At 70.8% G+C, this 56,852-nt stretch carries 51 protein-coding genes and 1 pseudogene (1 of these 52 running past the window's edge); 16 read left to right on the top strand and 36 right to left on the bottom strand.

The annotated features are described in order from the left end of the window. On the top strand, positions 1–894 hold the 3' portion of the coding sequence (locus ACZ7LS_RS19780; protein WP_382670296.1) for an amino acid deaminase/aldolase. The gene continues 309 nt to the left of window position 1, outside the view; only the last 894 of its 1,203 coding nucleotides appear in the window; the start codon falls outside the window, past its left edge; it ends in the stop codon at positions 892–894. Between the two features lie 57 nt (positions 895–951). Here the strand turns inward: ACZ7LS_RS19780 and ACZ7LS_RS19775 are convergent, their stop codons facing one another. The 4 genes from ACZ7LS_RS19775 to ACZ7LS_RS19760 are packed head-to-tail and all read right to left on the bottom strand — an operon-like array spanning position 952 to position 5,510. Then, positions 952–1,905, bottom strand: coding sequence for a DUF2510 domain-containing protein (locus ACZ7LS_RS19775; protein WP_385133038.1), 954 nt, complete (start codon positions 1,903–1,905; stop codon positions 952–954). Positions 1,906–1,962: 57 nt separating this feature from the next. Beyond that, the gene (locus tag ACZ7LS_RS19770) at positions 1,963–2,754 is read right to left on the bottom strand and encodes a 3-oxoacyl-ACP reductase (protein ID WP_382670299.1); all 792 of its coding nucleotides are present in this window, start codon (positions 2,752–2,754) and stop codon (positions 1,963–1,965) included. A 6-nt stretch (positions 2,755–2,760) separates the two neighbouring features. Then, positions 2,761–4,137, bottom strand: coding sequence for an aldehyde dehydrogenase family protein (locus tag ACZ7LS_RS19765; RefSeq protein WP_385133035.1), 1,377 nt, complete (start codon positions 4,135–4,137; stop codon positions 2,761–2,763). A gap of 8 nt (positions 4,138–4,145) precedes the next feature. Continuing rightward, complete coding sequence (locus tag ACZ7LS_RS19760) at positions 4,146–5,510, bottom strand: glutamine synthetase family protein (RefSeq protein WP_385133032.1); 1,365 nt, start codon at positions 5,508–5,510, stop codon at positions 4,146–4,148. Positions 5,511–5,609: 99 nt separating this feature from the next. On the opposite strand from ACZ7LS_RS19760, the gene ACZ7LS_RS19755 reads away from it, so the two are divergent. From ACZ7LS_RS19755 to ACZ7LS_RS19745, 3 genes are all read left to right on the top strand, one after another. Further along, positions 5,610–6,344 carry a FadR/GntR family transcriptional regulator gene (locus ACZ7LS_RS19755; protein ID WP_382520278.1) on the top strand — a complete coding sequence of 245 codons (735 nt, stop codon included), beginning with the start codon at positions 5,610–5,612 and terminating at the stop codon, positions 6,342–6,344. 182 nt (positions 6,345–6,526) lie between these two features. Continuing rightward, positions 6,527–8,011, top strand: coding sequence for an ethanolamine permease (gene eat, locus ACZ7LS_RS19750; RefSeq protein WP_382670308.1), 1,485 nt, complete (start codon positions 6,527–6,529; stop codon positions 8,009–8,011). A gap of 44 nt (positions 8,012–8,055) precedes the next feature. Next, complete coding sequence (locus ACZ7LS_RS19745) at positions 8,056–8,799, top strand: gamma-glutamyl-gamma-aminobutyrate hydrolase family protein (protein ID WP_385133029.1); 744 nt, start codon at positions 8,056–8,058, stop codon at positions 8,797–8,799. A gap of 42 nt (positions 8,800–8,841) precedes the next feature. Here ACZ7LS_RS19745 and ACZ7LS_RS19740 read toward each other — a convergent pair whose 3' ends face one another. Beyond that, complete coding sequence (locus ACZ7LS_RS19740; protein WP_382670314.1) at positions 8,842–9,843, bottom strand: LysR family transcriptional regulator; 1,002 nt, start codon at positions 9,841–9,843, stop codon at positions 8,842–8,844. 71 nt (positions 9,844–9,914) lie between these two features. Here ACZ7LS_RS19740 and ACZ7LS_RS19735 point away from each other — a divergent pair, with 71 nt between their 5' ends. Then, positions 9,915–11,075, top strand: coding sequence for a TDT family transporter (locus ACZ7LS_RS19735; protein WP_385133027.1), 1,161 nt, complete (start codon positions 9,915–9,917; stop codon positions 11,073–11,075). Here the strand turns inward: ACZ7LS_RS19735 and ACZ7LS_RS19730 are convergent. From ACZ7LS_RS19730 to ACZ7LS_RS19715, 4 genes are all read right to left on the bottom strand, one after another. Continuing rightward, the gene (locus ACZ7LS_RS19730) at positions 11,014–11,748 is read right to left on the bottom strand and encodes a helical backbone metal receptor (protein WP_382670318.1); all 735 of its coding nucleotides are present in this window, start codon (positions 11,746–11,748) and stop codon (positions 11,014–11,016) included. The two genes, ACZ7LS_RS19735 and ACZ7LS_RS19730, sit on opposite strands and share 62 nt — an antisense overlap. Positions 11,749–11,759: 11 nt before the next feature. Beyond that, a complete protein-coding gene (locus ACZ7LS_RS19725; protein ID WP_382670321.1) occupies positions 11,760–12,305 on the bottom strand; it encodes a helix-turn-helix domain-containing protein in 546 nt (181 codons plus the stop codon). A gap of 269 nt (positions 12,306–12,574) precedes the next feature. Beyond that, positions 12,575–15,211, bottom strand: coding sequence for an ABC transporter permease/substrate binding protein (locus ACZ7LS_RS19720; protein WP_382520015.1), 2,637 nt, complete (start codon positions 15,209–15,211; stop codon positions 12,575–12,577). Further along, a complete protein-coding gene (locus ACZ7LS_RS19715) occupies positions 15,204–16,349 on the bottom strand; it encodes a quaternary amine ABC transporter ATP-binding protein (protein WP_382520017.1) in 1,146 nt (381 codons plus the stop codon). Before ACZ7LS_RS19715 ends, ACZ7LS_RS19720 begins: the two co-directional genes overlap by 8 nt. A gap of 358 nt (positions 16,350–16,707) precedes the next feature. Here ACZ7LS_RS19715 and ACZ7LS_RS19710 point away from each other — a divergent pair, with 358 nt between their 5' ends. Further along, positions 16,708–17,613 carry a 5'-3' exonuclease gene (locus tag ACZ7LS_RS19710; RefSeq protein WP_385133158.1) on the top strand — a complete coding sequence of 302 codons (906 nt, stop codon included), beginning with the start codon at positions 16,708–16,710 and terminating at the stop codon, positions 17,611–17,613. A 48-nt stretch (positions 17,614–17,661) separates the two neighbouring features. After that, entirely contained in the window at positions 17,662–18,507 is an 846-nt protein-coding gene (locus ACZ7LS_RS19705) for a siderophore-interacting protein (RefSeq protein ID WP_385133023.1), read from the top strand. Between the two features lie 135 nt (positions 18,508–18,642). On the opposite strand, the gene ACZ7LS_RS19700 is transcribed toward ACZ7LS_RS19705, so the two are convergent. From ACZ7LS_RS19700 to ACZ7LS_RS19690, 3 genes and pseudogenes are all read right to left on the bottom strand, one after another. Further along, entirely contained in the window at positions 18,643–19,422 is a 780-nt protein-coding gene (locus ACZ7LS_RS19700; protein ID WP_382520021.1) for an ABC transporter permease, read from the bottom strand. Further along, a pseudogene (locus ACZ7LS_RS19695) lies at positions 19,419–20,422 on the bottom strand (ATP-binding cassette domain-containing protein). The gene ACZ7LS_RS19700 and the pseudogene ACZ7LS_RS19695 overlap by 4 nt, the downstream one beginning before the upstream one ends. 368 nt (positions 20,423–20,790) lie before the next feature. Further along, complete coding sequence (locus ACZ7LS_RS19690; protein ID WP_385133020.1) at positions 20,791–21,471, bottom strand: PadR family transcriptional regulator; 681 nt, start codon at positions 21,469–21,471, stop codon at positions 20,791–20,793. Positions 21,472–21,716: 245 nt separating this feature from the next. Here ACZ7LS_RS19690 and ACZ7LS_RS19685 point away from each other — a divergent pair, with 245 nt between their 5' ends. From ACZ7LS_RS19685 to ACZ7LS_RS19675, 3 genes are all read left to right on the top strand, one after another. Beyond that, the gene (locus tag ACZ7LS_RS19685) at positions 21,717–22,301 is read left to right on the top strand and encodes a sigma-70 family RNA polymerase sigma factor (protein WP_385133017.1); all 585 of its coding nucleotides are present in this window, start codon (positions 21,717–21,719) and stop codon (positions 22,299–22,301) included. After that, positions 22,298–23,053 (top strand): anti-sigma factor, encoded by a 756-nt coding sequence (locus tag ACZ7LS_RS19680; RefSeq protein WP_382670340.1) that lies wholly within the window; start codon positions 22,298–22,300, stop codon positions 23,051–23,053. Before ACZ7LS_RS19685 ends, ACZ7LS_RS19680 begins: the two co-directional genes overlap by 4 nt. Before the next feature lie 139 nt (positions 23,054–23,192). Beyond that, complete coding sequence (locus tag ACZ7LS_RS19675; RefSeq protein ID WP_385133014.1) at positions 23,193–24,554, top strand: cryptochrome/photolyase family protein; 1,362 nt, start codon at positions 23,193–23,195, stop codon at positions 24,552–24,554. A 142-nt stretch (positions 24,555–24,696) separates the two neighbouring features. Here ACZ7LS_RS19675 and ACZ7LS_RS19670 read toward each other — a convergent pair whose 3' ends face one another. Genes ACZ7LS_RS19670 through ACZ7LS_RS19650 form a run of 5 tightly spaced genes read right to left on the bottom strand, consistent with a single transcriptional unit; the run spans position 24,697 to position 30,200 of the window. After that, positions 24,697–25,515 carry a DUF1295 domain-containing protein gene (locus ACZ7LS_RS19670; RefSeq protein WP_382520030.1) on the bottom strand — a complete coding sequence of 273 codons (819 nt, stop codon included), beginning with the start codon at positions 25,513–25,515 and terminating at the stop codon, positions 24,697–24,699. Next, the gene (locus ACZ7LS_RS19665; protein WP_385133011.1) at positions 25,512–26,861 is read right to left on the bottom strand and encodes a class I SAM-dependent methyltransferase; all 1,350 of its coding nucleotides are present in this window, start codon (positions 26,859–26,861) and stop codon (positions 25,512–25,514) included. Before ACZ7LS_RS19665 ends, ACZ7LS_RS19670 begins: the two co-directional genes overlap by 4 nt. Next, positions 26,858–28,138 (bottom strand): class I SAM-dependent methyltransferase, encoded by a 1,281-nt coding sequence (locus ACZ7LS_RS19660; RefSeq protein ID WP_382670394.1) that lies wholly within the window; start codon positions 28,136–28,138, stop codon positions 26,858–26,860. The genes ACZ7LS_RS19665 and ACZ7LS_RS19660 overlap by 4 nt, the downstream gene beginning before the upstream one ends. Before the next feature lie 17 nt (positions 28,139–28,155). Then, entirely contained in the window at positions 28,156–28,908 is a 753-nt protein-coding gene (locus ACZ7LS_RS19655) for a DUF1365 domain-containing protein (RefSeq protein ID WP_382520033.1), read from the bottom strand. Then, positions 28,905–30,200, bottom strand: a complete 1,296-nt coding sequence (locus tag ACZ7LS_RS19650; protein ID WP_385133008.1) for an NAD(P)/FAD-dependent oxidoreductase — start codon at positions 30,198–30,200, stop codon at positions 28,905–28,907. The genes ACZ7LS_RS19655 and ACZ7LS_RS19650 overlap by 4 nt, the downstream gene beginning before the upstream one ends. Positions 30,201–30,463: 263 nt before the next feature. On the opposite strand from ACZ7LS_RS19650, the gene ACZ7LS_RS19645 reads away from it, so the two are divergent. After that, entirely contained in the window at positions 30,464–32,053 is a 1,590-nt protein-coding gene (locus tag ACZ7LS_RS19645; protein ID WP_385133155.1) for a molybdopterin-dependent oxidoreductase, read from the top strand. Positions 32,054–32,157: 104 nt separating this feature from the next. Further along, positions 32,158–32,817 carry a fasciclin domain-containing protein gene (locus tag ACZ7LS_RS19640; RefSeq protein ID WP_385133005.1) on the top strand — a complete coding sequence of 220 codons (660 nt, stop codon included), beginning with the start codon at positions 32,158–32,160 and terminating at the stop codon, positions 32,815–32,817. A gap of 130 nt (positions 32,818–32,947) precedes the next feature. Here ACZ7LS_RS19640 and ACZ7LS_RS19635 read toward each other — a convergent pair whose 3' ends face one another. The 11 genes from ACZ7LS_RS19635 to ACZ7LS_RS19585 all read right to left on the bottom strand — a co-directional run bounded on the left by ACZ7LS_RS19635 (position 32,948) and on the right by ACZ7LS_RS19585 (position 44,155). Then, entirely contained in the window at positions 32,948–35,776 is a 2,829-nt protein-coding gene (locus ACZ7LS_RS19635) for a DEAD/DEAH box helicase (protein WP_382520038.1), read from the bottom strand. A gap of 104 nt (positions 35,777–35,880) precedes the next feature. After that, entirely contained in the window at positions 35,881–36,834 is a 954-nt protein-coding gene (tatC, locus tag ACZ7LS_RS19630; RefSeq protein WP_382520039.1) for a twin-arginine translocase subunit TatC, read from the bottom strand. A 62-nt stretch (positions 36,835–36,896) separates the two neighbouring features. Beyond that, entirely contained in the window at positions 36,897–37,190 is a 294-nt protein-coding gene (tatA, locus tag ACZ7LS_RS19625) for a Sec-independent protein translocase subunit TatA (protein ID WP_129772623.1), read from the bottom strand. Between the two features lie 209 nt (positions 37,191–37,399). After that, a complete protein-coding gene (locus ACZ7LS_RS19620) occupies positions 37,400–37,597 on the bottom strand; it encodes a hypothetical protein (protein ID WP_382520040.1) in 198 nt (65 codons plus the stop codon). A gap of 87 nt (positions 37,598–37,684) precedes the next feature. Then, the gene (locus ACZ7LS_RS19615) at positions 37,685–37,954 is read right to left on the bottom strand and encodes a hypothetical protein (protein WP_382670357.1); all 270 of its coding nucleotides are present in this window, start codon (positions 37,952–37,954) and stop codon (positions 37,685–37,687) included. Between the two features lie 26 nt (positions 37,955–37,980). Next, positions 37,981–38,937, bottom strand: a complete 957-nt coding sequence (locus ACZ7LS_RS19610) for a helix-turn-helix transcriptional regulator (RefSeq protein ID WP_382520043.1) — start codon at positions 38,935–38,937, stop codon at positions 37,981–37,983. A 17-nt stretch (positions 38,938–38,954) separates the two neighbouring features. Further along, on the bottom strand, positions 38,955–39,911 hold the full coding sequence (locus ACZ7LS_RS19605; RefSeq protein ID WP_382520045.1) for a helix-turn-helix transcriptional regulator: 957 nt from the start codon (positions 39,909–39,911) through the stop codon (positions 38,955–38,957). Positions 39,912–40,049: 138 nt separating this feature from the next. Continuing rightward, positions 40,050–40,424 (bottom strand): FKBP-type peptidyl-prolyl cis-trans isomerase, encoded by a 375-nt coding sequence (locus ACZ7LS_RS19600; RefSeq protein ID WP_129772618.1) that lies wholly within the window; start codon positions 40,422–40,424, stop codon positions 40,050–40,052. A 42-nt stretch (positions 40,425–40,466) separates the two neighbouring features. Then, positions 40,467–41,402: an FKBP-type peptidyl-prolyl cis-trans isomerase gene (locus ACZ7LS_RS19595; RefSeq protein ID WP_382520047.1), complete on the bottom strand. Its 936-nt coding sequence runs from the start codon at positions 41,400–41,402 to the stop codon at positions 40,467–40,469. A 122-nt stretch (positions 41,403–41,524) separates the two neighbouring features. After that, positions 41,525–42,886 carry a Pup--protein ligase gene (gene pafA / locus ACZ7LS_RS19590; protein ID WP_030354603.1) on the bottom strand — a complete coding sequence of 454 codons (1,362 nt, stop codon included), beginning with the start codon at positions 42,884–42,886 and terminating at the stop codon, positions 41,525–41,527. 9 nt (positions 42,887–42,895) lie between these two features. Beyond that, positions 42,896–44,155 carry an MFS transporter gene (locus ACZ7LS_RS19585; RefSeq protein WP_385132997.1) on the bottom strand — a complete coding sequence of 420 codons (1,260 nt, stop codon included), beginning with the start codon at positions 44,153–44,155 and terminating at the stop codon, positions 42,896–42,898. Positions 44,156–44,302: 147 nt separating this feature from the next. Between ACZ7LS_RS19585 and ACZ7LS_RS19580 the strand changes: the two genes are divergently transcribed. Further along, positions 44,303–45,340, top strand: coding sequence for a LacI family DNA-binding transcriptional regulator (locus tag ACZ7LS_RS19580; RefSeq protein WP_382670368.1), 1,038 nt, complete (start codon positions 44,303–44,305; stop codon positions 45,338–45,340). 121 nt (positions 45,341–45,461) lie between these two features. Here the strand turns inward: ACZ7LS_RS19580 and prcA are convergent, their stop codons facing one another. From prcA to arc, 5 genes are all read right to left on the bottom strand, one after another. Next, positions 45,462–46,364 carry a proteasome subunit alpha gene (gene prcA, locus ACZ7LS_RS19575; RefSeq protein WP_382520053.1) on the bottom strand — a complete coding sequence of 301 codons (903 nt, stop codon included), beginning with the start codon at positions 46,362–46,364 and terminating at the stop codon, positions 45,462–45,464. 53 nt (positions 46,365–46,417) lie between these two features. Further along, positions 46,418–47,263, bottom strand: a complete 846-nt coding sequence (gene prcB / locus ACZ7LS_RS19570) for a proteasome subunit beta (protein ID WP_382520055.1) — start codon at positions 47,261–47,263, stop codon at positions 46,418–46,420. Positions 47,264–47,406: 143 nt separating this feature from the next. Continuing rightward, positions 47,407–47,625: a ubiquitin-like protein Pup gene (locus ACZ7LS_RS19565; RefSeq protein ID WP_030754525.1), complete on the bottom strand. Its 219-nt coding sequence runs from the start codon at positions 47,623–47,625 to the stop codon at positions 47,407–47,409. A 134-nt stretch (positions 47,626–47,759) separates the two neighbouring features. Beyond that, a complete protein-coding gene (gene dop, locus ACZ7LS_RS19560) occupies positions 47,760–49,271 on the bottom strand; it encodes a depupylase/deamidase Dop (protein ID WP_382520057.1) in 1,512 nt (503 codons plus the stop codon). A gap of 242 nt (positions 49,272–49,513) precedes the next feature. Continuing rightward, on the bottom strand, positions 49,514–51,280 hold the full coding sequence (gene arc, locus ACZ7LS_RS19555; protein ID WP_382520059.1) for a proteasome ATPase: 1,767 nt from the start codon (positions 51,278–51,280) through the stop codon (positions 49,514–49,516). A gap of 253 nt (positions 51,281–51,533) precedes the next feature. Between arc and ACZ7LS_RS19550 the strand changes: the two genes are divergently transcribed. Further along, positions 51,534–51,854 (top strand): ferredoxin, encoded by a 321-nt coding sequence (locus tag ACZ7LS_RS19550; RefSeq protein WP_382520061.1) that lies wholly within the window; start codon positions 51,534–51,536, stop codon positions 51,852–51,854. A 44-nt stretch (positions 51,855–51,898) separates the two neighbouring features. Here the strand turns inward: ACZ7LS_RS19550 and ACZ7LS_RS19545 are convergent, their stop codons facing one another. From ACZ7LS_RS19545 to ACZ7LS_RS19535, 3 genes are all read right to left on the bottom strand, one after another. Next, positions 51,899–52,492, bottom strand: a complete 594-nt coding sequence (locus ACZ7LS_RS19545) for a hypothetical protein (protein ID WP_385132992.1) — start codon at positions 52,490–52,492, stop codon at positions 51,899–51,901. A 214-nt stretch (positions 52,493–52,706) separates the two neighbouring features. Continuing rightward, a complete protein-coding gene (locus ACZ7LS_RS19540; RefSeq protein WP_382877432.1) occupies positions 52,707–53,609 on the bottom strand; it encodes a tRNA (adenine-N1)-methyltransferase in 903 nt (300 codons plus the stop codon). A gap of 62 nt (positions 53,610–53,671) precedes the next feature. Then, positions 53,672–54,919 (bottom strand): site-2 protease family protein, encoded by a 1,248-nt coding sequence (locus tag ACZ7LS_RS19535; RefSeq protein WP_129772610.1) that lies wholly within the window; start codon positions 54,917–54,919, stop codon positions 53,672–53,674. A gap of 106 nt (positions 54,920–55,025) precedes the next feature. Here ACZ7LS_RS19535 and ACZ7LS_RS19530 point away from each other — a divergent pair, with 106 nt between their 5' ends. Together ACZ7LS_RS19530 and ACZ7LS_RS19525 are read left to right on the top strand one after the other, a co-directional pair. Continuing rightward, the gene (locus ACZ7LS_RS19530) at positions 55,026–55,949 is read left to right on the top strand and encodes a RecB family exonuclease (RefSeq protein WP_385137452.1); all 924 of its coding nucleotides are present in this window, start codon (positions 55,026–55,028) and stop codon (positions 55,947–55,949) included. 98 nt (positions 55,950–56,047) lie between these two features. Then, on the top strand, positions 56,048–56,719 hold the full coding sequence (locus ACZ7LS_RS19525; protein ID WP_129772608.1) for a response regulator: 672 nt from the start codon (positions 56,048–56,050) through the stop codon (positions 56,717–56,719). Positions 56,720–56,852: the final 133 nt, after the last annotated feature.

The following is a 56,852-nucleotide window of genomic DNA, read 5'->3' as shown; positions in this document are numbered from 1 at the left end:
GAGCTGGCCGCCGATCCCAAGCTCGCCGCCTCCGTCACCGTGATGATCGACGACCCGGCGCAGCTGGACCTCATCGACGCGGCGCGGGACGGCGGACGTGAGGAATTCCGGATCTGTCTTGAACTGGACACGGCCTTGCGGCTGTTCGGCGGGCGGGTCAGGATTGGTGCACTGCGCTCCCCGCTGCGCGAGCCGGCCCAACTGGCCGAGCTCGCCAGATCGATAGCCCGACGCCCCGGATTCCGGCTGGTCGGGCTCATGGCATACGAAGGACATGTGGCCGGGGTAGGGGACGCCCTGGCAGGACGGCCGCTGCGGTCGCGTGCGATCCGGCTGATGCAGTCCGCGGCCCGCAAAGAGCTGGCAGAGCGACGCGCGGCGGTGGTGCGCGCGGTGCGGGCCGTCGCGCCGGAGCTGGAGTTCGTCAATGGCGGCGGCACGGGCAGCGTCCAGCACACGGCGGCCGAGGAGGCGGTGACGGAGATCGCCGCGGGCTCGGGGCTCTACGTACCACGGCTCTTTGACAACTACACATCGTTCACGGGCCGTCCGGCGGCGCTCTTCGCCCAGCCCGTGGTGCGCAGGCCGGGGGTGGGAGTGGTGACCGTGCTCGGCGGCGGCTATCCGGCGTCGGGGGCGCCGGGCGCCGACCGGCTGCCCGTGCCGTATCTGCCCGAGGGGCTGCGCTACGACGGGCAGGAGGGGGCCGGCGAGGTGCAGACCCCGCTGCTCGGACCGGCCGCCGACGATCTGCTGCTGGGCGACAAGGTGTGGTTCCGGCATGCCAAGGCGGGTGAACTGTGCGAGCGCTTCGACACATTGCAACTGGTGGAGGGCGACCGGGTGGTGGCGGCCGTGCCGACCTACCGGGGTGAGGGCCGCACGTTCCTCTGAGGATCGCTCCTCACGAAGGTGCCCCCGGCGCGTGCTCGCTCCCCTCGGGAGCACCCGTCAAGGGCCGATGGAGCTGCCGACGCCGCCCGAGACATCTGCGGTCGGGCGGATCCCCTCGGTGATCGTGTCCATCAGGGCGAGCGGCGGCCCCTCCGCGCCCCTGTCGAAGGCGAAACGCACGACGATCAGGGACTCGGTCCCGATGGTCGACGGGAAGACCAGCGACTGGACATAGCCGCCGGAGCCCGCACCGGTGGTGACCTGCCACCGCACCAGATACCCGGTGCGTCCCGCGACCACGGCGGACTCGGACGCGAGCACCTTGTGGGACGTGATACCGCCGTAGCGGCGGTCGCCGAGAGCTGTCTCCTCATAGGTGGCGTCGGCAGCCCTGGAGATGTCCTTCTTGGCCAGAGCCTCGGCGGAGAGTCCGTCGCCCTCGGTGGTGGTGCGGGACGTGACCGTACCCCAGTGGCAGAACGACCCCGAGTCGTGCGGGCAGTCGTAGGTGTCCACGGTCGTCATGGTGACGGCGTTGTCGACCGTGGACTCGGGCCGCTCCCAGCCTCCCGGGATCGGCAGGGTGATGCCGTTCAGCTGGTCGGCAAGGACCCCGGGGTCCGCGCTGGGTGCCGGGCCGGGGCTGCCGCTGCTCTTCGTCCGCGTCGTGGAGGGCGCGGGCGTACTCACTCCCGTGGCCTGTGGCCGGGCCGCCGGCTCGTCGTCGCCGAGCAGGACGACTCCGACGGTGACGGCCACCACGACGACGATCCCCGCGACGATGACGGCCGCCGTCCCGCCGCGCCCGCCCCCGCCACGCGGGGCGCGGCTCCCGACCCCGGCGCCTGCCGCCCCGCCGAAGCCGGCTCCGGCACTTCCGACGCCTCCGTCGGCCGGGCCGCGCGCGTCGAGCGGCCGGGTGTACCCGGTCCAGGAAGTCCCGTCCCACCAGCGTTCGGTGGTGGGGACACCTGGATCGGGATACCAGCCCGGCGGGGTTGTCATGCTCATCCGTCCACCATAGAGGCGGCCGGATGACCCGGACACGGCCTGCTGCCGCGACCGGCGCTAGACGGGCGTGACGTACGCCCCCGAGATACCTCCGTCGACGAGGAAGTCCGTGGCGTTCACGAACGAGGAGTCGTCACTGGCCAGGAAGGCGACCGCCGCCGCGATCTCGTCGGCCTCGGCGAACCGGCCGACCGGGATGTGCACGAGCCGGCGTGCCGCGCGCTCCGGGTCCTTGGCGAACAGTTCCCGCAACAGCGGGGTGTTGACGGGCCCTGGGCACAGCGCGTTCACCCGGATCCCCTCGCGGGCGAACTGCACGCCCAGCTCGCGTGACATCGCGAGCACCCCGCCCTTGGACGCGGTGTAGGAGATCTGGGAGGTCGCCGCGCCCATGCGCGCCACGAACGAGGCGGTATTGATGATCGAGCCCCGGCCCTGCCGCCGCATATAGGGGATGGCCGCCTTGCAGCACAGATATACGGAGGTGAGGTTGACCTCCTGGACCTTGCGCCAGGCGTCCAGGCCGGTGGTGAGGATCGAGTCGTCCTCGGGGGGCGAGATGCCCGCGTTGTTGAAGGCGATGTCGACGCTGCCGTAGGTCTCGTGGGCGATCCTGAACAGGGCGTCGACCTCGTCGGCGTTGGTCACGTCGACGCGTACGAAGGTGCCGTCGACCTGTTCGGCCACGGCCTTGCCCGCGGTCTCGTCGATGTCGCCGCAGACGATGTGCGCGCCCTCGGCGGCGAGTCGGCGGGCGGTGGCCAGGCCGATGCCGCTGCCGGCGCCGGTGATCACGGCGGTGCGGCCGACAAGCCGGCGGCAGATGACGTCGTTGGTAGGGGCGGTCATGATGGCTCAGGCCTCCGTGCTGATGAAGACGTTCTTGGTTTCGGTAAAGGCGGCCAGGGCGTCGGGGCCCAGTTCGCGGCCGAGTCCGGACTGTTTGTAGCCGCCGAACGGTGTCCCGTACCGGACGGCGCTGTGCGAATTGACGGAGAGGTTGCCGGCGGCGACGGCGCGCGAGACCCGCAGGGCGCGGCCCACGTCGCGGGTCCAGATCGACCCCGCGAGCCCGTAGTCGGTGTCGTTCGCGAGCCGGACGGCGTCCTCCTCGTCGTCGAAGGGCAGGACGACCGCGACCGGCCCGAAGACCTCCTCCGTGGCGACCGGGGAGTCGGCGGCGGCATCGGTGAGGACGGTCGGCGGGAACCAGAACCCGGGCCCCTCGGGCGCGGTGCCGCGGATGCCCTTCGCGCCGTCGGGGACGTACGACCGGACGCGCTCCAGCTGGACCGCCGAGATCAGCGGGCCCATCTGGGTCTTCTCGTCGGACGGGTCGCCGACGACGACCGACTCGATGGCCGGGGCGAGCAGTTGCAGGAACCGGTCGTGGACCTCGCGCTGGACGAGGATGCGGGTGCGGGCGCAGCAGTCCTGTCCTGAGTTGTCCAGGAAGGCCATCGGGGCGGTCGCGGCGGCCAGGTCGAGATCGGAGTCGGCGAAGACGATATTGGGGCTCTTGCCGCCGAGTTCGAGGGTCACACGCTTCAGCAGCGCGCTGCCCTTCGCCATGATCCGCTTGCCGACGCGGGTGGATCCGGTGAAGACGATCTTCGCGACACCCGGATGTTCGACCAGCGCGTTGCCCGCGATGTCGCCCGCTCCGGGCAGGACCTGGAAGAGGTGCTCGGGAAGACCTGCTTCCAGGGCGAGTTCGGCCAGCCGCAGCGCGGTGAGCGGGGTGGTCTCGGCGGGCTTGAGGAGCACCGCGTTGCCCGCCGCGAGCGCGGGAGCGGTGCCCCAGGCGGCGATCGGCATGGGGAAGTTCCACGGGGCGATCACGCCGACGACGCCGAGTGGTTCCAGGAGGGTGATGTCGAGTCCGCCGGCGACCGGGATCTGCCGGCCGGTCAGCCGCTCCACTCCCCCGGCGCTGTAGTCCAGGAGATCGCGGACGTTCCCCGCCTCCCAGCGGGCGTTGCCGAGGGTGTGGCCCGCCTCGCGGACCTCCAGCCGGGCCAGTTCCTCGTTGTGTTCGTCGACGACGACGGCGAAGCGGCGCAGCAGCCGCGCGCGGTCGGCGGGGGCGGTCGCCGCCCAGCCGCGTTGGGCCGCCGCGGCCCGGCGTACCGCCGTGTCGACCTCCGCGGCGGTCGTCGCGGCGACCGTGGCGATGGTCTCGCCGGTGGCGGGGTTGAGGATCTGATGTCCGTCGGCGTGGTGTTCGTGCACGTCGTTCCTCACAGACGTTCGAAGGAGCGGCGAAGCTCCCAGTCGGTCACCGCGGCGTCGAAGGCCTCGATCTCGACGCGCGCCATATTGCGGTAGTGCGCCACGACCTCGTCGCCGAAGGCCGCGCGGGCGATGGGGCTGTTCTCCCAGAGCTCGGCGGCTTCGCGCAGGGTGGTCGGGACCTGTTCGTAGCCGGACGCGTAGGCGTTGCCCGCGCAGGGTTCGGGGAGTTCCAGCTCGTTCTCGATGCCGTACAGACCGGCGGCGACCAGGCCCGCGACGGCGAGATGGGGATTGACATCGCCGCCGGGGAGGCGGTTCTCGAAGCGCAGGGACCGGCCGTGGCCGACCACCCGCAGCGAACAGGTGCGGTTGTCATAGCCCCAGGCGACGGCGGTGGGGGCGAAGGATCCCGGCTGGAAGCGCTTGTACGCGTTGATGGTGGGGGCGTACAGCAGGGAGAAGTCCCGGAGCGCGGCGAGCTGGCCCGCCAGGAAGTGGCGCATCACGGGCGACATCCCGCCGGGTCCGTCCCCGGCCATGACATTGGTGCCGTGCTCGTCCTGGAGCGAGAGATGGATATGGCAGGAGTTGCCCTCGCGCTCGTTGTACTTGGCCATGAAGGTGAGCGAGACGCCCTCCTGGGAGGCGATCTCCTTGGCGCCGTTCTTGTAGATGGCGTGCTGGTCGCAGGTGACGAGGGCCTCGTCGTACTTGAAGGTGATCTCGTGCTGGCCGGGGTTGCACTCGCCCTTGGCGGACTCGACGGTCAGTCCGGCCGTGGCCATCTCCTTGCGGATCCGGCGCAGCAGCGGTTCGACACGTCCGGTGCCGAGGACGGAGTAGTCGACGTTGTACTGGTTGACGGGGGTCAGCCCGCGGTAGTGGCTGTCCCAGGCATGCTCGTAGGTGTCCTTGAAGACGAGGAACTCCAGCTCCGTGCCGGCGTACGCGGTGAAGCCGTGTCCGGCGAGGCGCTCCAGCTGGCGGCGGAGGATCTGGCGGGGCGCTGCGACGACGGGTGTGCCGTCGTTCCAGACGAGGTCGGCGATGACCATGGCCGTGCCCTCGTTCCAGGGGACGCGGCGCAGGGTGGCGAGGTCGGGGCGCATCGCGAAGTCGCCGTAGCCGCGGTCCCAGGAGGACATCGCGTATCCGTCGACGGTGTTCATCTCGGTATCGACGGCGAGGAGATAGTTGCAGCCCTCGGTGCCGTGCTCCAGGACGTCGTCAAGGAAGAACTGTGCGGCGAACCGCTTTCCCTGGAGTCGGCCCTGCATATCGGGGAAGGCCAGGACGACCGTGTCGATCTCGCCGCTCTCCACGAGGACGCGCAGCTCCTCGACGCGGAGCGGGGGTGTGCGGTCTGCCACGGGATTACTCCTCCTTCGGTCAGCCGGAAGCCATAAGGTATTCCTGAAGACCTTTGGTTGGGAAGGGGAAACGGCCACGTGGCGAAGACGAACGAGCCGATGGACCCGCCGCCGGACGCGGACCCGCTGACGCCGGTACTGCGGCCCGTGCGGGCGGGAAACGGTTTCGAGGAGGCGCTGGAGCAGATTCTCCAGGTGGTACGGCTCGGGCTGGTGGCGGGCGGTGAACGGCTGCCCGCCGAGCGGGAGCTGGCGGAGCGGCTGCGGATCAGCCGGGTCACGCTGCGCGATGTGCTCAAGGTCCTCCAGGACCAGGGGCTGCTGGAGAGCCGGCGCGGCAGATACGGCGGCACATTCGTGCGACAGCGGCCCGACGCGCGGGCCGGGGGGGCCGAGGAGGAGTTGCGGCGCCGGGTGGCGGGCGTGGACATCGAGGACGTACTGCGCTTCCGTGAGGTCCTTGAGGTCGGCGCGGCGGGGCTGTGCGCGGCCCACGGGCTCAGCGGCGAGCAGCCGCGGCGGCTGCGCTCCGCGCTGGCCGCGACGCGGGACGCGCCGCTGGCGGAGTACCGCAGGCTGGACACGATGCTGCATCTCACGCTCGCCGAGCTGTCCGGCTCCGCGACCCTGACCGCGCAGTACGCGGCCGTACGGGCGACGGTGAACGATCTGCTGGACTGCATCCCGCTGCTGGTGCGGAATCTGGAGCACTCGCAGCGGCAGCACACGGCGCTGGTCGAGGCGGTGCTCGACGGCGACGCGGACGGCGCGCGCGAGATCGCCCGCGAGCACTGCGGCGGCACGGCGGCGCTGCTGCGCGGCTTCCTGGCCTGAAGCGGCGCCCCGCGGCCCGGCGGCAGGCGCCCGGAGCCCGGCGGCAGGCAGCCGGGCCCAGCGGTCGGCGCGCCGACGGCTTTCCCGATCCGTAACAGCCGTTTTACGCATGGGGCTTGCGCCGGGCCGCTCATGGAGCAATGGTATGGCCCCACACCATTACTCCGAGGCAGGAGCGGATCATGTCCGAAGGCACGGACTCGCGCGTCCCACCGGCCGCCACGGCCGACGGCGCCGCCGAGCGGGACACGCCCCAGGGGGACGCCGAGTATCTGCGACGGCGCACGCTGCGCCGGGGCAGCGCGGGCTGGCTGCTGCTCACCGGCCTCGGGGTCGCCTATGTCGTCTCCGGGGACTTCTCGGGGTGGAACATCGGACTCTCCGAGGGCGGCTTCGGCGGTCTCGCGATCGCCACGCTGCTGATGGGGGTGATGTACGCCTGTCTGGTCTTCTCGCTCGCCGAACTGTCCGCCATCCTGCCCACCGCGGGCGGCGGTTATGGCTTCGCCCGGCGCGCGCTCGGCACCTGGGGCGGCTTCCTGACCGGTACGGCCATCCTCATCGAGTACATCCTCGCGCCGGCCGCCATCTCCATCTTCATCGGCGAATATGTCGAGTCCCTCAATCTCTTCGGCCTGACGGCCGGCTGGCCGGTCTATCTCGCCTGCTTCGTGATCTTCATCGGAATCCATCTCTGGGGCGTGGGCGAAGCGCTGCGCTTCAGCCTGGTGGTGACGGCGATCGCGGTGGCCGCACTGCTGATCTTCGCGGTCGGGGCCTTCACCGAGTTCGACGCCAGTGGTCTCAACGACATCCCCGTCGACCAGGACGCGTTCGGCTCCGGCTCCTGGCTGCCGTACGGAGTCCTGGGTATCTGGGCGGCCTTCCCCTTCGGCATGTGGTTCTTCCTGGGAGTGGAGGGCGTGCCGCTGGCCGCCGAGGAGGCCAAGGACCCGGTCCGGTCGATGCCCAAGGCGCTCTCGATCGCCATGGGCGTGCTCGTACTGCTCGCTCTGATCACCTTCTTCGCGGCGACGGGTGCCCGCGGTTCGGCCGCCGTGCAGGACGCGGGCAATCCGCTGGTGGTGGCGCTCCAGGGGGACGGGGATCCGACCGCGCTGAGCCGGTTCGTCAACTACGCGGGTCTCGCCGGTCTCGTCGCCTCCTTCTTCTCCCTCATCTACGCCGGGTCCCGGCAGCTGTTCGCGCTCTCGCGCGCGGGTTATCTGCCCCGGTTCCTGTCCCTCACGAGCGGCCGCAAAGCCCCCTATCTGGGTCTCCTGATCCCGGGCGCGATCGGTTTCGCCCTCGCGGCGGGCACCGGCGACGGCGGCCGGATGCTCAATGTCGCGGTCTTCGGGGCGACGATCTCGTACGCGCTGATGGCGCTGTCCCATCTCGTGCTGCGCCGCCGCGAGCCGGAGCTGCCCCGCCCGTATCGCACGCCGGGCGGCATGGTCACCTCCGGTGTCGCCTTCGTCCTCGCGCTGTCGGCGCTGGTCGCGACGTTCCTGGTGGACAAGGACGCGGCGTTCATCGCGCTGGGCGTCTATGTCGTCGCCCTCGCCTACTTCACCTTCTACAGTCGGCACCGGCTGGTCGCGGCGGCCCCGGAAGAGGAGTTCGCGGCGCTGGCCGCGGCCGAGGCCGAGCTCGAACGGGACTGACGCGGGCGCGTACTCGCACGCGTGCGAATGAGAACGAACCACGAATGACGAACGACGAATGGCGAACGACGGAGGCCGGATCCATGAAGCCGCTCATCGGCGTCAGCACCTATCTGGAGGAGTCCGCCGCGTGGGGCGTCTGGAACCTGCCCGCCGCGCTGCTGCCGGCCGGGTATCCCCGGCTCGTCCAGCGTGCGGGCGGGCTGGCCGCGATGCTGCCGCCTGACGACCCGTCGGCCGCGGCCCGGATGGTGGCGCGGCTCGACGGGGTAGTAATCGCGGGCGGTCCTGATGTGGAGCCCGTACGGTACGGAGCCGAGCCCGATCCCCGTACCGGACCGCCCGCCCGGGAGCGGGACGCCTGGGAACTGGCCCTGATCGAGGCCGCGCTGGCCTCCGGCACCCCGCTGCTGGGGATCTGCCGGGGGATGCAACTGCTCAATGTGGCGCTCGGCGGGACGCTCCGTCAGCATGTGGACGGCCATACCTCATCGGTGGCCGGCGCCTTCGGCGAGCATCCGGTGACGCCGGTGGCGGGCACCCGCTACGGGGCCCTGGTGCCGGAGGAGTTCGTCGTACCGGCCCACCATCACCAGACGGTGGACCGGCTCGGGGAGGGGCTGACCGTCTCGGCGGTCGCGGCGGACGGCACGGTCGAGGCGGTCGAACTGCCGGGACCGCGCTGGGTCCTGGGCGTGCAGTGGCATCCCGAGATGGCCGAGGACACCCGCGTCATGACCGCGCTGGTCGAAGCGGCGGGCGCCCCGGGCGGGGGCTCCAGGCCCTGAGGGCGGCGGTAGGACCTCACCGGCCGGTCAGCCACCGGCCGGTCAGCCACCGGCCGGCCGGTCCAGGGTTCCGCGTGTCAGGGACAGCAGTTCGCGGGCCGGGCCCGCGGGGCGGTTGCCGACCGGCCATACCGCGCGCAGATCGCGGCGGAGCCGGATGCCCTCGACCGGCACCCTGACGAGGCGGCGGGCCGCCAGTTCCTCACCGACCGCGAGTTCGCTCAGCACGCAGGGACCGGCCCCGCTCACCGCCGCGGCCTTCAGCGCGGTCGTGGAGGCCAGTTCGAGCAGCGGCTCGGCGAGACCGCCGTACGCGCTGAGTCCCGCGTCGAGCACCTGACGGGTGCCGGAGCCGGGTTCGCGCAGGATCAGCGGGGTCGCGGCCAGCTCCGCCGGGTCGAGCGGGGTACGGCGGCGGGCCCAGGGATGGCCGGGGGCCGCCACCACCAGCAGCCGGTCATGGCCGATGACGGTGGAGTCGAGCCCCTCCGGCGCGGCCACGCCCTCGACGAAACCGAGGTCCGCCTCATGGCTGAGCAGCCGCTCGGCGACCGCCACGGAGTTGCCCGCGTGCAGCGAGACGGCGGTGCCGGGCCGGGCCCGGCGGAGCGCTATGAGCCAGCCGGGCAGCAGATACTCGGCGATCGTCATGGAGGCGGCGACACGCAGCCGTGAGTCCCGGCGGTCGCGCAGCGCCTGCGCCCCCGCGTCGAACGCCTCGGCGGCATCCACCACACGCCTCGCCCAGTCGGTGACGAGAGTCCCGGCGTCGGTGAGCCGGGAACCGCGCGGTGAACGGTCCACCAGCGCCACCCCGAGCAGCCGCTCCATGGCCCGGATCCGGCTGCTGGCGGCGGGCTGGGAGATCCCTAGCTCGCGGGCGGCCCGTCCCAGGCTGCCGAGCCTGGCCACGGCGAGCAGCAGTTCCAGCGCTCCGAGGTCGGGCACCCGGTGCGCGAGCTGGGCGGCGGGCGGAACCGCGGAGGACGCTCCGGCGGGGGACGGTCCTCCGGCGGAAGGGGCGGCGAGCGGGACATCGGCCATAAACCCAGGTTATGACCTCATAGAGACAACGGGGCTGGTGGGGGCCGTACCCGACCCCGAGGCTGGGAGTCATGACCACCCTCGCGCACCCCGCCGCCCCCGCCGCCCCCGGCTCGCGCGCCCCCGCGCGCGTACGGCTGCCGGCGCTCCGGCAGTTCGGGCCCAACTGGTACGCGACGGTGATGGGCACGGCGATCGTGGCGAGCGCGGGTGCCGGGCTGCCGCTGGAGATACCGGGGCTGCGGGCCGCCAGTGTCCTGGTGTGGGCGTTGTCGGCGGTGCTGCTCGCCGTCGTCCTCGCCGGCCGCGCCGGGCACTGGCTGCGCCACCGCGACCGGGCGCGCGCCGATCTCCTCGATCCGGCCGTGGCGCCCTTCTACGGCTGCGCGGCCATGGCGCTGCTGGCCGTCGGCGGCGCCACGCTGCTGGTGGGCCGCGATGTACTGGGCGAACGGGCCGCTGTCGCCGTGGACGCGGTGCTGTTCGGGGCGGGGACCCTGCTCGGTCTCGTCGTCGCCGTGGCGATCCCGTATCTGATGGTCGTACGCCATCGTGTCGGACTCGCGGACGCCTCTCCCGTCTGGCTGCTGCCGGTGGTGCCGCCCATGGTCTCGGCGGCGGTCGGCCCGCTGCTGGTGCCGCATCTGGCGGCGGGCCAGGGGCGCGAGGCGCTGCTGCTCGGCTGCTACGCCCTGTTCGGGATGAGTCTGCTCGCGACACTGATGATCCTGCCGCTGGTCTTCGGCCGGCTGGTGGCGCACGGCCCGCTCCCGCTCGGGCTGACCCCGCTGCTCTTTCTGGTGCTCGGCCCGCTGGGGCAGTCGGCCACCGCCGTCGGCAATCTGGCCGAGGTGGCGCCCGGGGCGATCGGCGCTCCGTACGCGGGGGCCCTGGGCGCCTTCGCCGTGGTGTACGGGGTGCCGGTGATGGGGTTCGCCCTGCTGTGGCTGGCGCTGTCGGCGGCGCTGGTGGTGCGGGCGGTACGGCGCGGGATGCGGTTCACGATGACGTGGTGGGCGTTCACCTTCCCGCTCGGTACGTGTGTGACGGGCGCGGCGGGGCTGGGCCGGCACACCGGTCTGCCGGCCCTGGAGTGGCTGGCCGTGGGTCTGTTCGCGCTGCTGGTGGCGGCCTGGTCCGCGGCCGGGTGGTACACGCTGCGCGGAGTGTTCAGCGGAGCGCTGCCCGCAGCGCCCCCGGCGCCCCGGCCAGTGACGGCCCGTACCAGGTGAGGTACCGTCCGTCGACGAGCGCGGCGGGCAGTCCCGGGAAGGCTTCGGGCCCGTCGTCGGAGGTGAAGCGGTACGGCTCGTCGGGCAGCACGACCAGGTCGGCTCCGGCGGCCCGCAGTTCGGCGAGCGGGATACGCGGATAGCGCTCGGGGTGGCTTCCGTACACATTCATCACGCCCAGCCGGGCCAGCAGGTCCCCGGCGAAGGTGTCGCGTCCGAGCACCATCCAGGGGCGGCGCCAGATCGGTACGACGGCCCGGCGCTGCCCGTACGCCCCGGGCGGGGGCGCTTCCCAGGCGGCCCTGGCGTCGGCCAGCCAGCGCGGCGTCCGCACTCCGCACCCCGTCACGAGCACCCGTGCCAGCTCGGTGAGGGCCTGGTCCAGCGTCCTGACCTCGGTGACCAGCACGTCGAGCCCGGCGCCCCGCAGCGCGGCGAGATCCGGGGCGCGGTTCTCCTCCTCGTTGGCGACGACCAGATCGGGCCGGAGCGCGATGACCGCCGCGACATCGGGGTTCTTCGTGCCGCCGACGCGGACCACATCGAGACCGGCCGGACGGACACACCAGTCGGTGGCGCCCACCAGCAGACCGGGCGCGCTGACGGCGATCGCTTCGGTGAGCGAGGGGACGAGCGAGACGACGCGCGGACCGCGCACGCGTCCGGCGGACACCGACGTACCCCTCAGCGCGGCGGGTCGATCGTCGCGTCGATGTGCTCGGCGACGGCGACGACCAGGATGCGGGTGCCGGGTTCGGTGGCGCGCCAGCGATGCCGTACGCCACCGGAGAGATACAGCGTGTCACCGCGCTCCAGCCGGTACGCCCGGCCTTCGGCCTCGACCTCCGCGGCGCCGTCGGCGATGTACATCACCTCGTCGTTGCGGTGCTGGTACTCCCTGCCGGTGTCCTGCTCGCCGGTGAACTCCTTGGCGTTCAGCTGGTGGCCGCCGCGCACCACGCGGCGGACCCCGGGGCCAAGGGCGGCTCGTACGACATCGACGGTCCTGGCCGAGTCCGCGGCGGCGTGCAGCTGGGCGGGGGTCGTCTCCAGGGCATCCGCCACACGCTCAAGTGAGCGGGTGCTCGGCCTGGCGCGCTCGTTCTCGATCTGGCTGAGGAACGGCACGGACAGTCCGCTCCGGCCGGCGACCGCCGCCAGCGTCAGGCCCAGGGACCTGCGCCTCCTGCGGACGGCCGCGCCCACCCTGAGCGCTTCCTTGTCGTCCATGACTGGCTCCCTCCCGCCCGGATCGTCATCCTCTCAGAGTTGACGCCCGGACAAGAGCTGTCCTGCCTCACCCGGTGCCGGACCCGGCGAATCCGCCGTCCGTGCGTACACGCGAGCGAAAAGGGGACGTGTTGCCCCTGGATCAATGATGCGCGCGAGCGGGCCGAACCGGAACGTGCGGGAGGGGCGGGCTTCGCGCCGGGCGATACCCACCCCTCCCACGAACGCGCAACCGCGCGACCGCTCCCGCTCCCGCGGGGCCCTCGTGTCTACAGCGGGGCCATGGTGTCCGCGATACCCGGATTATCCGCCATCCAGGCCTTCACCGCCTCTTCCTCGTGTCCCGTACCGCGCTTCTGGATCTCGTTCTCCAGCCCGCCGAGCTGCTCCTCGCTCAGCTTGAAGTCCTTGAACCACTCGGTCAGCCGCGGGTAGTTCTCGGGGAAGTCCTTGTTGGCGACGGTGGTGAGCTGGTCGCCCTCGCCGAAGGCCTTCTTCGCGTCCTTCAGTTTGGTCAGGTCGTACTCGTCGTAAGCCCAGTGCGGGGTCCAGAGCATGACCGCGATCGGCTCCTTCTTCGCGTACGCCCGCTTCAGTTCGGCGAGCATGCTGGGCGTGGAGCTGTCGACGACCTCGTAGGCCTTGTCGAGCCCGTACTCCGGCAGGACCTTGTCCTTGAGGATGTTCATGGTCTCCGTGCCGGCCTCGATCCCGACGATACGGCCCTTGAACTCGTCCTCGCGGCCCTTGAGGTCATCGAGGGACTCGACGCCCTTGACATACGAGGGCACGGCGATCTCCAGCGAGGTCGGGCCGTACCAGGACCCGAGGTTGTGCAGACTCTCGTGGTACTTGTCCCAGTATCTCTTCTGCGTGTTGGGCAGCCAGCCGTCGAACTGGACATCGATCTGGCCGCGGGACATCGCCGCGTACATCGGACCGACCTCGAACTGCTTGAGGTTCATCGTGTACCCGCGCTCCTCCAGGACCGCCTTCCACAGATAGGTGGCGGCGATGTCCTCCTCCCACGGGAACCACGCGACCTGCAACGGACGCTCGCGTTCGTCCTTGCCGTTCGCGGCCTTGGCGGCGTTCCCGGACTGGGCGACCGGGGTCCATTTGTCGGCGACGCCGGGGTTCTCCTTGAGCCAGGCGCGGACGGCGTCCTGCTCCTTGCCCTTGCCGGTGACCTGGATCTTGGCCTCAAGACTGGTGAGCTGCTTCTCGGTCATCGAGAAGTCCTTGAGCCACTTGGCCACCCGCGGGTTGTCGTCCGTGAAGCCCTTGCGGGCCAGGGTGTGGACGCCGTCGCTCTCGGCGCCGAAGGCCTTCTTCGGGTCCGCCAGCTTGGTCAGCTCGTAGTCGTTGTAGGCCCAGTGCGGGGACCAGAGCACGACCGCGATCGGCTCCTTCTTCGCGTACGCCCGCTTCAGTTCGGCGAGCATGCCGGACGTGGAGCCGTCGATGAGTTCGTACTCGGTGTCCAGGCCGTACGCCTTGAGGACCTTGTCCTTGAGCAGGCCCATCTCGCCCGCGCTGGGCTCGATGCCGACGATCCGGCCCTTGAAGGTGGCGGACTTGCCCTTCAGATCGGCCAGGGAGTTGACGCCCTTGACGTACGAGGGCACGGAGATCTCCAGGGAGGTCTTGTCGTACCAGGCCCCCATGTCCTCCAGCTTGTCCTTGTACTTGGCCCAGTAGGTGGCGTGCGTGACCGGCAGCCAGGAGTCGGTCTGGATGTCGATCTGACCGGCCGCCTGGCCTGTGTAGAGCGAGCCGGCCTCGTACTGCCGCGCGTCGACCTCGTAGCCGCGCTGCTCCAGCAGTTCCTTCCAGAGGAAGGTGGAGGCGATGCCCTCGTCCCACGGGATGTAGCCCATGCTGATCTTCTTGCCCTGGCCGACGTTCTTCCCGTCGGCGGTGGTGCCGCCGGACGAGGAGCCGCCGAACAGGCCGATGCCGCCCGCGACGAGCGCGAGGACGACCACACCGGCGATCGCGACCACGGGCTGGGGGCGGTGGTTCCAGATCCTCGGTCCGCCGGCCAGCTCCTTCGCCTTGGCCAGCGCGCGGCGGCCGACCGGGGAGACCTGGAGGCTGAGCGAGCCGGTGATCCGGTCCAGGTACACGGCCAGGATGACGACGGAGAGACCCGCCTCGAAGCCGAGACCGATGTCGATGTTGCCCAGCGCGCGGTAGACGGCGCCACCGAGGCCGCCGCCGCCGACCATGCCGGCGATGACCACCATGGACAGGCCCAGCATGATGACCTGGTTGATACCCGCCATGATCGTCTGGAGGGCCAGTGGCAGCTGGACCCGCAGCAGGGTGTTGCGCGGGGTGGTGCCGAACGCCTCCGCGGCCTCGACCAGTTCACCGTCGACCTGCCGGATACCGAGTTCGGTCATCCGGACGCCGGGCGGCAGGGCGAAGATGATCGTGGCGATGATGCCGGGCACCACGCCGATCCCGAAGAAGACGACGCCCGGGATCAGATAGACCATCGCGGGCATGGTCTGCATCAGGTCGAGCACCGGACGGACGATGGAGCTGACCGTCTTGGAGCGCGACGCCCAGATGCCCAGCGGTATCGAGATGACCAGCACGATGATCGTCGCCACGAGCACCAGCGAGAGAGTCTCCATCGACTCGTCCCACAGCTCGATCGAGTCGATCAGCGCGAAGCCGGCGAAGGTGAGGACACCCGCGGACAGGCTGCGCAGCCACCAGGCGAGCACGGCCAGAATGCCCGCGAGGAGCAGCGGCTCAGGGGCGGAGAGCACCGCGTTGATGCCGTCGTACATGCCCGAGACGACCGAACCGATCGCGTCGAACAGCCAGGAAAGGTGGTTCTGGAGAAAGTCGACCGCGTTGTCGACCCAGTCGCCGAGAGGGAGCCTAGGCACTGGCTACCGCCTTGTCGGCCCTGGTCTTCGAGACGGCGGTCCCGGCGGGCGCGTCCACGGGAACCGAGGGCGTCATCGGCTCACCGAGCACGGCCAGCAGCCTGGCGCGCGGGACGACTCCGACGAGCTCGCCCGTGTCGCCGGTGACGGCCACGGGAACCGCGCTGGTGGAGCAGGGCGTGAAGAGCTCGATGATCGGGGTGGACTCGGCCACCCTGGCGGGCGCCGCGTCGAGCACCTCCTGCGCGGTACGCAGCTCCGCGCCGCCGTCCGCACGAGCGCCGAAGGCCGTCTCGGGGTCGGCCATGATCGCGCCGGCGGTGAGCACCCGGGAGCGGTCGACGTCCTGGGTGAAGGAGGCGACGTAGTCGTTGGCCGGGGTGACGAGGATGTCCTCGGCAGTGCCCTGCTGGACGATCGCGCCGTCGCGCATGACCGCGATCCGGTCGCCGAGGCGCATGGCCTCGTTGAGGTCGTGGGTGATGAACACGATGGTCTTCTTGAGCCGCTTCTGGAGCTGGAGCAGCTGATCCTGCATGTCGCGGCGGATCAGCGGGTCGAGGGCGCTGAAGGACTCGTCCATCAGCAGCAGGTCGGCGTCGGTGGCGAGCGCGCGGGCGAGGCCGACGCGCTGCTGCATACCGCCGGACAGCTCATCGGGCCAGGACGCCTCCCAGCCGCCCAGGCCGGTGAGTTCCAGCGCCTCGGCGGCGCGCTTCTCGCGCTCGGCCCGGGGCACGCCCTGCACTTCGAGGCCGTACCCGGCGTTCTCCAGAACGCTGCGGTGCGGGAAGAGCGCGAAGTGCTGGAAGACCATGCTGATCTTGGCGGAGCGGACGCGGCGCAGCTCCTGCGCGCTCAGGGCGGTCAGGTCCTGGCCGTCGAAGAGCACCCGTCCCGACGTGGGCTCCAGCAGCCCGTTGAGCATGCGCAGCAGCGTGGACTTGCCGGATCCGGAGAGACCCATCACCACGAATATCTGCCCGGGCTCGACCGAGAACGAGGCGTCGATCACCGCTGCGGTCGTACCGTCGGCGCGAAGCTCGTCACGGTCCGTACCGTTTTCGAGCTTCGTCACGGCTTCGTCTGGTCGTCTGCCAAATACCTTGTACAGGTGTTCGGCTTGCAGCCTGGACACATACACCTCACGCGTTGAACGGAAAACGGCCCGTCACCCCCGCGGGCGGGCCGTGGAGCGAGCGGATTCTGTCCGCTTACAGGACGCTGTGTGTGACCTCGCGACCTGGTTCGCTCCAGTCGCGCGCCTGCCCGCGGTTACACCGACCAAACAAAAAGGTGTCCCAGGTCACTCTCCCGAGCGAACACTTCGACCTGAAAGGCCCTTTCCGAGACGGACCGATCACCGTCGGTCACCGTGCCCGCCGGTCCGCCGCGACGCGGTCCGCGCGCCTGTCCGCCCCGACGCGGTCCCGGGGGTGCGGTACGGGGGCGTTGTCAGTGGGCTGGGGCATCATCGGGGTGTGACGCGACGCCTGATGCTCCTCGACACCGCCTCCCTCTACTACCGGGCCTACTTCGGGGTCCCCGACTCCGTACGGGCCCCCGACGGCACCCCGGTCAACGCGGTGCGCGGCCTGCTGGACTTCATCGGCCGCCTGGTCCAGGACCACCGCCCGGACGAGCTGGTGGCCTGCATGGACGCGGACTGGCGGCCCGCCTGGCGGGTGGAGCTGATCCCCTCCTACAAGGCCCACCGCGTGGCACAGCCCCATGAGCAGGGGCCCGACGAGGAGGACACCCCGGACACGCTGGCGCCACAGGTCCCGATCATCGAGGCGGTGCTCGACGCGCTCGGCATCGCCAGGGTGGGTGTCGCGGGCTACGAGGCGGACGATGTGATCGGCACGCTCGCCGGACGGGCGGCGGGCCCGGTGGACATCGTCACCGGCGACCGCGATCTCTATCAGCTGATCGACGACAAGCGCGGTGTGCGGGTGCTCTACCCCCTCAAGGGCGTGGGGTCGCTGCATCTCACGGACGAGGCGGCGCTGCGGGAGAAGTACGGCGTCGACGGCCACGGCTATGTCGATCTGGCCCTGCTGCGCGGGGACCCGAGCGACGGACTGCCCGGGGTGCCGGGGATCGGTGAGAAGACCGCGGCCAAGCTGCTCGACGCCTTCGGCGATCTGGCCGGGATCATGGCGGCGGTCGACGATCCCCGGTCGAAGCTCACCCCGTCCCAGCGCAAGCGGCTGGACGAAGCCCGGGACTACGTGGCGGTCGCGCCCACGGTGGTCCGGGTGGCCGCCGACGTACCGCTGCCGGACTTCGACCCGACGCTGCCGTCGGGGCCGCGTGATCCGGCCATGGTCGAGGCGCTCGCCACCCGGTGGGGGCTGGGTGGTGCGCTGCGGCGCCTGCTCGCCACCCTCCGGCCCTGAGTGTTAGCTTAGGTAAACCTAAGCAGAGCAACCGTCAGGGAGACCGCCGTGGCAGAAAAGCCGGCCCGCACGTCGCCGAAGGTCCACGAGGGGCAGGTCGTACGTACCGAGTGGATCACCCCGCACATGGTGCGCGTGGTCCTGGGCGGTGAGGGGCTGGCCGCGCTGGAGTGCGGCGAATTCAGCGATCACTACGTCAAGGTGCTGTTCGCCCCCGCAGGAGTGAGCTACCCCGAGCCGTTCGACATCGACCGCATCCGCGCGGAGTTCCCGCGCGACCAGTGGCCCGCCAACCGCACGTACACGGTGCGCGGTTGGGACCCGGCGGCGCGCGAGCTGGCCATCGACTTCGTGGTGCACGGTGACGAGGGGCTGGCCGGACCGTGGGCGGCGCGTGCGCGGCCGGGCGAGACGGTACGTTTCCTCGGCCCCGGCGGTCTCTACGTACCGGACCCGGCGGCGGACTGGCATCTGCTGGTGGGGGACGAGAGCGCCCTGCCCGCGATCGCCGCGTCGCTTGAGCGGGTGCCGGCCGGCGCTCTCGTGCATGCCTTCGTCGAGGTCTCGGGCGCCGAGGAGGAGCAGAAGATCACGACCCCCGACGGGACCGGGATCACCTGGCTGCACCGCGGGGAGCGTCCGGTGGGCGAGGCGCTGATCGCCGCCGTCCGCGGCCTGGACTTCCCCGCGGGGGACGTCCACGCGTTCGTACACGGCGAGGCGGGCTTCGTGAAGGAGCTGCGCCGCCATCTGCGGCTGGAGCGGAACGTCCCGCGCGAGCGGCTGTCGGTCTCGGGGTACTGGCGGCTCGGCCAGACCGACGAGGCCTGGCGGGCCGTCAAGCGCGAGTGGAACGAGCGGGTGGAGCGCGAGCAGGAGACCCCGGCCACCTGAGCCCGGCCCCTCGCCCTTCGGCCCCTGCCCTTCCCTCGGACCCTGCCGCGCCCTCGGCCCCTGTCACGCGTACGAGCGAGGGCCGAAGGGCGAGGGCCGAAGGGCGAGGGCCCCGGACCGGCCCGGTCCGGGGTTCTAAACAGACTTCTGGTACGAGCGGAACGTACGGGTCGACAGCCAGACCGCCACCACCGCCAGGGCCAGCAGCGCGCCGCCCCTGGTCAGCACGTCGCCCCAGTCGGGCTCGGACGCCAGCGCGGAACGGCCCGCGACCATCGCCCAGTTGACCGGGTTGAAGTCCGCGATCGTCGCCATCCAGGACGGCATCTGGGCGGGCGCCATGAAGGCGGAGGAGAGAAACGTCAGCGGCAGCAGCAGGAACGTGTTGATACCGATGATCGACTCACGCTCGCGCACCAGCATGCCCAGCGCGTTGGAGAGCGCCCCGAAGACCGTACCGAGCAGGATCGAGGCGGCGACCAGCACGATCAGCCCGCCCGCCCCGCCCGGATAGCCGGCCCCGCCGAGCAGACCGAGCAGCACGATGATCACCGACTGGCATGCCGTGCTGATGCCGTTCTGCACGACATTGGCGTGCATGAGGGCGCTGCGGCTGACCGGGGTGGTCAGGAAGCGGTTGAGCGTGCCGCGTTCGATCTCCTCCAGCGTCCCCATCCCGGCCCACATGCTGGAGCCGAGCGCGCTCATCACCACGATGCCCGGAACCAGATAGTCCAGATAGGTCGTGGTGCCGAAGCCGCCCAGCTCGACGACTCTCCTGAAGAGATTGCCGAAGAGGAACAGCCAGATCACCGGCTGGATCAGCGAGATCAGCAGAAAGACGGGCTGGCGCACGATCGCCATCAGCTGACGCTGCGTCATGTACCAGGTGTGGGCGAGGGTTTCGGTACTCATCGGACGCCTTCCTCTGCGGCCTGGCCGGAGGCGCCGGTTCCGGCGCTGTCCGCCTGGGCCTCGGCCTCGGAGAACCGGCGTCCCGCGTACCGCAGATAGACGTCGTCCAAGGACGGGCGGGCCACGGTGGCGGCGGCCACGGCCGCTCCCGAGCGCTCCAGCGCGGCGAGCAGAACGGGTACGGCGGCGGCGCCGTCGTCGGCGCGGACGCTGACCCGGCGGCCGTCGACCGCCAGGTCGTGCAGACCGGCCAGCCCGGCGAGTACGGCGGTGAGAGCCGCCCTGTCGCCGTCGGCGCGCAGTTCCAGATGGACGGCATCGCCGCGCAGTTCACCCTTGAGCGCGTCGGGGGTGCCCTCGACCACGATCCGGCCGCGGTCGACGATGGCGATGCGCTCGGCGAGCCGGTCGGCCTCCTCCAGATAGTGCGTGGTGAGCAGGATGGTCAGGCCCTCGTCACCGGCGAGGCGGGTGATCTCGTCCCACATGGCGGTACGGGCCTCCGGGTCGAGCCCGGTCGTCGGCTCGTCCAGGAAGAGCACCTCGGGCCTGTGGACCAGACCGAGCGCCACATCGAGCCGTCGCCGCATACCGCCGGAGTACCCCTTGACCAGCCGCCGCGCGGCGTCGGTGAGAGCGAACCGGTCCAGCAGTCCATCGACGCGCCGGTTCAGTTCCACCCCCCCCTCAGGCCGTACAGCCTGCCCTGGAGGACGAGGTTCTCCCGGCCGGTGGCGGCGGGATCGGCGCCGGACTTCTGGGCGACGACACCGATGGCGCGGCGTACCCGGCCGGGGTGGCGCAGCACATCGTGGCCGGCGACCGTGGCCGTGCCGCTGTCGGGGCGGGCGAGGGTGGTGAGGATCTTGACGGTGGTGGACTTGCCGGCGCCATTGGGGCCGAGCAGTCCGAGGACGGTGCCGGCCTCGACGGACAGGCCCAGGCCGTTCAGGGCGGTGACGCCGCCGGGATAGGTCTTGACCAGACCGTCCGCCCGCACGACGGGCGTTCCAGTACTGGCCGGTCCGTTGCTCGCAGGTCCGGTACTAGCCGGTCCGTTGCCGGTCGGTCCGTTGCCGGTCGGTCCGGTACGCGTGGATCCGGTACTCATGGTTCCCATACTCGTGCTCTTGCTCACGACTGAGCGCTCCTGTGGTTGAGCGGGTTGCTCGGGGCCGGCGGGCCCGAGCGGGTCGCTCGGGCCCGTCCGGGCCGGTCCACGCGAAGAGCGCCGGGCTATCCTGGGCGTGCCGCGCCTCGATGCCACGGCGCCTTCACGGTGGTCCGGTCCGGGGTGAGAGACCCCGGCGGGAGCTGCTGCAACAGCGACCGCCGGGGTCGTTTCCGTCGAGGGCCGGAGTCGGCCGGTCAGGGTTTCCGGGAGCGGTCCCCCTCCCCCGCGATGTCCAACGGCTGCTCGTGCTCCAGCTCCTGCCACTCCGCCGGCGGCCTGCCGGTTTCATGCAGCGTCCGCCAGCCGTCGAGACCGGAGAGCGATCCCTCGCCGATCTCCTTGAGGAACCCCTGGATCCAGGCCTCCTCGGCCTCGATCATGTGCAGCTGGAACTCGGTCTCCACGACGAAGAGCCGCGGCAGCGTCTCGTAGAGCTGCTCCAGCACGCCCCGCATACCGGCGGCCCGGACGCGCAGCGCCGAGAGCCGGTCCTCCAGCAGCGAGGTCACCTCGTCGGGCGGCAGGACACCCATCAGCGAGAGGGCCGTCTCGAACAGCGGGAACTCAGGGGCGGGGACGGCCAGCAGATCCGCCATCCACTCCAGCATCTCCTCGTGCCCGGCGGAGGTGAGGCCGTACAGCGTGCGCTCGGGCCGGTTGCCCTGCCGCTGCACCTCCGCGACCTCGACGAAGCCGTGCCTCTCCAGGTTCTGGACGACGGTGTAGAGCGACCCGAAGTTGATCTTGACGCTGTTCTCCTTGCCGCGCTGCCGCAGCGTCTGCGCGATCTGGTACGGGTGCATCGGCCGCTCCGAGAGCAGCGCCATCACCGCGAGCGCCAGCGGATTGCTCAGCTTTCGCCGTTTCGCCCCCATCGCGACCATTCCGCCTTCCGGTACTCCATCCCAAATACTCGGCTGCGAACATATCGCGAAGCCTCCATGGACGTCAATCGCGATACATCGTAAATCTTCGGCGCCGTTCGATTCGAGATCAATCCACAAGACGGACCAGTCCATCGGTGTCTCCGCTCCGAATACACGGTGAGGTCTGGTCGGATGGCCGGACGGGATGACGTCGGACGAGAGGTCGGCTCCGTCCGCACCGTGGAGGAAGCCGCGTGAAAGAAGCTGTACACATCGGCGGGGCCGCTGCGGCGGGGCCCGATCTGCAGGAACTGCTCGGCCAGGTGGCCAGGGGCGACCAGGAGGCGTTCTCCCACGTGTACGACCAGGTCTGCGGCCCCGTCCTGGGGCTGGTGCGCTCCGTACTGCGCGACCCGGCCCAGTCCGAGGAGGTGGCACAGGAAGTACTGCTGGAGGTCTGGCGCACCGCCACGCGCTTCCGGCCCGGCCGTGGCAGCGCCATGACCTGGGTGCTGACGCTCGCCCACCGCCGGGCGGTGGACCGGGTGCGCTCGGCGCAGGCGGCGGGCGACCGTGAGCACCGCGCCGCGCTGCTCGACCGGGCCCCCGCCTTCGACCACGTCACCGAACAGGTCGAGGCCACCCTCGAACGGGAACAGGTGCGCCGCTGTCTGCGCACGCTCACCGAGCTCCAGAACCAGTCCGTGACCCTGGCGTACTACCGGGGCCTGTCCTATCGCGAGGTGGCGGAACTCCTCTCGGTTCCGCTGGGCACGGTCAAGACGCGACTCCGCGACGGCCTCATCCGGCTGCGCGACTGCCTGGGGGTGCACGCGTGACCACCGCGGATCTGCACACGCTGACCGGCGCGTACGCGCTGCACGCCCTGGAACCCGGGGAGCGCGCCGAGTTCGAAAGGCACATGGAGGTCTGCCCCGCCTGCGCCCAGGAAGTACGCGAACTGGCCGCCACGGCGGCCCGGTTGGGGCGAGCGGTGACCGTCACCCCGCCGGCCGCGCTCAAGGAACGGGTACTGCGCGGGATCGCCACCGAACGGCAGGAACCGCCGAAGGTGGCCCCGCGGCCCCGCTCCGGAGGCGGAACCGCCCATGGGCGCGCGCTCTCCCGGTTCGCCCTGGCGGCGTGCCTGGCCGCCGCGGTGGCGTTCGGCGGGATCGCGGTATGGAAGCACCAGGAGGCAGGGGACGCGCAACAGCGGGCGCGCGCCTCCGCACAGCGGTTCGCGGAACTGACCGCGGTGCTCACCGCCCCGGACGCCAAGGTCGCCGGCAGCACGCTGCCGGACGGCGCGACCGGCACCGTGGTCGTCTCCCGTAGCCGCGACAGGGCCGCGTTCATCGCCTCGGGGATGCCGAAACCGCCGAAGGGCAAGGTCTACCAGCTCTGGTACGACGACGACGGGACGATGCGCCCCGCCGGTCTGATGGACCCCACGGACGGCGTGGACACCGTCCTGATGGCGGGCCGGGTGGGCGCCGCGTCGGGGATGGGCATCACGGTGGAACCGTCGGGCGGCTCCGAGCGGCCGACATCGCCGCCGCTGGCCCAGATGAACTTCCCGGCCGCGTAGGGCAACGTCGGAGACGTGCGCCCGGACAGGACGAGCACGGCAGGACGTTCGCAGGCAGGACGTTCGCCGACGGACAGGACGGTCACGGGCAGGACGTTCGCCGACGGGCAGTGGGCGACAGGCAGCGAGGGACAGGGACATGAGCGTCGCGGTGGTTCTCTTCACTTCCGATCTGCGGGTGCACGACCAGCCGGTCCTGCGCGCCGCCGTGGACGGCGCCGAGGAGGTGGTACCGCTCTTCGTCCGCGACCCGGGGATAGCGGCGGCGGGCTTCGACGCCCCCAACCGCCGTGCCTTCCTCGCCGACTGCCTGGCCTCGCTGGACACCGGCCTGCGCGAGCGCGGCGGCCGGCTGGTCATCCGTTCGGGCGATCCCGTCGAGCAGGTCTGCCGGGTGGTGCGCGAGAGCGGCGCCCGGCAGGTCCATGTGGCGGGCGGGGTGAGCCGGTACGCGGCACGCAGGGAGAAGCGGCTGCGTACGGAGCTGCCGGCCGCCGGAGCCGCCCTGACCGTGCACGACGCGGTGGTCACGGCGGTGCCGCCGGGGCAGATCGCCCCGGCGGGCAGGGACCACTTCGCGGTCTTCACTCCGTACTTCCGCCGCTGGGACGAGACGGGCCGGCGCGCGGTGACGGCCGCGCCCAGGAGCGTACGGGTGCCACGGGTCGGCGGCGAGCCGCTGCCCGCGCGCGGCGCGGTCGAGGGGGTATCGCCCGGTCTCGCCGAGGGCGGCGAGGAGGTGGCGCGCGAGCGGCTGACGGCCTGGCTGGCCGGCGGGATCGAGTCGTACGAGGACCGCCACGACGATCTGGCGGGCGACGCGACCTCCCGGCTCTCGCCGTACCTCCATTTCGGCTGTCTCTCACCGGTGGAACTGGTGCACCGGGCACGGCGCGAACGCGGCGCGGGGGCGGCGGCGTTCGTCCGGCAGCTGGCCTGGCGGGACTTCCACCACCAAGTGCTGGCGGCACGCCCCGCGTCGGCGTGGTCCGACTACCGGTCGCGCGGGGATCACTGGCGTACGGACGAGAAGGAGATCAGCGCCTGGCGGGAGGGGCGCACCGGATACCCGGTCGTCGACGCGGCCATGCGCCAGCTGGCGTACGAGGGCTGGATGCACAACCGGGGGCGGCTGCTGGTGGCGAGCTTCCTGACCAAGACGCTGTACGCGGACTGGCGCGTCGGCGCGCGGCACTTCCTGGATCTGCTGGTGGACGGCGACCTCGCCAACAACCAGCTCAACTGGCAGTGGACGGCGGGCACCGGCACGGACACCCGGCCCAACCGCGTTCTCAATCCGCTCACCCAGGCCAGGCGGTTCGATCCCCGCGGCGATTACGTACGGCGCTGGGTGCCGGAGCTGGCCGGGGTGGACGGGGCGGCCGTCCAGCGGCCATGGCTGCTGGACGCCCGGGACCGGGCCCGGCTCGACTATCCGGACCCGATCGTGGACCTCGCCGAGGGCCGGGACCGCTTCTCCCGGGCCCGGGGCCTCGGCTGACCGTCCCCGTGAGGACGCGCCCTGCTCCCGGCGTGCGCTGTCTGGTCCCCGGCGTGCGCTGAGCCGGGCGCTGTCCCCGGCGTGCGCTAACCCGTGCGCTGTCCCCCGCGTGCGCTGAGCCGGGCGCTGTCCCCCGCGTGCGCTATCCCCGGGAGCGCGCGCCCCGGCGCGGCGGCAGTGGGAAGAAGCCGCTGGTACGGGCCGCGTACGCGGCCCAGCCGGGGCGGTCCGCCATACGCCGCTCCAGCAGGCGCTTCCCGCTGCCGCCGATCAGCAGGAAGCTCATCACCAGCGGACCGGCCACGGTCGCGGCGGCCACCACCGGGTCGTCGCAGACGATGAGGAACAGCCCCCACCACACGCAGAAGTCGCCGAAGTAGTTCGGGTGCCTGGTCCAGCTCCACAGACCCCGGTCCATGATCCGGCCCTCGCTCGCCGGGTCCGCCTTGAAGCGGGCGAGTTGGCGGTCCCCCACCGCCTCGAAGAACAGCCCGGCCGTCCAGAGGGCGCAGCCGGCGTAGGCGGCCGGGCCGAGCGCTCCCGGCAGATACTGCGCGGCCTGCACGGGCAGCGAGACGAGCACCACCAGCACGCCCTGGAGCAGATAGACCATGCGCAGCGCGTAGAGGCTCCGGCTGCCAGGCGCCCTGGCGAGCAGCGCCTCGTAGCGGGGGTCCTCGCCGTGCCCCCGGCCCCGCGCGGCGATATGGCCGGCCAGCCGCAGCCCCCATACGGCGGTCAGGACGGTGACGAGCAGCCGCCGTCCGTCGTTCCCCTCCCCCGTCGACATCGCGTACGAGACGAGCGCGACCGCCGTGAAGGCGACGCCCCAGGCGATGTCGACGATCCGGTGGAGCCGCCTGGCGACGGCGAACGCGAAGGTGACGAGCATGACGGCGAGGGCCGCCGCCAGGGCGGGGCCGATGCCCAGCCCGAACCGCGCCCATGGATAGCCGCTCACCGGACGCCGTCCCGCCGCCGCGCCTCCCGGGCGCGCGCGTCCCGCGCGTACCAGTCGCGCTGCGTGGCGGGCATCCCGCTCACGCCCGCCGCCGTCGGCCGCACGGCGAGGATCTGGTCGACGCCCATACGGCGTTCCTCGAAGGCCAGTGCCCCGCCCGCCAGATAGAGCCGCCAGACGCGCGCGGTCTCCTCCCCGACGAGCGCGACGAACTCCGGCCAGCGCTCCTCCAGCGTGCGGTGCCAGTCGCGGACCGTACGGGTGTAGTGCTCGCGCATCGACTCCACGGCCCGTACCTCCAGGCCCGCGCCCTCCAGCAGCGAGACGGTGGCACCGAGCGGTCGCATATGCATGTCGGGGGCGATGTACGACTCGATGAAGGCCCCGCCGCCCGGTGCCGTCGTCCCCCGGGACATCTGCTGGACCAGCGCCCTGCCCCCGGGCCCGAGCACACGGTGCAGGGCCGCGGTGAACGCGGGGTATTCGGCGTCGCCGACGTGCTCGCCCATCTCGACGGCCGACACCGCGTCGTAGCCGCCGCCGGTGAGGTCGCGGTAGTCGCGGTGCCGTACCTCGACCAGTGCGCCGAGGCCGCGCTCCTCGACCCGCGCGCTCACATACGCGGCCTGTTCCCGGGAGAGCGTGACGGCGGTGACCCGGGTCCTGTACCGCTCGGCCGCGTAGAGCGTGAGCGACCCCCAGCCGCAGCCGATGTCCAGCAGCCTGGCGCCCTCGCGCAGCCCGAGCTTGCGGCAGATCAGCTCCAGCTTGTCGCGCTGCGCGTCCGACGGTCCGTAGCCGGGCTCGTCGCTCGTCCAGTAGCCGCAGGAGTACGCCATCGTCGCGTCGAGCAGCAGCGCGTAGAAGTCGTTGGACAGGTCGTAGTGATGGCTGATGGCCGCACGGTCGCGGGCCTTGCTGTGCCGGGCGCCCGGCAGCCGCGCCTCGGACACGGGCGCGGGGAGCCGCGGTCCGACGGCGCCGAGGCGCAGCGCGGTGGCCAGCGCCCTGGCCCGGTCGCCGAGTGTGAGCCGCGGCGGGCGGAGGCCGCGCTCGCGCACGGCGCCCCAGACGGCCCGCAGCCCGTCGGTGAGGTCTCCCTCGAAGTCGAGTTCGCCGGTGATGTACGCCTGGGCGAGGCCGAGTTCGCCGGGCCGCCGGACGAGTCTGCGCAGGGCGCGCCGGGAACGGAGCACGACGACGGGGGCGCCGTCAGGACCGGCCGTCGATCCGTCCCAGGCGCGCAGCCGCAGCGGCAGGGAGCCGCCGAGAAGCTGTTCGGCGAGGGGGAAGAGATGCTGGGCGGCGCCGGTTCGCGGCCGGGGCTTCAGCTGGGGACCCGTCATCCGCAGGTCTCCTCCTTGGTGAGTGTCAGCTGCTGGACATCGAGATAGCCGGAGCGGAAGCCCGCTTCGGAGTAGGCGAGATAGAAGGTCCACAGCCGGCGGAACGTCAGGTCGAAGCCGAGGGCGTCGACCCGCGGCGCCTGCTCGGTGAAGCGCTCCCGCCAGAGGCGGAGGGTTTCGGCGTAGTGCGGGCCGAAGCCGTCCCGGCCGGCGACGCGCAGCGCCGTGTGTTCCGCGGTGATGTGTTCGATCGCCTCGACGGACGGCAGGAATCCGCCGGGGAAGATGTACTTCTGGATCCAGGTGAAGGTGTCCTTGGAGGCGAGCATCCGGTCGTGCGGCATGGTGATCGCCTGGAGGGCGAGGCGTCCGCCGGGGGCGAGGAGCCGGTCGAGCGTGGTGAAGTACTCGGGCCAGAACTCCGCCCCGACGGCCTCGATCATCTCGACGCTGACGATGGCGTCGAAGGTGCCGTCGACCGCGCGGTAGTCGAGGAGTTCGACCCGGACCCGGTCTTCGAAGCCCGCCGCGCGGATCCGTTCCCGCGCCAGCTCCCGCTGTTCCCGGGAGAGCGTCACGGTCCGTACCCGCGCCCCGCGCGCCGCCGCCCGGATGGCCAGCTCGCCCCAGCCGGTGCCGATCTCCAGCAGTTCGGTGCCGGGGCCGACCGCCGCCCGGTCGAGCAGCCGGTCGATCTTCCGGTGCTGGGCGGCGGCGAGCAGCGAGCGGTCGGCCGGGAAGCCGCGGAAGAGGGCCGAGGAGTAGGAGAGGGTCTCGTCGAGGAAGAGCGCGAACAGTTCGTTGGAGAGGTCGTAGTGCCGGCTGATGTTGTCCCGCGATCCCTCGGGGGTGTTGCGCTGTGCCTCGGGATGTTTCGGTGCCCAGCGGGCGCGCAGCCTCTGGAGCGGCTCGGGGACGAGGTCGGCGGCCCGCCCGGCGAGGACGGTCAGGACGCCGACCAGGTCGCGTGCCTCCCACTCGCCGGCCATGTAGGACTCGCCGAAGCCGATCAGTCCGCCGGCGCCGATCCGCCGGAAGAACGCCACGGGGTCGCGCACCTCCATCAGCGGGCCGCCGCGCCCGAGCGTCTCGGTGCCGCCGAGGCGGACCCGGAGCGGCAGACCGTCGAGGGCGTGCCGGACGATCCGCCCGGCCAGGGCGGTACGGAGCCATGAGGCGCGCGGCTGACGAGCCACGTCGGGCCAGCGGCGGGGGTCGGCCGGCGCGGCCGGCGACGGGGACGCGGACGCGCACGGCGAGGACGGCCCGGGGGACACCGGGGAGACGGACACACTCACTTCACACCCTCCTGGGGCCTGTGACGGGGACGGGGCTGTACGGGCAGTCCGCGCAGCAGGAGCCGGACGCCGTGCAGCCGGATACCGAGAGAGACGGCGGCGGTGGACCAGGGGTGGCGCAGCGCGGCGCGCACCAGGGTCCGGACGGTGGCGGGGCGGCGCTCGCCCCGTACGGTCGCGGTGAACGGGCCGCTTCCCGGCCGGTCCAGACGCACTGTCAGCGCGAGCCGTTCGCCCGGTTCCGGCAGCCGCATGGTGTAGGCGCCGTCGACCGGGAGGAACGGTGAGACATGGAAGTCCTTGTCCACCGCGGCCCGGTGGGTGTCGTCGGGCCGCAGCAGATAGCAGTGCCGTTCGCCGTAGGTGTTGTGCACCTCGGCGACGACGCACAGCGGCTCGCCGCCGGGTGCGCGGCACCAGAACAGGGTGAGCGGGTTGAAGACATGGCCGAACACCCGCGCGTGGGCGAGCATCGTCACCCTCACTCCGGCCGGTTCGACGCCGCGCGCGGCGAGGAAGGCGTCGAGGCCCGCGCGGATCGTGGGCAGGGTGCCGCCGAAGTGGTCACGGGCGTCGAAGCGGGCCAGCGGACGCAGCGGCCGGGGCAGCACCGGTGGCCGGTCGGGGTCGATCAGCCACAGATAGGTGCGGTGGCGCAGGGTGTACCGGCGGGGCGTGGTCCTGACATGGCCGATCACACAGGTGTAGAGCGCCGGGACCGTACGCGGGGCGGGCGTCGCGGTGTTCACCACGCCACCCCCAGCGCCGCCGCGGCCTCGACGCCCGAGCGGCAGCCGTCCTCGTGGAACCCCCAGCCGTGGTACGCCCCGGCGAACGCGGTGACGGGTCCGCTGAGCGCGGGCAGCCCTCGCTGGGCCGCGACGGACTCCGGTGTGTAGACGGGGTGTTCGTACACCATGCTCGCGAGGACCCGCCGTTCGTCCACCCGGCCGGCGCCGTTCAGCGTGACCACGAAGGTCTCCGGGGCGTCGATGCGCTGCAGCCGGTTCATGTCGTAACTGACGCGTACGGCGTCGGCGCCCGCGTCGCAGGACGGCATCAGGTAGTTCCACGACGCGCGGGCGTGCGCGGCCCGTGGCAGCACGCTCGTGTCGGTGTGCAGCTGGGTGGGGTTGCGGGCGTAGCGGAACGCGCCGAGGACGTGCCGCTCCGCCTCGGTGGCGTCGGCGAGCAGCCGCAGCGCCTGGTCGGGGTGGACGGCGATGACCACGGAGTCGTACCGCTGGGCGGTGCCGTCCTCGGAGGTGATCTCGACGGCCCCCGGCCCCCGTGGACCGCGGCGCACGGCCCGTACCGGAGTGGCGGTACGGACGGCGTCGAGACGCTTGCCGACCCGCTCGACGTATGCGCGTGAGCCGCCGCTCACCGTCCGCCAGGTGGGAGAGCCGTTGATCGCCAGCATGCCGTGGTGGGCCATGAAGCGGAACAGATAGCGGGCGGGGTAGCGCATCGCCGTGCCCGCGTCGCAGGACCAGACGGCCGAGACGACCGGGGTCATGAAGTGGGAGGTGAAGTACGGCGAGAAGCGGCCCGCCGTGAGGAAGTCGCCCAGCGTCGGGCCGGCGCCGGGCTCGCGCCGGGCGCCGTTCCCGGCCGCCAGCAGCCGGCGGGCCAGCCGGTGGAAGCGGGGGACCTCGCCGAGCAGACGCAGATAGGCCGGACGCAGCGCGTTGCGCGGCCGGGCGAACAGCCCGGCCGGGCCGCGCGCTCCGGCGTATTCGAGCCCGCAGCCCTCGCACCGCACGGACATGCTCATCTCCGACTCCCGTGTGGCGACGCCGAGTTCCACGAAGAGCCGCAGCAGATACGGATACGTCCGCTCGTTGTGCACGATGAAGCCGGAGTCGACGCGGTGCACCCGGCCGTCGGCCGACGCCACGTCATGGGTGTGCGCGTGACCGCCGAGCCGGTCCTCCGCCTCGTACAGCGTCACCTCGTGCGCGTGCCGGAGTACGTACGCGGCGGTCAGCCCGGCGACTCCACCCCCGACCACGGCCGTGCGCCGACGCTCCCCGCTCATACCGCTCCCTCACATCCAGCCGCGTCCGGATCGCGTCCGGATCACGTCCCGTCACGGGCGTTGGCCCCTGTACGTGAGGTATTCGAAGCGGCGGAGGCCGGGGATTGGTGTCCGGTGCGATCTCTTTCCGGGCGGCGGGAATTTTCAACTCCTTCGAGTCAATGACCAATCCGCCGTCGTTCCGGTTCCGAATGGCGACTGTGAGCGATGATCTGAAGGTCCCGACGCCGGAGGGTGGTTCCCCCGGCCGCACGGCACGTCTGGTGCGTGCCGCCCTGGGGGCGCTGAGCGGGCTGATCACGGGCGCCTCGGCGCTGGCGGTGGCGGAGCTGGCCGCGGTGGCCGTACGGCCCGAGGCCGGTCCCGTCAACGCGGTGGGCGGCGCGTTCATCGACCGCACCCCTCCCTGGCTGAAGGACTTCGCCGTCCGCAACTTCGGGACCAACGACAAGCTGGTGCTCCAGCTCGGCATCCTGGCCCTCCTGGCGGTCTTCGCCATGGCGGTCGGAGTGGTCGCACTGCGGCACCGGCCGACCGGGTTCGCGGCGGTGCTGGTCTTCGGCGCGGTCGGCGCGGCGGCGGCGGTGGAGCGGCCCGGTGGTGGACCGCTCGACGCCCTGCCCTCCGCCGTGGGTGCCGTGCTGGCCTGCGGAGTGCTCCAACTGCTGGCCGGCAGGCTCACGTTCCGTCCGTCCCCGGCGGCTGAGGGGGCGGACGGAACCCCGGACGCAACGGCGGCGGCGGACGGCGCCCCGGCCGGATCGTTCGACCGGCGTGGCTTCGTGATCGCCGCGACCGCCGCGGTGGCCGCGTCGGCCGGAGCCGGAGTGCTGGGCAGCCGGCTGGGCGGCTCGGGCGCGGCCAGGGCCGCCGCCACACGCGCCGGTATCGTCCTGCCCGCACCGGCGTCCCCGGCCCGGCCCGTGCCGGCCGGGGCGGAGCTGAGGGTCCGGGGGCTGGGCCCGTTCACCACCCCCGCCAAGGACTTCTACCGGGTCGACACCGCTCTGGTGGTGCCGAGGATCGATGCCGGCGGCTGGCGGCTGAGGATTCACGGCAAGGGCGTCGCCCGCCCCCTGACGGTGAGTTTCGACGATCTGCTCCGCCGCGAGCTGATCGAGCGGGACATCACCCTGACCTGTGTCTCCAACGAGGTCGGCGGCCCGTATGTCGGCAACGCCCGCTGGATCGGCGTACGCCTGGCGGATCTGCTCGGCGAGGCCGGGGTCGAGCCGCCCTCGAAGGGCGGCCCCGCCGACCAGCTGGTGGCACGCTCGGTGGACGGCATGGCCATCGGGTCGCCGGTCGAGACCGTGATGGACGGCCGCGACGCCATGCTGGCGCTGGGCATGAACGGCGAGCCGCTGCCGTTCGACCACGGCTTCCCGGTACGGATGGTGGTGCCGGGGCTCTACGGCTATGTCTCGGCCTGCAAGTGGCTCCAGGATCTGGAACTCACCACGTTCGCCGACTACGACGCGTACTGGGTGAAGCGGAGCTGGTCCCGGCGGGCCCCCATCAAGACCGAGTCGCGGATCGACACCCCGCGCCCGTTCGCCTCTCCCGAGCCGGGCGTCGTGCCCGTCGCCGGAGTGGCCTGGGCGCAGCACCGCGGAATCGCCCGGGTCGAGGTACGGGTCGACGGGGGCGACTGGCACACGGCGCGGCTGGCGGCCCAGGACACCAAGGACACCTGGCGCCAGTGGGTGTGGGAGTGGCGGGCGACCACCGGCAGCCACACCCTCGAAGTCCGCGCCACCGATCTGGACGGCTACACGCAGACGGAGAAGCGCGTCGGGACGGTACCCGACGGCGCCACCGGCTGGCACTCGGTGGTGGTCGACGTGACCTGACGATCCGGCGAGCACCGCCCGCGCACCCCGCGCGCACCCCCGCACCACATCCCCGCAGACCGTTTCCGCACCACTTCACGCATTATCCTTCAAGGAGATTCCACATGATCAGCACCCGTTTCCACCGTGCCGCCCTCGCCGTCCTCGGTGCCGTCGCGCTGCCGCTGGCCCTCACCGCCTGTTCCGCCGACGACAGCAACGACAGCAAGGACAGCAAGGACTCGGCGGCCTCGGCCGCGGCTCCCCAGGAGTCCAAGAGCACGACGGAGGACGCCGCGGGCGCGGGTGACCAGCCGTTCGGTACGGCGTGCGCGTCCGTTCCGGCCTCCGGAGCCGGCAGCTTCGACGGCATGTCCAAGGACCCGGTGGCGACCGCCGCGTCCCACAACCCCGACCTCTCCACCCTGGTCACGGCGGTACAGAAGGCCGGTCTGGCCGACACCCTGAACAACGCCCGGGACATCACGGTCTTCGCGCCGACCAATGACGCCTTCGCCAAGATCCCGAAGGCCGACCTGGACAAGGTCCTCAGCGACAAGGCCACCCTGACCAAGATCCTCACCTACCACGTCGTCGGCGAGAAGCTGGCCCCGGCGCGGCTGGCGAGCGGTACGTACCCGACTCTGGAGAAGGGCACGCTGACCACGGCGGGCTCGGGAGAGTCGTACACCGTCAACGACTCCGCGAAGGTCGTCTGCGGCAATGTGTCCACGTCCAACGCGACGGTGCACATCATCGACACGGTGCTGATGCCGAAGATGTAGTCGGAGGTCCCCGCACGGCGTCCGGGGCGGCTTCCTGGCCGGCCGCCCCGGACGCACAGGCCCGAACGCGTACGGCGCCCCGCCGGAAACCACCCGGCGGGGCGCCGTACGCACGGATCTCCGCACCCGGTCAGCCGACCGAGCTGTACGCCACCACCCCGCGCAGCACCGACTCGACCGCCTTGCGCGCGTTCTTCGCGACGGTGCTGTTCTCGCGCGGCGCGGCGGCCGCGATCTGGCCGAGCACGTCGATGACCTGCTTGGACCAGCGCACGAAGTCACCGGCCGGCATCTCCGCCTCGCGCAGCACCTCGTCCAGGCCCTTGCCCGAGGCCCACATGTAGACCGCCCAGGCGAAGCCGAGATCGGGCTCGCGCTGCCCGACACCCTCCGCCTGGCTGATCTTCAGGTCCTCCTCCAGGGCGTCGAGCCGGCCCCAGATACGGACCATCTCGCCCAGCGCGGCCTTCGCCGCGCCCGAGGGGACCTTGGGCGCCACCGCGTCGTCCGACTGCCTGGCCTCGTACACCAGCGCCGAGACACAGGCGGCCAGCTCGGCCGGGGAGAGCCCTTCCCACACCCGGTCGCGCAGGCACTCGCTCGCCAGCAGATCCAGCTCTCCGTAGAGCCTGGCCAGCCGTCGTCCGTGCTCCGTGACCTCGTCCCCGCGCAGATAGTCCAGCTCGGTGAGGAGCGCGACGATCCGGTCGAAGGTACGGGCGATGGTGTTCGTCCGCCCCTCGATCCTGCGCTCCAGCTGCCGGGTGTCCCGCTGGAGCCGGTGGTAGCGCTCGGCCCAGCGGGCGTGGTCCTCCCGCTCGTCGCAGCCGTGGCAGGGGTGGGCGCGCAGCTCCGTACGGAGCCGGGCGATCTCCTGGTCGTCCGCGGCGGCGGCGCGCTGCTTGCGGTGCCGCTCGGGCACGAGATGCCCGGCCTTGGTCCGCAGCACGGACGCCAGATCACGGCGCGACTGCGGGGAGCGCGCGTTGAACGACTTGGGGATGCGCATCCGCTCCAGCGCCTCCACCGGCACCGGGAAGTCCATCGAGGCGAGCCGCTTGACCTGCCGCTCGGCGGTCAGTACGAGCGGCCGCGGCCCGTCCTGGTACTCCAGCCCCCGATGGCCGTTGGCGCGCCCGGCCGGCAGGCCGGGGTCGAGCACCAGCGCGAGACCGGAGAACTTCCCGGTCGGCACATGGATGACATCCCCCGGCTTGAGCTTCTCCAGCGACGAGGCCGCGGCGGCCCGGCGCTGCGCCGCGCCCTGCCTGGCCAGCTCGGTCTCGCGGTCCTTGAGGTCGCGCCGCATGCGCGCGTACTCCTCGAAGTCCCCGAGATGGCAGGTCATGCCCTCCCGGTAGCCGTCGAGGCCCTCCTCGTTGCGCTGGACCTGCCGGGAGATCCCGACGACCGACTTGTCGGCCTGGAACTGCGCGAAAGAGGTCTCCAGCAGCTCGCGCGAGCGATGCCTGCCGAACTGCTGTACGAGATTGACGGCCATGTTGTACGAGGGCCGGAAGCTGGAGCGCAGCGGATAGGTACGCGTCCCGGCGAGCCCGGCGAGCGCGCCCGGGTCCATCCCGCGCTGCCAGAGCACCACGGCGTGGCCCTCGATGTCGATCCCCCGCCGGCCCGCCCGTCCGGTCAGCTGGGTGTACTCACCGGGCGTGATGTCGGCGTGCTGCTCGCCGTTCCACTTGACGAGCTTCTCCAGCACGACGGACCTGGCGGGCATATTGATGCCGAGCGCCAGGGTCTCGGTGGCGAAGACCGCCTTGACCAGGCCGCGGACGAACAGCTCCTCCACGACCTCCTTGAAGGTCGGCAGCATCCCGGCGTGGTGCGCGGCGATGCCGCGCTCCAGGCCCTCCAGCCACTCGTAGTAGCCGAGGACATGGAGGTCCTCACCGGGGATCGAGGCCGTGCGCTCCTCGACGATCTCGCGGACCCGCCGCCGCGCCTCGTCGTTGTTGAGCCGGAGCCCCGCGTACATGCACTGCTGTACGGCGGCCTCGCAGCCGGCCCGGCTGAAGATGAACGTGATCGCGGGCAGCAGCCCCTCGGCGTCGAGGCGCTCGATGACCTCGGGTCTGCCGGGCGTCCAGATCCGGGAGCGCTGGCGGCGCTCGCGCTCGCGGTCCGCCTCGCGGATCATCTTCCCGCGCCGGCGCTCGCGCGGGTTGTACGTGCGCTGGTTCTCCATCCGGGCCAGCCGGACGAGATCCGGGCTGACCTCGCGCTTGCCCACGCCGCGGCCGCCGTGGTCGGTCTCCTCCTCGAAGAGGTCGTACATCCGGCGCCCGGCCATCACGTGCTGCCAGAGCGGCACGGGCCGGTGCTCGGAGACGATCACTTCGGTGTCACCACGGACGGTGTCCAGCCAGTCACCGAACTCCTCGGCGTTGGAGACCGTCGCCGAGAGCGAGACCAGCGTGACCGACTCGGGGAGATGGATGATCACCTCTTCCCAGACGGCGCCCCGGAAGCGGTCGGAGAGGTAGTGCACCTCGTCCATCACCACATAGCCGAGTCCGGTGAGCGCCTGGGAGCCCGCGTAGAGCATGTTGCGCAGCACCTCGGTGGTCATGACGACCACCGGAGCGTCCGCGTTGACGCTGTTGTCCCCGGTCAGCAGGCCGACCTTGGCGGCGCCGTAGCGCTTGGCCAGATCGGCGTACTTCTGGTTGGAGAGCGCCTTGATGGGTGTGGTGTAGAAGCACTTGCGGCCCTCGGCCAGAGCCAGGTGCACGGCGAACTCGCCGACGATCGTCTTGCCCGAGCCGGTGGGCGCGGCGACCAGCACGCCCTTCCCCGCCTCCAGGGCCTGGCATGCCTCGATCTGGAAGGGGTCCAGGCCGAAGTCGTACATCTCGCGGAAGGGGGCGAGCGCCGTGGCCTGCTCGACGGCGCGAATCCGGGAAGCGGCGTAGCGCTCGGCTGGTGAGAGGTCCTCTGTCATCTTGAAGTCGAGCCTACCCGCCACCTCTGACAGTCAGCCCGATCTTTAATCGCCCTTGGAGAGGCCCCGGCGCGGCGAACGTGGTCCGCGCCGGGGGTACGCGATCAGGTGATGTCGTCGTAACCGTTCAGTCGCTTCGTACCGGTGCTGTCCGGCTGCCCGGGAAGGGCGGGCGGCGTCGAGACGGGCTCGATCTCCCCGACGGCCTCCGGGATCAGATCCAGATCCGAGGCCTCGTCGTCGGCGGGTCCCATGGCGTCGCGCTGTGCCTTGCGGCGGTCGTTCAGGAGCGAGATCGCCGTGGCGACGAAGTACAGCACCCAGATCGGCACGGCCAGGGCCATCATCGTCAGCGGGTCCGTGCTGGGCGTGGCCACCGCGGCGAAGACCGTGATGCCCATGATCATGGCGCGCCACCAGCCGGCCATCCGCTTGCCGGTGATGACCCCGCCGAGGTTGAGCATGACCAGCAGCAGGGGCAGCTCGAAGGCGAGACCGAAGACGACGACCATGCGGGTGATCAGATCGAGCAGGTCGTCGAGCGGAAGCTGGTTGTCCAGGTTGGCCGGCGAGAACTCCAGCAGGACCTTGGCCATCGTCGGCAGCGTCTTGTACGCGAAGAAACCGCCGGCCAGGAAGAGCGGGAAGCCCGCCGACACGAAGGCGAGCGAGTACTTCTTCTCCGCTTTGTGCAACCCCGGGGCGACGAACGCCCACAGCTGGTAGAGCCAGATCGGTGAGGAGACCACGACACCGGCCATCAAGGAGACCTTGAGCGCGAGGGTGAACGGCGTCAGCAGACCGTTCAGGACGATGCGAGCACAGGTGCCGTCCTGCCGCTTGGCCAGTTCCGAGAAGCTCGTTTCACATCCGACCGACCTCAGTACGGGGTCGGTGAAGAACTCGATGATGTCCTTGTAGAAGAACGCGGCGACGAGCGTCACGACGACGATCGCCACCAGCGCCTTGGCGAGCCGGTTGCGCAGCTCACGCAGGTGCTCCACCAGGGGCATCCGCCCCTCGGGATCGGTCTCCTTCTTGCGGGCAGACTTAAGCAACCCACGTCCTCATCTCGTGCGGCGGGCTGCCGGCGACAGCGGTACCCGCTTCGGCCCAGGTGTCAGCGCTTGGTGGTCGAGTCCGTCGGCTCGGTCACCGGACGCGCGCTGGTCACGTCACCGGGCGCCGCCTGGATCGTACGCGGCACGACGTGGTCCTGAGCGGTCTCGTCACCCTTGGGCTCCGCCGGGGCCGTCTGCTGGCCCTCCGACTTCATCGCCTTGGCCTCGCTCTTGAGGATGCGGGCCGACTTGCCGAGCGAACGCGCCATGTCCGGAAGCTTCTTCGCGCCGAACAGCAGGACGATCACGACGAGGATGAGAATGATCTCGGTGGGACCGAGCCTTCCGAACATAAGCTTTTACCTTCTCACCGAGGCGGCATGGGAGGGGCCTGCGCAGTTTCGGCCGGACTCGTGTCCGGCCTACGTGCGCAGCGATCGTAACGCGCAGGGGTGAACACGGGGCAATCCCTGTGCGTACTTCCGTCGGCGGCCCGCGCCTCGCTGCCGGGGCCACGCTCAGCAGCGTACCCCGCTCTTTCGCTGGTGAGCAGGGGGCGTCGCTACCTCAACGTTTCACCTGTGGCGGCCAGCCGGGTGGCCGCGCGCTCCAGATCCTCGGCGGCCCGGTTGATCGTCTCCGTGGTGGCGGCGACCTGCCGGCCGAGCCGCTGGGCTTCCACGAAGACGCGGACGGCCAGGACGCCGAGCACGGCGATACCGCAGAAACCCAGGGCGATGGCGAGCATGGGCCAGAACATGGGCAGAGCCTAGACCGTTCCAGGGAGGGGTTTCAGTGGAGTGGAGGAGTGGTTTCAGTGGAGTGGAGGTGGGTTCGGCGGGGTGGTTCAGGGGGCGGAGTGGAGGCGCAGAGTACGTACCCCGCCGCCGGTGAGGAGCTCCACGATGCGCTCCCCCGCGGGCTTGCGCACCATGGCCTCGCACTCGGGACAGGTGAAGGAGTAGAAGGTGGTCTTCGCGCTGGCGCCGATCGCCAGCCGCAGGGCGCCGGCGGAGAGTTCGAAGCGGGCGCGGCACTCGGGACAGGCCGCTTTGAAGAGAACCGGAGCGACGGCCGAAAGTCCGGACAGCCCAGCTATGGTCGACATTGCGCGCATTTCTCCTTGTCCTCGTCCTCAGCCGTTCACCGGTGCTCGTCGTAGGCCGCGAGCGCTTCGCCCGCCGCCAGCCGCGCGCTGTCCGCCAGCTCCGGCGGGGAGACGATCCGTCCGTCGCCGCCGAGCCGCAGGGCCAGCCGTCTGAGCGAGGCGGGGGCGGGGGTGCGCAGCGTGATGCGCAGCCCGCCGTCGGAGAGTTCGACCGCGCTGTCGTGCGGGTAGTACTCCGCCACCCACCGGCCGCCGGGACCGACCTCGATCACCACCTCGGGGTCCTCGGCCGAGGGCTGCACCAGCCCTTCCGACAGATCCCTCAGCTCCAGCTCCGGAGGCGCGGCCGGCGCGTCGAGCAGCTTGATCTCGGCGACCCGGTCGAGGCGGAACGTACGCCGCGCCTCGGAGAGCCGGCACCAGGCCTCCATGTAGGTGTGTCCCACGGCGAACAGCCGGATCGGGTCGACCTCGCGCTCCGTCAGCTCGTCACGCGCCGGGGAGTAGTAGCGCAGCCACAGCCGGCGGCGCTCCGAGATGGCCCGGTCGACCTCGGCGAACACCCCGCCCTCGGACTCGAAGGTCACCGAGAGCCGGGAGCTGGCACCCGCGGCCTCACCGGCGGCGGTCTCCAGCTTGGCGGTGGCGCGCAGCAGCGCCTGCCGGTCGCCCTCGCGCAGCCCCGGCAGGGTGGCGACGGCGCGGGCGGCGACGAGCAGCGCCGTCGCCTCGTCGGCGGCGAGCCGCAGCGGCTCCGCGACATCGTCCGGGTTGTGCCACCAGATGCGGTCGCCGTCGGTGTCGATGTCGAGCAGATCGCCGCCGCGGAAGCTGGTGCCGCACATGGGCAGCACATCGAGGTCGGAGATCAGCTCGTCCTCGGTGATGCCGAAGGCGCGGGCGACATCGCTGACATGCGCGCCGGGGCGCTCCCGCAGATAGGTCACCAGCGAGAGCATCCGCCGGGTCTGGTCGATGGCGTTGGCTGCCATGGTTGTCCGCGTCCCCCTCAGCCCTTGGCCACGGCGCGCAGCCGGTCCAGGACATCGGCCCGCAGGTCCGCGGGCTCCAGTACGACCACGTCCGGGCCGAACTCCACCAGCCAGGCGTCCAGCCCGTGTCCGTACGGGACCTCCAGCTCATCCCAGCCGTCGCCCAGTTCCCGTGACGACAGCGCCTTGGCGCGCAGCGGATAGCCGCACCCGGAGCGGAGCTTGATCAGCGCGGAGCGGGTCGCGGTCTCCCCCGCCCAGCTCTCCACGGTCTCCCGTACGGTGACGACGTCCGGTACGGGCGCGCTGAAGACGCCCGTACGGGCGCGGACCCGGCCGGTGATCCGGGAGAGCCGGAAGACCCGCTCGGCGCCGCGGTCCCGGTCCCAGCCGGCCAGATACCAGTGGCCGCGCCAGCACTCCAGCGTCCATGGCTCGACCTGCCGCTGCTCCGGGCGGGCGGCGTTGGCCTTGCGGTAGTCGAAGGCGACGGGACGCCGGTCCCGGCAGGCGAGCATCAGCGGTTCGAAGGCGGCCTCGTGGACGGGGATACGGGGTTCGAGCGCGCCGTGGTGCGCCTCGTACGCGTCCTCGGCCTCCGGCATCCCGGCGGCGCGCAGCTTCTGCAGGGCGCCGCTCGCCGCGCCCGCCAGCCGCGCCTGCTGCCAGACCTTGGCGGCGAGACCGAGGGCGGCGGCCTCCTCGGCGTCGAGGGTGATGGCGGGCAGCCGGTTGCTGTCGCGGCGGGCGAGATAGCCGGTGTCGCCGTCGAGGTTCTCCACCGTCTCGATGACCAGGCCGAGTTCGCGCAGATCGTCCTTGTCGCGCTCGAACATCCGGTTGAACGAGTCGTCGGTACCGGCCTCCAGATAGGCCTCGATGGAGCCCCGCAGCTCACGCTTGCTGAGTGGACGCCGGGTCCCGAGCAGACACAGCGCCAGATTCATCAACCGCTCGGCCTTGGCAATGGCCATCGACGCCTCGCACCCCTTTGATCATGCCGCGCTGTGATCGTGCCGCGCTCACCCCGCTGACCGTACCGCCCCGGGGTGTCGCGGTAAAAGCCGAGGGCCCATGCCGGACAGCATGGGCCCTCGGGTGTCCGGATGTGATCAGACAGCGACCAGGTCGCAGACGAAGATCAGCGCCTCACCGGGGGCGATACGGCCGCCGCCGGCGCCGCGCTCGCCGTACGCCAGGTGCGAGGGGATGATCAGCTGGCGACGGCCGCCGACCTTCATGCCCTGCACGCCCTCGTCCCAGCCCTTGATGACCTGGCCGGCGCCGAGCTGGAACTGGAGCGGGGTACCGCGGTTCCAGGAGGAGTCGAACTCCTCACCGGTGGAGAACGCGACGCCCACGTAGTGGACGGACACGGAGTCGCCCGCCTTGGCCACCGCACCATCGCCTTCGATGATGTCCTTGATCTCCAGATCGGCCGGCGGCTCGCCACCCGGGAAGTCGACCTCGGGCTTCTCGATGCTCACTGAACTGCTCCTCTAAATGATGAACGGGCAACCGGGACAGTCTTACACCTTCGCCAGGATGTCCACCGCGAAGACCAGCGTGGAGTCCTTCGGGATGCCCTGCTGCTCCTGGTTGCCGAAGGCCTGGTCCGGCGGGATCACGATGAGGACCCTGCTGCCCACCTTCTTGCCGACGATGCCCGTCTTGAGGCCCTTCAGCGTGAGCTGCGGCAGCGGGAAGGTCTGCGTGCGGCCGGTCTTGTACGTGCTGTCGAACTGCTTGCGGTCCTTCCAGATGTACGCGGCGTAGTTCAGCACGACGGTGTCCGAGTCCTTGACGGCCTCGCCGTCGCTCTCCAGCACGTAGTTGGAGACCAGCTTCTTGGGCGGGGCGCTCTTCGGGACGGTGACGGTCGGCTCCTTGCCATCGTCGTTCGTCCCGACCTTGGGCAGGTCGATGTTGTCCTGCGCGACCGCGGTCCCCTTGGCGGAGACGGGGACCTGGGTGGCCTTCAGGATGTCGACGACGAAGACGAGCGTGGAGTTGGGCTTGATGTCGCCCTGGCCCTGGGCGCCGTAGCCGAGCTCCGGCGGGATGCCCAGCTCGACGCGGCTGCCGACCTTCTGGCCTTCCAGACCCTGGTCCCAGCCCTTGATGACCATGCCGGCCCCGACGGTCAGATCGAACGGCTGCTTCCGGTCGAAGCTGTTGTCGAACGGCTTGTCGGAGTCCCAGCTCTGGCCCAGATAGTTGACCTGGATCGCATCGCCCTTTTTGACCGTCGCTCCGTCGCCCTTGCTGAGGACATCGACCTTCAGCTCCTTGGGCGGCGTGCCCTCCCCCTTCTCAAGGGTCGGCTTCTGACCGAACTTGGCACCCGAGCTGATCGCGGGGAGTCCGTTCTTGGACGGGGTGGAGTCGGAGCCTCCATCGCTGCCACAGGCCGCTGTCGACAACAGCAGCAACGGGACGACGATGAGGCCGGCAAGTCGGCGCACGTGTTCCTCAGATCTCAGACGGCACAGTAGTTGCCCGCCACTCTAAGGCGTGCCGAGGGCCCCGTACGCGATACGTACGAGGCCCTCCGCACATTCCACCAATGCGTGTGTCCCCGGCCCGCTCACATACCGGCGATCAGTTTCTCCACCCGTTCGTCCACCGAACGGAACGGGTCTTTGCAGAGCACCGTGCGCTGTGCCTGGTCATTGAGCTTGAGATGCACCCAGTCGACGGTGAAGTCCCTGCGCTGCTCCTGCGCCCGGCGGATGAAGTCGCCGCGCAGTCGTGCCCTGGTGGTCTGCGGGGGCACCGACTTGCCCTCGAAGATCTTCATGTCGTTGCAGATGCGGGCGGCCTGGCCCTTCTTCTCCAGCAGGTAGTAGAGACCGCGGCGGCGGTGGATGTCGTGATAGGCGAGGTCTATCTGAGCGACCCTCGGATGCGACATCGTCATATTGTGCTTCGCTCGGTACCGCTCGATGAGCTGGTACTTCATGACCCAGTCGATCTCCGTGCCGATACGGTCGAGATCCTCCGCCTCGATCGCGTCGAGCGTGCGGCCCCAGAGCTCCAGGACCTGGTCGACGGTGCCGGTGCGGATGCCCCGGCGCTCCACGAAGTCGACGGCTTTCTCGTAGTACTCGCGCTGGACCTCCAGGGCGGAGGCCTCGCGGCCGCTCGCCAGGCGCACCTTGCGCTGGCCGGTGAGGTCGTGGCTGACCTCGCGGATGGCCCGGATCGGGTTCTCCAGGGTGAGATCGCGCATCACCGTGCCCGCCTCGATCATGCGCAGGACGAGATCGGTGGCGCCGACCTTGAGCAGCATGGTCGTCTCGGACATGTTCGAGTCGCCGACGATGACATGGAGCCGGCGGTAGCGCTCCGCGTCCGCGTGCGGTTCGTCACGGGTGTTGATGATCGGACGGGAGCGGGTGGTGGCGGAGCTGACGCCCTCCCAGATGTGCTCGGCGCGCTGGCTGACGCAGTAGACCGCGCCCCGCGGGGTCTGGAGCACCTTGCCGGCGCCGCAGAGCAGCTGACGGGTGACGAGGAAGGGGATGAGGATGTCCGCGAGCCGGGAGAACTCCCCGTGGCGGGCGACGAGATAGTTCTCGTGGCAGCCGTAGGAGTTTCCGGCGGAATCGGTGTTGTTCTTGAAGAGATAGACGTCGCCCGCGATTCCCTCCTCGTGCAGGCGGCGTTCGGCGTCGACGAGCAGCCCCTCCAGAATGCGCTCGCCCGCCTTGTCGTGCGTGACCAGCTCGGAGATGTTGTCGCATTCGGGAGTTGCGTATTCCGGATGCGAACCCACGTCGAGGTAGAGGCGGGCGCCGTTCCGCAGGAAGACATTGCTGCTGCGGCCCCATGAGACAACACGGCGGAAGAGGTAGCGCGCCACTTCGTCAGGTGACAGTCGGCGCTGTCCCCTGAACGTGCACGTGACGCCGTACTCGTTCTCCAGCCCGAAAATGCGGCGGTCCATGTCTGAACATTACGCCTGATGACCAGAGCTGAAACCGGGTTGGGCCGCACCGCTTCGATCATTTTCCGTCCGGATGGTGGCATCCGAAGGGGCGGTGGGAGCCTTGAGGACCCGCTGGGTGGCCAGGAGTACCAGGAGCGCGGCGAAACCCCCTCCCCCCGCCACGGCGAAGCCCGCCACGGTACCGCCGGCCTCCACGGCGGGTCCGGCGGCGCCGGTGCCGAGCGCGGTGCCGACGCCGAACGTGGTGACGAGCCAGGAGAACGCCTCGGTGACCGTGCCTCGCGGGGCGTGCCGGTCGACGACGATGAAGGCGCAGGCCAGCGCGGGCGCCAGGAAGACTCCCGCGAGGGCGGACAGCGCGGTCATCGCGACCACCCCGGGGGTGAGCGTCAGCGGGAGGTAGCAGAGGGCCAGCAGGGCGACGATGCCCCGCAGCCGGCGCTCGGGGACTCCGGCCCACTGCCGCGCTCCGTACGCCGCGCCGCCGATCAGCGCGCCGAGACCGAGGGCGGCCATCAGCCAGCCGTACACGGAGTCGTCGCCGTGGTCGTCGGCGTAGGCGACGCCCGCGACGGTGATGGAGCCGAGGGCCATGCCGATGAAGAGGAACGCGCCGAGCAGGGCGAGCAGCCCCGGCGAGCGCAGTGCGCCGAGCCAGTGCGCCTCACGGGGCGCGGAGCGCCAGGCCCTGGAGGGCTCGGACAGGACGACGGAGAGCGCGCCGAGTACGCCGACGGCGTTGATGACGAGCAGCGCGGCGCCCGGGGACCAGAGCGCGACCAGCAGGGTGACGAAGAGCGGGCCGACCGTGAACATGACCTCCTGGGCCACCGCGTCCATGGCGTATGCCCGGTGCACCCGGTCCTCGCTGCCCAGCACGCTCGGCCACAGTGCCCTGAGGCCGCCCTCCAGTGGCGGGGTGAAGAGGCCCGCGATCACCACGGCCGGGTACGCGAGGAGCGGCGCGTCCGTTCCCGCGGCCGCGAAGAGCACCATGCCGAGGCCCGAGACCAGCGCCGCCGGGAGCTGCACACGGGGCTGTCCGAAGAGGTCCACGGCCCGGCCGAGCAGCGGCTGGCCGATGGCCGTGGCGATGCCGTAGAGCGCCACGAACACCCCCGCCAGGGTGTAGCCGCCACCCTCGGCCCGGATGAACAGGACGATCGCGATATGGCCCGTGGCGTTCGGCAGCCTGCCCACCAGCGTGCCGGTGAGCAGCCGTGCGGCGTGCGGCGCCTTGAGGATGTCCAGATACCCCGTGGCCATGTCGCCCCCTCTTTCCGTTGGCTCGTCCCCGGGCCGCGCCGTCTGGTCCCGTCCGGGGTTTTACGTATAACGTGCGGCGCCATACGTACCATGTGCGCAGTCCGCGGGTCCACCGCGATTCTCACCGCGCGACGGAGAACGGCAGTCATGACAGAGCAGTCCGCGAGGCCCACCAGCAAGGACGTGGCCCGCGCAGCGGGTGTGTCCCAGGCGACGGTCTCCCTCGTCCTCGGCGACAAGTGGCGGGGCAGGGTCTCGGAGCGGACCGCAGGGCTGGTGCGGGACGCCGCGCGCGCCCTGGGCTACCGGCCCAACCTCGCGGCCCGCAATCTGCGGCTCGGCACCACCAGAACGGCACTCCTCGTCGTTCCCGCGCTCACCAACGAGTTCTTCGCCCGCGTCTACACGGGAGCGGCCGGGGTCGCCGCGGAGCACGGCTTCGGAGTCGTCCTCTACCCGTCACCCGCCGGGGTCGGCCCCGCCAAGGACCCCTTCGCCTCCGCACGGGCCGCGCTGGACGGCGTGATCGCCTCCTCGATGGCGACCGGCGCGCTGGACGCCATCCGCGGCTCGGACGGCGCGGACCTGCCGCTGGTGATGCTCGACAGCGATCCGGCGGCGCCCGGAGCCGCCGCTCGGGTGAATCTCGACATCGCCGACGGCATGCGGCGGATCGCCGGGCATCTGCTGGACCTCGGCCACCGGCGCCTGGTCCATCTCTCCTCCGCCGTCGCCTCCTGGACCTTCGACGTACGGGCCGCGGCACTGGCCGAGACGGTACGGGGCGTGCCGGGCGCGGTCCTGAGCACGGTCTCGGCGCCGCTGGAGGTGGGCGCCGCGCGGGAGGCCACCGAGCGCGCTCTCGCCCGCCCAGGGCCCCGGCCGACGGCGCTGGTGTGCGACGACGACATCCTGGCCGCGGGCGCCTGCAAGGCCGTACGGCGGCTCGGCCTGCGGGTGCCGGAGGACATCTCGGTCAGCGGCTTCGACGATCTGGCGCTGGCGACGGCGGTCGAGCCGGAGCTGACGACGGTACGGCTGCCCGCCGAACGGGTGGGCGAGCGCGGGATGTCGGCCCTGCTCGCGGTCCTGGACGGCCGCCGGCCGGAGACCGGCGACCTCCCGGTCTCGCTGGTGGTCCGGGACTCCACGGCGCCCCCGCCGCCCGTACGACCCGTGCCCTGAGCCGCCCGTACGACCCGTGCCCTGACACGACCGGGGGCACGCGCGGCGACACCGGGCCGCGACAGGACGACGCCCCGGCGCGTACGAGCGCGCCGGGGCATGGTGAGACGTTTCCGCCGGACTACTCGCCGGCGTCCTTGTCCTTGTCCTTCCCGTCCGGCTTGCCGCTGTCCTTGCCCCCGGCGCCCTCAGGTCCCGTGGATTCCGGCTTCTCCGTGGTCTCCGACGCCTCGGGGGCCTCCGAGGGCGTCTCGGCCGGGGCGGGCGTGGCGCCGTCCGGCTCCTCCGTGTCCGAGGGGGCGTCCGTCGGCGTGGAGGCCGCGCCGTCCGCCTGCAGCAGCCGGGAGAGCTGGCGGCCGACGATCCGCTTGAACTTGCGCTGCTGCGGTCGCGTACGGTCCAGGACCGCCACCTCCAGCCGCTCGGCGGGGATCTCCCGCTCGCCGCCGTTGGTGTCCCTGGAGAGCGCCTGGACGGCCAGCTTCAGGGCCTCGGCGAGCGACATGCCGTCGCGGTGCCGCTGGTCCAGATAGGAGCTGATCTGCTCCGAGCTGCCGCCGACCGCGACCGAGCCGTGCTCGTCCACGATCGAGCCGTCGTGCGGCAGCCGGTAGATCTGGTCGCCGTCCGGGGTGGCGCCCACCTCGGCGACCACCAGCTCCACCTCGTACGGCTTCTCACCGGCGCTGGAGAAGATCGTGCCGAGCGTCTGGGCGTAGACATTCGCGAGACCGCGGGCGGTCACATCATCGCGGTCGTAGGTGTATCCGCGCAGATCCGCGTAGCGCACCCCGCCGATGCGCAGATTCTCGTACTCGTTGTACTTGCCGGCGGCCGCGAAGCCGATCCGGTCGTAGATCTCGCTGAACTTGTGAAGTGCGCGGGACGGGTTCTCGCCGACGAAGACAATGCCGTCGGCGTACTGCAGCACGACCAGGCTGCGACCGCGGGCGATGCCCTTGCGGGCGTATTCCGCCCGGTCGGCCATGGCCTGCTGGGGTGAGACATAGAACGGCGTCGACACCGGCTATCCGTCCCTTTCTGTCAGTGGCATGTTTATTCAGAAGGAGAGCGGCGTCAGAGCAGCGCGGCGCGCGGGCCGTCGGGCTGCTCCAGCCGGCGCTCCAGGATCGAGCGGGCGATCTCGGCGGATTCCTCGTCGGTCAGCTTCCGGAAGCCCTGTTCGGTGATGACGGTGACGATGGGATAGATCCGGCGGGCCACATCGGGGCCGCCCGTCGCCGAGTCGTCGTCCGCGGCGTCGTAGAGCGCCTGGATGACCAGGGTGGTGGCCTGGTCCTCGGTCAGATCCTCGCGGTAGAGCTTCTTCATCGCGCCACGGGCGAAGATCGAGCCGGAGCCGGTGGACGCGTAGCCCACCTCCTCGGAACGGCCGCCCGTCACGTCGTACGAGAAGATGCGGCCCTTCTCGCGGTCCACGTCCCAGCCCGCGAAGAGCGGGACCACGGCCAGGCCCTGCATGGCCATGGCCAGATTGCTGCGGATCATCGTGGAGAGCCGGTTGGCCTTGCCCTCCAGGGAGAGCTGCGCTCCTTCGACCTTCTCGAAGTGCTCCAGCTCCAGCTGGAAGAGCTTGACCATCTCCACGGCGAGACCCGCGGTGCCCGCGATGCCGACGGCCGAGTACTCGTCGGCCGGGAAGACCTTCTCGATGTCGCGCTGGGCGATCATGTTGCCCATCGTCGCTCGCCGGTCACCGGCGAGCACCACACCACCGGGGAAGCTGACCGCGACGATCGTCGTCCCGTGCGGCGCCTCGATGGCGCCCTGAAGGGGCGGCAGCGAACGCTTGCCGGGCAGCATGTCCGGCGAGTGATGGGACAGGAAGTCCATGAACGAGGACGAGCCGGGCGTCAGGAAGGCCGCCGGCAGACGCCCGTTGTTACGAGGGTTGGCTTCCACGCGTTTCCTTCCGGATGGGCGGCGGCCCGCCGCTCGCGCCGGGCCGATCTTAAGAACTGTGCACGGACCTTACCCGCGCCGCCGCGTGTCATCCGTCCCGGTGCGACCGGCTTTCACCGGCGCACCGGGACGGACAACCGCTGCTACTGGCCGCCCTTTTGGACGAAGGAGCGCACGAAGTCCTCGGCGTTCTCCTCAAGGACGTCGTCGATCTCGTCCAGGACGGAGTCCACGTCATCGGACAATTTCTCCTGGCGCTCCTTGAGGTCCTCGGACGCCTGCGCCTCCTGCGCCTGCTCCTCGGTCTCCTCGGTGGAACGCGTCGCCTTCTGCTGTCCGCCGCCGGTGTCCTTGGTCGCCATAACCCTCACCCCGCTCGGTTCGCCCCGCTCGATGTGACCTACAAGATCAGACCCTACAAGCAGGGTCCGACATCGGCCCCGCACTTCTGACAACGTCCGGGTACCACCTCGATCATTCCCGGACAGGGACCGTTTCAGCCTCCGGACAGCACCCGGACCAGCTCCTCCGCCGTACGGCACCGGTCGAGCAGCTCCTTGACGTGGTTCCGGGTGCCCCGCAGCGGCTCCAGGGTGGGCACGCGCTGGAGCGAGTCACGGCCGGGCAGGTCGAAGATGACCGAATCCCACGAGGCGGCCGCCACGTCGTCCGCGTACTGCTCCAGGCACCGTCCCCGGAAATACGCCCTGGTGTCCTCCGGAGGCTTCGTCCTGGCCCGCTCGACGTCCTGGTCGTCCAGGAGCCGCCGCATCTTGCCGCGGGCCACCAGACGGTTGTAGAGGCCCTTGGCGGGGCGTACGTCGGCGTACTGGAGGTCCACGAGATGCAGCCGGGCCGCGTCCCAGTCCAGGTTGTCCCGGCGCCGGTAGCCCTCCAGGATCTCCCGCTTGGTGATCCAGTCGAGCTCTCCCGACAGGCTCATCGGATCGTTCTCCAGCCGGTTGAGAGTGTCCTCCCAGCGGCCCAGGACGTCCTTGGTCTGCTCGTCCGCGTCGACGCCGTAGCGCTCCTCCACGTACTTCCTGGCCAGCTCGTAGTACTCCATCTGGAGCTGGACAGCGGTGAGTGTCCGTCCGCTGCGGAGCGTGACCAGCCGGCCGAGGCCGGGGTCGTGTGAGACCTGGTGCAGCGTACGGACCGGCTGGTCGACGGCGAGATCGACGTTGATGAAGCCGTCCTCGATCATGGAGAGGACGAGCGAGGTCGTGCCGAGCTTGAGATAGGTCGAGATCTCCGACAGATTCGCGTCGCCGATGATCACATGGAGCCGGCGGTATTTCTCCGCGTCGGAATGGGGTTCGTCGCGGGTATTGATGATGGGGCGCTTGAGTGTGGTCTCCAGGCCGACCTCGACCTCGAAATAGTCCGCGCGCTGGCTGATCTGGAAGCCGTGCTCATGCCCGTCCTGGCCGATGCCGACCCGGCCCGCACCGGTGACGACCTGCCGGGAGACGAAGAACGGCGTCAGATGGCGAACGATGTCCGAGAACGGGGTTTCCCGCTTCATCAGATAGTTCTCGTGCGTGCCGTAGGACGCGCCCTTGTTGTCGGTGTTGTTCTTGTACAGATGGATCGGCTGGGCGCCCGGAAGCTGTGCCGCGCGTTCCGCGGCCTCGGCCATGATGCGCTCGCCCGCCTTGTCCCAGAGAACGGCGTCGCGCGGATTGGTGATCTCGGGAGAGCTGTATTCGGGGTGGGCGTGGTCGACGTACAGCCGTGCACCATTCGTGAGAATCACATTGGCCAGCCCGATGTCCTCGTCGGTGAGCTGGCTGGAATCGGCCGTCTCGCGGGCGAGGTCGAAGCCACGGGCGTCCCGCAGCGGATTCTCCTCCTCGAAATCCCAGCGGGCACGCCGTGCCCGGTGCATCGCCGCCGCGTAAGCGTTGACGATCTGGGACGAGGTGAGCATGGCATTGGCGTTCGGGTGACCCGGAACGGAGATGCCGTACTCCGTCTCGATGCCCATTACTCGCCGTACGGTCATGCGGCCCTCCTTGCCCGGCGGCGCTCCCCTCCGGAAGCGCCGCTCAAGTACCGCTGTCTCTCCGTCGCGTATGCGTGTGCGGTGCCCGACCCCGCACTGCGCGACGCGGCGGTAGAAAAGAGCCTAGAACGCCTCTGGGCCGGTGGGGAGATCATTTCCGTCATTGGCCTGGTGTGGTGGAAGGTACGTGGAAAGCAACCGGCTGCGGATGCCCTTCCGGACATCCGCAGCCGGGCCGCGCTCTACAGGTACTGACCGGTGTTCGCCACCGTGTCGATGGAGCGTCCGGTGTCCGCGCCCTGCTTTCCGGTCACCAGGGTACGGATGAAGACGATCCGCTCACCCTTCTTACCGGAGATACGGGCCCAGTCGTCCGGGTTCGTGGTGTTCGGCAGGTCCTCGTTCTCCTTGAACTCATCCACGCAAGCCTGGAGGAGATGGGAGACCCGAAGGCCCTTCTGGTCGTGGTCGAGGAATGCCTTGATGGCCATCTTCTTGGCCCGGTCGACAATGTTCTGGATCATCGCGCCGGAGTTGAAGTCCTTGAAATACAGGACTTCCTTGTCGCCGTTCGCGTACGTGACCTCCAGGAAGCGGTTCTCCTCGGATTCCGCGTACATCTGCTCCACGACGGACTGGATCATCCCGTGGGCCGCGGCCTCCTTGGAGCCGTTGTGCTCCGAGACGTCGTCCACGTGCAGCGGCAGCGAGGGCGTCAGGTACTTCGCGAAGATGTCCTTCGCCGCCTCCGCGTCCGGACGCTCGATCTTGATCTTCACATCGAGGCGGCCGGGCCGCAGGATCGCGGGGTCGATCATGTCCTCGCGGTTGGAGGCACCGATGACGATGACGTTCTCCAGGCCCTCCACACCGTCGATCTCGGCGAGCAGCTGGGGGACGATGGTGTTCTCCACGTCCGAGCTGACACCGGATCCGCGGGTGCGGAAGAGCGACTCCATCTCGTCGAAGAAGACGATGACGGGCGTGCCCTCGCTCGCCTTCTCCCGGGCGCGCTGGAAGACCAGGCGGATATGGCGCTCGGTCTCACCGACGTACTTGTTGAGGAGCTCGGGACCCTTGATGTTGAGGAAGTAGCTCTTCCCCGCGGGCCGGCCGGTCACCTCGGCGACCTTCTTGGCGAGGGAGTTCGCCACGGCCTTGGCGATCAGTGTCTTGCCGCAGCCGGGAGGGCCGTAGAGCAGGATGCCCTTCGGCGGTCGCAGTTCGTGCTCCTTGAAGAGGTCCGGGTGGAGGTACGGAAGCTCGACCGCGTCGCGGATCATCTCGATCTGGCCGCCCAGACCGCCGATCTTGTTGTAGTCGACGTCCGGAACCTCTTCGAGGACGAGCTCCTCGACCTCGCTCTTGGGGACCACTTCGTAGACATAGCCGGAGCGGGGTTCGAGCAGGAGGGCGTCGCCGGGACGGACGGTGATGTCCAGCAGGGGCTCGGCGAGCCGCACCACCCGTTCCTCGTCGGTGTGCCCGATCACCAGGGCGCGCTCGCCGTCCTCAAGGATCTCCTTGAGGGTGACGATGTCCCCGGCGCGCTCGAACTCCATGGCCTCGACCACGTTGAGCGCTTCGTTGAGCATGACTTCCTGGCCGCGCCGTAGCTCTTCGAGCTCGACGCCGGGGCTGACATTCACCCGGAGCTTGCGGCCCCCGGTGAAGATATCGGCCGTGCCGTCCTCATTGGCCTGCAGAAAGACACCGAATCCGGCCGGCGGCTGCGCGAGCCGGTCGACCTCCTCCTTGAGGGCCACGATCTGATCGCGGGCCTCACGCAGCGTATTGGCGAGCCGCTCGTTCTGTGCGGACACACCCGCAAGATTCGTCTGCAACTCGACGATCCGCTCTTCGAGAATCCTCGTGTGCCGCGGAGAGTCGGCGAGCTTACGTCGCAGGACGGCGATTTCCTGCTCGAGATAGGCAACCTGGCCGGCTGGGTCTTCGGACCCCCGCCCGGGCCGGATGCCGCGGTTGATGTCGTCGTCGTGGGCTGCCACGGTCCTCACCTCCTCCAAGGGGAGCTGGACGCTTCCTGACCCTACCTGGGTGGGTGATGATTGAAACCCCTAGATCACAAAGACTGTCGGGGTAGGTCCGATCTTCACCCTTGCGCCCTCCCTCACGCCAGGGGAATACCCACCCAGGAACATCGGAAAGCTGTCGGTTGTATCGTCGAGGCGTCCAACACCCGTCAGGGCCGCCGCGACTTACTCCATAATGCGCTGCCCGGCGCAGTAAACGTCAGGAGAGATGACCGTGCAGCAGGAGGCTCCCACCGAAGGTGTCACCGAGAGCGGTGAGCCGCTGGAGGTCTGGATCGACCAGGACCTCTGCACCGGGGACGGGATCTGTGCGCAGTACGCCCCTGAGGTGTTCGAGCTGGACATCGACGGCCTGGCCTATGTGAAGAGCCCCGACGACGAGCTGCTCCAGGCCCCGGGCGCGACCACGCGCGTGCCGCTGCCGCTGCTGCGCGACGTGGTGGATTCCGCCAAGGAGTGTCCTGGTGACTGCATCCATGTACGGCGTGTGACGGACCAGGTCGAGGTCTACGGCCCCGACGCGGCGTAACTCCCTGTCACGGCCCGTCGCATGGCGCCATCCGTGGTGATCTTTCACACACTCCGCGCGACGGGACGCTCACCGCGTACGAACGCACCGTTCTGCCACCGCCAGGAGACCCGCTGTTCCTCATCGGGACAGCAGCTGGGGAGCGCGGGGCCCGAATAGCCGAACAGGGTCGCGACGATCTCCCCGTCGCGTACCGCGAAGTCGGGGCCGACGGTGAGCTTGTCCCCGGGGTCCACCAGGGTCGCCACGATCCTGGCCCGCTCGCCCTCGCCGCCGGCCCTGGTCAGTACGTACACACCGTTGGGCGGGGTGCCGGAGCCGGCCGCGCAGCGTACGACCGCGACGGTCTCGGGGTTGCCGTCCCCGTCGAGGTCGCCCGAGGACTTCTTCGTGACGGTCGTGCCCACTCCCCCGCACTCCAGCGGGAAGTCCACGCCGGCGGGGTCGGGGGCGGGCAGCGGGGCCCGGCCCGGGTCCGCGGCCTTCGGGGATCCCGAGCCCGACTGGGACGCCGTGGCGGCGCCGGGCTGGAGCAGGCCCGCCAGGGCCACGACAGCGGCCATCGCGGTGGCCGTCGCGAGCCAGTGCACGGCGCGGGGGCGGGTGTGCGCGAGGTCCGGGACGTCGGAGAGCTGCACGCGGAGTGTCTCCTGTGAAGGCGGTGACGGCGAATGCCCAACGGGGGGAGGGAGACAGCATCGTGCCACACGTCACAGGGCGGCGGAACAGCGGGGTCCGTAAGGCGAACGTAAAGAGAGCGCCGCCGAGTTCCCCGTTCTCGACGGGGAACTCGGCGGCGCTGTCGCCGTGTTGACGGTCTCCGCGGCGAGGAGCCTCGGCGGGTGAGTCCGGTCAGCCGCGCGAGCCGCTGCCGCTGTTGGGACCGTCGTAGTCGTCGCCGTACGCGCCCTTGGCGGGCCGGCGGCGGCGCAGCGGCGGCTCGACGCCGTCCGCGAGCCGACGGGCGGTCACCAGGAAGCCGGTGTGGCCGATCATCCGGTGGTCCGGACGTACGGCGAGGCCCTCGACGTGCCAGTTGCGGATCATCGATTCCCAGGCGGCCGGCTCGTTGAACGTACCGAACTCCCTGATCGTCTCGACGGTACGGGCGAGTTGAGTGGTCGTCGCGACGTACGCGCAGAGGATGCCGCCGGGCACGAGCGCCTTGGAGACGGCCTCGACGCACTCCCAGGGGGCGAGCATGTCGAGGATCACGCGGTCGACGTCCGTGTCGGACAGGTTGTCCTGGAGGTCACCGACCGTCAGCTGCCAGGCGGGGTGCGGCTCGCCGAAGTAGCGCTCCACGTTCTGCCGGGCGATGTCGGCGAAGTCCTGCCGGCGCTCGTAGGAGTGCAGCATCCCCTGGTCCCCGATGACGCGCAGCAGGAAACTGCTGAGCGAGCCGGAGCCCACGCCCGCCTCGACGACGCGCGCGCCGGGAAAGATGTCGGCGAAGGCCAGGATCTGGCCGGCGTCCTTCGGGTAGACCACCGCGGCGCCGCGGGGCATGGACAGGACATAGTCGGGGAGCAGGGGGCGCAGCGCGAGATAGGCGACGTTTCCCGTGGTACGGACAACACTGCCCTCGGGAGCACCGATCAGCTCGTCGTGCGGGAAGGACCCTTTGTGGGTGTGGAAATTCTTCCCGGCTTCGAGCGTGAAGGTGTAGTGGCGTCCCTTGGGGTCGGTGAGCTGAACCTGGTCCCCGACCTTGAAGGGGCCGCGACGTCGGGCGGCACCGGTCGGTTCGGACATGTTTGAAGCTTAGCCGCTTTTTCCGGGGGTTCGTTTCGCCCGGTGGGCGGCCCCGGCGGCGCTCACTTCCCCTGCGGGCGGGCCATCGCCGCGACAAAGGCGCGCTCGACGTCGGCGGTGGACAGGACCCCGTAGATCTCGCCCGTCTCCTCCAGCACCAGGTACTCCGTCGCGGGGCTGGCCCTGAGCCGTTCGAGCAGGGCCTCCCCCGCCAGGTCCGCGGGGACCTTCATGCCTTCCGTGAGGTCCTGGGCGAGGCCGCTGACCGCGACCCAGGGGCGTCGGTGCTGCGGTACGCCGACGATCGCGGACTCCCTGACCAGGGCCGTCGGATCGCCCTGGCCGTCGACGACGACGAGGGCGCGGGCGCCCGCCTCGTTGGCCCGGCGCAGTGCCTCGGAGAGCGGGGTCGAGGACTCGACCGGGACCGCGCGCCGGGTGAGGGCGCGGGCCTGGAGTTCGGGGAGGTGTTCACGGAGCCTGGCCATCCGCAGGCTGTTGCCGGCGCCGGTCCAGATGATCGCGGCGAGGATGGCGGCGAGCAGCGCGTCGGTGACGGTCTCCATGCCGCTGACGTTCCTGGCGGAGGTGCCCAGGGCGCCCGTACGGGTGAGGAGCGGCAGGCCGATCAGGACGGCGACGGCGAGCGCCCTGCCGACCCAGGCGGCGGCGACGGTGCCGCTCATGGGCTTGCCCGTGATCTTCCAGACGACCGCGCGCAGCATCCGGCCGCCGTCCAGCGGAAGGCCGGGGAGCAGGTTGAAGGCGGCGACGATCAGGTTGGAGATCGTCAGCCCCGCGAGCAGGACGCCGGGGACCGTACCGGGCTCGACGGCCAGCAGGCCGAGGTAGAAGATCCCGGAGAGCACCAGCGAGAGCAGCGGCCCGACGAAGGCCAGGATGAATTCACGGCCAGGGGTCTCGGACTCCTTCTCGATCTCGGAGACGCCGCCGAAGAACTGGAGCTGGATCCGGCGCACCGGCAGCTTGAAGCGGAGCGCGGCGACGGTGTGGGCCAGTTCATGGACGAGTACGGAGGCGTAGAAGGCGACGGCGAAGAAGAGCGCCAGCAGATAGCGCAGGCCGCCCAGTTGCGGGAGGACTCGCTCCAGTTGGCCTCCGAAGATCCAGGTGATGAGCGCGGCCACCAGGAACCAGCTCGGGGCGACGTAGACCGGCACGCCGAAGGGGCGGCCCATGAGAATGCCACCGCCTGGGTCCTCACGGCGCGGTGGCTTGCCGCCGGGGCCCGTATCCCCCTTGCCGGGCTGCGACGGCTTGCTCTCGCCGCGCTCGTCGTCCTCTTTCACGGGTTCCCTTCGTCGGCAGCGTCGCTCGCTCGATCATGCGGTGCGAGAGGCTCTGTAGTCGATGGTATTCGGATCGCTGTCGGTGTCGGGTCATAGGGTCTGCGTCATGAGTACGAGCCTGCCGCCCACTTCTCCGAGCCCGCCGCCCGCCGTGCCTCCCGGCGGACCGTCCGCCGCGTCTCCTGGCGAGCGGTCCGCCGCGTCTCCGGCCGGGCCGCCGATGTCGCTGTCGCCGTCACGTGCGAGCGACTTCATGCAGTGTCCGCTGCTGTACAGGTTCCGGGTGATCGACAAACTGCCGGAGAAGCCGAGCGAGGCGGCGACCCGCGGCACGCTCGTGCACGCCGTGCTGGAGCGGCTCTTCGACGCGCCGGCCGTGGAGCGTACGGCGCCCCGGGCGAAGGCGCTGGTCCCCGGCCAGTGGGACCGGCTGCTGGAGTCGCGTCCCGAGCTGGCGGGGCTGTTCGCCGAGGACGCGGACGGCGAGCGGCTGGCGCGCTGGCTGGCGGAGGCGGAGCTGCTGGTCGAGCGGTGGTTCTCGCTGGAGGACCCGACCCGGCTGGAGCCGGCCGAGCGGGAGCTGTTCGTGGAGACGGAGCTGGAGTCGGGGCTGCGGCTGCGCGGGGTGATCGACCGCGTCGACGTGGCGCCCACGGGCGAGGTGCGGATCGTCGACTACAAGACGGGCAAGGCGCCCCGTCCGGAGTACGCGGACGGGGCGCGGTTCCAGATGTCGTTCTACGCGCTGGTGGTCTGGCGGCTGAAGCGGGTGGTGCCGCGCCGGCTCCAGCTGGTGTATCTGGGCAGCGGGGAGGTCGTCACCTACGACCCGGTGCTGGCCGATCTGGAGCGGGTGGAGCGCAAGCTGCTCGCGCTCTGGGAGGCGATCAGGCTGGCCACCGAGACGGGCGACTGGCGGCCGCGTCCCACGAAGCTCTGCGGCTGGTGCGACCACCAGGCGGTCTGCCCGGAATTCGGCGGTACGCCTCCCGTCTATCCGCTGACGGTCGGGGTGCCGGGGAGCGCGTAGCCGGCACGTCCGGAGGGGCGGGGCCGCGCGCCGCGCCCGGCGGAGTCGCGGTGGGGTGGTCAGGGCAGAATGGGGCCGGTCTAGTGAAGGAGTTCCCTGTGACTGTCCGCGTCCTGCTGGTCGACGACCAGCCGCTGCTGCGCACCGGCTTCCGGATGATCCTGGAGGCCGAGCAGGACATCGCGGTCGTCGGCGAGGCCGGGGACGGCCTCCAGGCCATCGACCAGGTCCGCGCGCTGCAGCCCGATGTGGTGCTGATGGACATCCGGATGCCCCGGATGGACGGTGTGGAGGCGACCCGCCAGATCACCGGCCCCGGCCGGGACGGTCCGGCGAAGGTGCTGGTCCTGACGACCTTCGATCTCGACGAGTACGTGGTGGAGGCGCTGCGCGCGGGGGCGAGCGGCTTTCTGCTCAAGGACGCGCCCGCCAATGAGCTGGTCCAGGCGATCCGGGTGGTCGCGGCGGGTGAGGCGATGCTGGCGCCGAGCATCACGCGCCGGCTGCTCGACAAGTACGCGGATCATCTGCCGTCCGGCGAGGAGCCGGTGCCCGACACGCTGCACACGCTGACCGATCGCGAGGTCGAGGTGCTCAAGCTGGTCGCCCGGGGGCTGTCCAACGCGGAGATCGCGGCGGACCTCTTCGTCAGCGAGACCACGGTCAAGACGCATGTGGGCCATGTGCTCACCAAGCTGGGGCTGCGCGACCGGGTACAGGCCGCGGTGTACGCGTACGAGAGCGGGCTGGTGCGTCCCGGCGCCCAGTGAGGACGGCGGACGCCGCCCGGAACCTGTCCGGGCGCGTGGGGCTTGTCCCCCCTGCCGGAAAGCTGTTCCGGGGGGTTCGGGGGGAGCGGAGGGCTTCCTGCGGTCCGGGAGCGGCACGACACAGGGGCACTTC

The sequence above is a fragment of the Streptomyces sp. NPDC039430 genome (assembly GCF_055639435.1).
The sequence above is the reverse complement of the archived record's forward strand: the minus strand, read 5'-3'. Positions and strand labels throughout refer to the sequence as shown.

Bases quoted from the DNA above. Each gene is read 5' to 3' on its own strand.
- ACZ7LS_RS19775 (WP_385133038.1), bottom strand. From the start codon at position 1,905: ATGAGCATGACAACCCCGCCGGGCTGGTATCCCGATCCAGGTGTCCCC.
- ACZ7LS_RS19770 (WP_382670299.1), bottom strand. From the start codon at position 2,754: ATGACCGCCCCTACCAACGACGTCATCTGCCGCCGGCTTGTCGGCCGC.
- ACZ7LS_RS19755 (WP_382520278.1), top strand. From the start codon at position 5,610: ATGGACCCGCCGCCGGACGCGGACCCGCTGACGCCGGTACTGCGGCCC.
- eat (WP_382670308.1), top strand. From the start codon at position 6,527: ATGTCCGAAGGCACGGACTCGCGCGTCCCACCGGCCGCCACGGCCGAC.
- ACZ7LS_RS19745 (WP_385133029.1), top strand. From the start codon at position 8,056: ATGACGAACGACGAATGGCGAACGACGGAGGCCGGATCCATGAAGCCG.
- ACZ7LS_RS19740 (WP_382670314.1), bottom strand. From the start codon at position 9,843: ATGGCCGATGTCCCGCTCGCCGCCCCTTCCGCCGGAGGACCGTCCCCC.
- ACZ7LS_RS19735 (WP_385133027.1), top strand. From the start codon at position 9,915: ATGACCACCCTCGCGCACCCCGCCGCCCCCGCCGCCCCCGGCTCGCGC.
- ACZ7LS_RS19725 (WP_382670321.1), bottom strand. From the start codon at position 12,305: ATGGACGACAAGGAAGCGCTCAGGGTGGGCGCGGCCGTCCGCAGGAGG.
- ACZ7LS_RS19710 (WP_385133158.1), top strand. From the start codon at position 16,708: ATGCTCCTCGACACCGCCTCCCTCTACTACCGGGCCTACTTCGGGGTC.
- ACZ7LS_RS19700 (WP_382520021.1), bottom strand. From the start codon at position 19,422: ATGAGTACCGAAACCCTCGCCCACACCTGGTACATGACGCAGCGTCAG.
- ACZ7LS_RS19690 (WP_385133020.1), bottom strand. From the start codon at position 21,471: ATGGGGGCGAAACGGCGAAAGCTGAGCAATCCGCTGGCGCTCGCGGTG.
- ACZ7LS_RS19675 (WP_385133014.1), top strand. From the start codon at position 23,193: ATGAGCGTCGCGGTGGTTCTCTTCACTTCCGATCTGCGGGTGCACGAC.
- ACZ7LS_RS19665 (WP_385133011.1), bottom strand. From the start codon at position 26,861: ATGACGGGTCCCCAGCTGAAGCCCCGGCCGCGAACCGGCGCCGCCCAG.
- ACZ7LS_RS19650 (WP_385133008.1), bottom strand. From the start codon at position 30,200: ATGAGCGGGGAGCGTCGGCGCACGGCCGTGGTCGGGGGTGGAGTCGCC.
- ACZ7LS_RS19640 (WP_385133005.1), top strand. From the start codon at position 32,158: ATGATCAGCACCCGTTTCCACCGTGCCGCCCTCGCCGTCCTCGGTGCC.
- ACZ7LS_RS19635 (WP_382520038.1), bottom strand. From the start codon at position 35,776: ATGACAGAGGACCTCTCACCAGCCGAGCGCTACGCCGCTTCCCGGATT.
- tatA (WP_129772623.1), bottom strand. From the start codon at position 37,190: ATGTTCGGAAGGCTCGGTCCCACCGAGATCATTCTCATCCTCGTCGTG.
- ACZ7LS_RS19620 (WP_382520040.1), bottom strand. From the start codon at position 37,597: ATGTTCTGGCCCATGCTCGCCATCGCCCTGGGTTTCTGCGGTATCGCC.
- ACZ7LS_RS19615 (WP_382670357.1), bottom strand. From the start codon at position 37,954: ATGCGCGCAATGTCGACCATAGCTGGGCTGTCCGGACTTTCGGCCGTC.
- ACZ7LS_RS19610 (WP_382520043.1), bottom strand. From the start codon at position 38,937: ATGGCAGCCAACGCCATCGACCAGACCCGGCGGATGCTCTCGCTGGTG.
- ACZ7LS_RS19605 (WP_382520045.1), bottom strand. From the start codon at position 39,911: ATGGCCATTGCCAAGGCCGAGCGGTTGATGAATCTGGCGCTGTGTCTG.
- pafA (WP_030354603.1), bottom strand. From the start codon at position 42,886: ATGGACCGCCGCATTTTCGGGCTGGAGAACGAGTACGGCGTCACGTGC.
- ACZ7LS_RS19585 (WP_385132997.1), bottom strand. From the start codon at position 44,155: ATGGCCACGGGGTATCTGGACATCCTCAAGGCGCCGCACGCCGCACGG.
- ACZ7LS_RS19580 (WP_382670368.1), top strand. From the start codon at position 44,303: ATGACAGAGCAGTCCGCGAGGCCCACCAGCAAGGACGTGGCCCGCGCA.
- ACZ7LS_RS19565 (WP_030754525.1), bottom strand. From the start codon at position 47,625: ATGGCGACCAAGGACACCGGCGGCGGACAGCAGAAGGCGACGCGTTCC.
- dop (WP_382520057.1), bottom strand. From the start codon at position 49,271: ATGACCGTACGGCGAGTAATGGGCATCGAGACGGAGTACGGCATCTCC.
- ACZ7LS_RS19550 (WP_382520061.1), top strand. From the start codon at position 51,534: ATGACCGTGCAGCAGGAGGCTCCCACCGAAGGTGTCACCGAGAGCGGT.
- ACZ7LS_RS19540 (WP_382877432.1), bottom strand. From the start codon at position 53,609: ATGTCCGAACCGACCGGTGCCGCCCGACGTCGCGGCCCCTTCAAGGTC.
- ACZ7LS_RS19530 (WP_385137452.1), top strand. From the start codon at position 55,026: ATGAGTACGAGCCTGCCGCCCACTTCTCCGAGCCCGCCGCCCGCCGTG.